This window comes from Vibrio profundi (assembly GCF_005281835.1).
In the GTDB taxonomy this organism is placed as follows: Bacteria; Pseudomonadota; Gammaproteobacteria; order Enterobacterales; family Vibrionaceae; genus Vibrio; species Vibrio profundi.
On record NZ_RZIS01000014.1, the window covers coordinates 1 to 57,671 of the forward strand.

A 57,671-nucleotide genomic window follows, 5' to 3' on the forward strand; every position below is an offset into this window, starting at 1 on the left:
TAGAGATTGCGATCACATTGGCAAGCCCTTTTTTCACTTTTTCTGACTTTTTTGATTGTTCGACTAAAAAGCATTCAAAACGACTCAAAAGTAGGCTTTTATCGTTAAATATTCTTAAATTTCTCCGCGAACAGGGAGACTTTTTGCCAGTTTGTGTATTCCACTTCTTTACTGGTATCGGTTTCCCCACCAGTCATCGTCATAATAAAGCGTATCATCACTCGATCGAACCATTTATAACGTGGGTAATAGAGGGCACCTGCAAATACACCGATCAATTCAGGCTGCCAAGGCGACTTAGTCAAAAAAGTTTTGATGTAGGCACTGCCTTCAGGGGTGTCTTTACCTTGCTCTTCTTTACGAGCGGTCAGATTCACACAGAAAAACGCCACTTTACTCTTTTGTAGCTGCTGAAGATTACTTTGAATAAATGCGTACAGCTTTTTATTCAAATGACCATAACGAATAGAGGCACCGATTAGGACTCGATCATAGACACTGAAATCAATATCTACTGTAGTATGTAAGTCCAACACATCGCATTCAAACTCTGAAAGCTCTTCTTCTATATAGTGAAGGATTTTCTTGGTTTGCCCTTCTCGACTTGAATACAAAAATAAAGCTCTTGCCACAACCTATCCTTAACTACGCCAAAACGTAGGCGTCAGTAGAATTAATAAAGTGAATATTTCTAAACGACCAAACAGCATTGATACCACCAGCACCCATTTTGCGGTGTCATTAATATCACCAAAATGAAGGGCTACTTCCCCTAGGCCAGGACCAAGGTTATTCAATGTTGCCGCTACAGCGGAGAATGCACTTAACTCATCCATTCCAGTCGCGATTAATGCCAACATACAAACGACAAATACTAAAGCGTACGCTGAAAAAAAGCCCCACACCGCATCTACCACTCGCTGAGGAAGCGCACTTCCACCGACTTTAATGGTGTAGACCGCTCGAGGGTGAACGAGACGCTTCATTTCACGCGCGCCTTGTAGAGTCAAAAGTAAGATACGAATCACTTTCATGCCACCGCCCGTTGACCCTGCACATCCTCCTATAAAAGAAGAGAACAGCAATAATACAGGTAAGAATAGTGGCCACTCTGCAAACCCTGTGGTCGTAAAGCCCGCTGTTGTTGATATAGATACCGTCTGGAACAGCGCTTGGTCGAAGGCATCATAATACGAATCGTAGGAATGATGATTGAGCAATAACAAGAAACAGATAAGGAAAAGTACCGCCTGAATAAAGATAAAGGCGCGGAACTCAGGGTCTTTAAAATAGTATTTAGGATGAACGCCACCTGAAGCAAAAGCAGCAAAGTGTAGGGAATAGTTACATGCCGAAATGAGCAGGAACACCACCGTAATCATATTGATAGTATGGCTATCGAAATACCCCATGCTGGCATCGTGCGTAGAGAAGCCGCCGATCGCTATCGTCGAGAAACTGTGGCTAATCGCATCAAAAGCGCTCATCCCCGCCAACCAGAAAGCCACCGCACATGCGATCGTTAAACTTAAATAGATGTACCACAGCGCTTTGGCTGTTTCAGCAATCCTCGGAGTCATCTTACTGTCTTTTACTGGGCCCGGGATTTCTGCTCTGTATAACTGCATACCACCGATACCTAATACTGGCAGGATAGCTACGGCTAATACGATGATACCCATACCACCAAACCATTGTAGAAACTGGCGATAAAACAGAATCGCTTTTGGCAGTTCATCCAACCCAACGATGACCGTTGCTCCGGTTGTGGTTAATGCAGAGAACGACTCAAAGAAAGCGTCTGTGACAGAGATATTAGGGTTATCAGAAATTAGAAATGGTAAAGAACCGGCGCTACCGATAACCGTCCAGAACAATACAACAATAAGAAAGCCATCACGTGCTTTCAGTTCATGTTTATGGTGGCGATTCGGAAACCAACATACCGCACCACAAAAAAGCAGTACAAAGAAAGTAGTAACGAAAGGTACACCCGCACCATCTCGATAGATAAGCGCGACTAAAGCTGGTGCGAGCATGGACACACTAAACAGTGCCAGCAATAACCCGACGATACGAATAATTGAGCGAAATTGCATTGCGAATATGACGAAGCGTTGGCTTCAAACTTCCTAGTTATTTTCTATTTTTGATACCAGCGCCTTAGCACCGCTTTTATTGATGATGGTTTCCATAAAACCATCTACTTGAAGAACTTCGATCTCAAGAATCATGACCACATTCACACCATAGTCAGCCTGCACTTCCTTTGCTTCAAACTGAGCCATTATTGATTGCGCGATTGGCACGAAACCATAGTCTAACTCTAGGCGTAAATTTGTGGTTATTTTTTTCTCGATAGTTTGAAGCAGCTTGAGAGCTTGTTGTACTCCACCACCATAGGCTTTGACTAAACCACCGGTGCCAAGCTTTATCCCACCAGAATAACGGGTCACCACCGCGGTAATTTCCCCCACACCAGAACCAGACAACTGCGCCAAAATAGGCTTACCTGCTGTACCAGACGGCTCGCCATCATCACTGAAACCCCATTTCATCGAGTCTTCAGGGCGACCAGCAACAAATCCCCAGCAATTGTGTCTCGCCGAAGCATGTTCAGTTTTTACTTGTTCAACAAACTGTTTCGCGAGCTCTACACTTGGAGTATGGGCAAGATGAGTAATAAACACACTCTTCTTTATTTCTTCTTCAAACTGCGCGGATAGCAGCGGAATCAAGTAAGGCTGGTCATTCATATTGATGGCTTTATTAATGAGGAAAGCAAAGTGTATCACGCACGTTGAATAACCGTTAGAGATCTGTTCCAACGCACAATGTTAAACAATTGTTTAAAAAATGTATTGAATTTAGCCAGAGCCGGGTACACACTAAAATAACTGGTCTAACCAGAAGCTCAATAACGATAGAAACATACAAGAATTCTCTCACGCAATCGTGGATTGTACGTCATGGAGATAGACAATGATTTACCAAGCTAACACCGTACAGGTAAAGGAATTACAAGATGGAATAGCTGAGCTCAGCTTCTGCGCTCCTGAATCCGTCAATAAGCTAGACCTTGCTACTTTAGAATCGCTAGACCAAGCATTAGATGCACTCAAAGCACAATCAGGTTTACGTGGTTTGATCTTAACTTCAAACAAAGACGCGTTCATCGTAGGCGCGGATATCACTGAGTTCCTTGGCTTATTTGCCAAACCAGAAGAAGAACTCGATCAATGGTTAAGATTCGCTAACTCTATTTTTAGCAAGCTAGAAGACTTACCTGTACCCACTCTTTCAATGATGCGCGGCCATGCACTTGGCGGGGGTTGTGAGTGCGTACTTGCAACCGACTTCCGTATTGGTGACAAGACCACCAGCATCGGCTTACCAGAAACCAAACTAGGTATCATGCCTGGCTTTGGTGGTTGTGTGCGCTTACCTCGTGTTATCGGAGCCGATAGCGCGATGGAAATCATCACTCAAGGTAAAGCATGCCGAGCGGATGAAGCACTGAAAGTTGGCTTGTTAGATGCGATTGTAGAAACCGAACAACTGCTTGAATCTGCGATTAATACTGTTTCACTTGCCGCCAATGAAAAACTGGACTGGCAACTACGCCGTCAACAAAAAACTTCAGCACTTTCGCTAAGCAAACTTGAAGCAATGATGAGCTTCACAATGGCAAAAGGCTTAGTCGCTCAAAAAGCAGGCCCGCATTACCCAGCTCCAATCACTTCCGTTATTGCTATTGAAGAAGCGGCTCGCTGCGATCGCGACGCTGCATTAGACATCGAGCGTAAGCACTTCGTTAAACTCGCAAAATCTGAAGAAGCAAAAGCGCTTGTTGGTTTATTCCTGAATGACCAATACATCAAAGGCCTAGCGAAACAAGCTGGTAAATCTGCCAATAAAGATACTGAGCGAGCAGCCGTGCTAGGTGCCGGTATTATGGGTGGTGGTATCGCTTACCAATCGGCACTGAAAGGCGTGCCAGTGATGATGAAGGACATCGCACAAGCTTCTCTTGACCTTGGTATGAATGAAGCGTCCAAGCTATTGAACAAACGCCTATCACGCGGCCGACTCGATGGCTTCAAGATGGCAGGTATTCTTGCGTCGATTACGCCAAGCCTACACTACGCAGGTATCGAACAATCTGACGTAATCGTAGAAGCGGTCGTAGAAAACCCGAAAGTCAAAGCTGCTGTATTAAGTGAAGTAGAAAGCCAAGTGGGTGAAGACACGGTTATTACCTCTAATACGTCTACGATCCCAATTAACTTACTGGCTAAGTCGCTAAAACGCCCAGAGAACTTCTGTGGTATGCACTTCTTTAACCCTGTGCACCGTATGCCTCTCGTAGAAATCATCCGCGGTGAACACACTTCTGATGAAACCATCAACCGAGTTGTGGCTTACGCTGCAAAAATAGGTAAATCACCGATCGTCGTTAACGACTGCCCAGGCTTCTTCGTAAACCGTGTACTTTTCCCTTACTTTGGTGGTTTCAGCATGTTGCTGCGTGACGGTGCAGACTTTACCAAAGTCGACAAAGTCATGGAGCGTAAGTTTGGTTGGCCAATGGGCCCAGCTTACCTACTTGATGTAGTTGGCTTGGATACTGCTCATCACGCACAAGCGGTAATGGCACAAGGTTTCCCTGAGCGTATGGGTAAAGAAGGACGCGATGCAATTGATGCACTTTACGAAGCCGACAAATATGGCCAGAAAAATGGCAGCGGCTTCTACACATACAGCGTAGACAAACGCGGTCGCCCTAAAAAAACGTTCTCGGAAGATATCCTTCCAGTATTAGCGGACGTATGCCAGGCACCTCAAGAGTTTGATGATCAAACCATCATTCAACGTGTCATGATTCCAATGATCAACGAAGTCGTGCTGTGTCTTGAAGAAGGCATTATCGCCTCTCCACAAGAAGCAGATATGGCTCTGGTTTACGGTTTAGGCTTCCCTCCATTCAGAGGCGGCGTATTCCGCTACTTAGACAGTGTGGGTATTGGTAACTTCGTTGAAATGGCGAAAGGCTACCAAGACTTAGGTGCAATGTACCAAGTTCCTCAACTATTGCTTGATATGGCGGCGAAAGGCGAAAGCTTTTACGACGCTCAACAAGACAGTTCTCTGTAACCCACATTTGGAAAAGGAATAGCAAAATGAATAATGTAGTTATTGTTGATTGCCTTCGCACCCCAATGGGACGTTCCAAAGGTGGAGCTTTCCGTCACACTCGTGCTGAAGATTTATCGGCACATCTGATGAAAGGCATTCTAGAACGTAACCCACAAGTTAACCCGTCTGAGATCGAAGACATTTACTGGGGTTGTGTGCAACAAACACTAGAGCAAGGCTTCAACGTTGCCCGTAACGCAGCGCTACTTGCGGGGCTCCCAATTGAGATTGGTGCCGTAACCGTCAACCGTTTATGTGGTTCATCTATGCAAGCGCTGCATGATGCAGCTCGTTCTATCATGGTTGGTGACTCAGAGATCTGCCTAATCGGCGGTGTAGAACACATGGGCCACGTACCAATGACACACGGTGTGGATTTCCACCCTGGTATGTCGAAGAACGTCGCAAAAGCCGCAGGGATGATGGGCTTAACGGCTGAAATGCTAGGTAAGCTTCATGGTATCAGCCGTGAAGACCAAGATGCATTCGCCGCACGCTCACATGCTCGTGCTCATGCCGCGACGCTAGAAGGTCGATTCAAGAACGAAATTCTTCCAACAGAAGGTCACGCGGCTGATGGTTCATTGTTCACACTTGATCACGACGAAGTCATTCGCCCGGAAACAACGGTTGAAGGCCTATCTCAGCTTCGTCCTGTATTCGACCCGGCTAACGGTACCGTAACCGCAGGTACATCTTCTGCGTTATCGGATGGTGCATCGGCAATGCTGATCATGAGTGAAGAGAAAGCGAATGAGCTTGGTTTGAAGATTCGCGCTCGCGTGAAATCGATGGCTATTGCTGGCTGCGATCCTTCTATCATGGGCTATGGCCCAGTACCTGCGACACAAAAAGCACTCAAACGTGCTGGCCTAACCATTGAAGATATGGGTGTTGTAGAGCTAAACGAAGCGTTTGCTGCTCAATCACTACCATGTGCTAAAGATCTAGGTCTACTCGATGTGGTTGATGAGAAAGTAAACCTTAATGGTGGTGCAATTGCTCTTGGTCACCCACTAGGTTGTTCTGGTTCTCGTATTTCAACAACACTGATTAACTTGATGGAAGCCAAAGACGCAAAATACGGTTTAGCCACCATGTGTATTGGTTTAGGCCAAGGTATTGCGACTGTTTTTGAACGTCCATAGTAATACCCACGCTTAGTAAATAGTAAACTTACTAAGCGTAACTAATGAACCTCCCTTCAAAAGCGCAATTCATGTTTTAGTGATTGCGCTTTTCTTTATTTAGGTTGAACATATTCTAGAAACTATGCATTTTATGCATAGATCTAATGTTGAAGTTTCATTATTTTTTCTAAGGTTACTCGTCTACAGTTATTGGCAGTTTCTTATTATTCCTCCAACGGAGCAGATCATGTTTAAAGCACTTGTACTTAACCAAGAAGACAAAAAAACCATCGCAGCTGTTTCTCAAATTGATGAATCACAACTGCCAGAAGGTAACGTAAAAATTAACGTTAACTACTCTTCTCTTAACTACAAAGATGGCTTAGCCATTACAGGAAAGGGCCGTATCGTACGTAACTTCCCTATGGTTCCGGGTATTGACCTATCTGGAGTGGTTTCTCAGTCTGATGACCCTCGCTATAAAGAAGGCGATGAAGTGGTACTAACGGGCTGGGGCGTTGGAGAAGGCCATTGGGGTGGCATGGCCGAAAAAGCGAGCCTTAACGGTGATTGGCTAGTACCAATGCCTAAAGGTCTAGACGCTAAGAAAGTAATGGCGATCGGCACTGCTGGTTTCACCGCAATGCTTTGTGTTCAAGCTATTGTCGATGCAGGTATCAAACCTGAAGACGGTGAAATCCTAGTCACTGGCGCAAGTGGTGGTGTGGGCAGCGTGTCTATCACTCTACTAAAACAACTGGGTTACAAAGTAGCAGCAGTAACCGGGCGCGCTTCAGAAAATGGCGAGCTTCTAAAATCGTTAGGTGCGACACGTATTGTTGAACGTGCCGAATTAGAAGAGCCAGCGAAACCACTAGAGAAACAATTATGGGCGGGTGCCATTGATACAGTAGGCAGTAAAGTACTTGCGAAAGTATTGGCACAAATTGATTACAACGGCGCGGTTGCAATCTGTGGTTTAGCAGGTGGATTTGATCTACCGACTACCGTTATGCCATTCATTCTACGCAACGTACGTTTGCAAGGTATCGACTCAGTCATGTGCCCACGTGAAAAACGCATTAAAGCATGGGAACAACTGGCGGAATTACTACCAGAATCTTTCTACGACCAAGCAACCAAAGAAGTGTCTTTAGATAACGCAATCCAGGCAGCTGAAGACATTACCAACGGTCAAATCACTGGTCGCGTTGTCATTAAACTTTAGCCATCAAAATTTAACTGGCACACTTAAAGACTGCTAGTTAAAGAGCACCAATCAACACAAAGGGCCGATGTGATATCAGCCCTTTTTATTTATCCTTTGATCAGTGAATGGAAATCAACCAAGCCCTACATCGGCGATGCGTTTTTGAATCAACTTTCCGCACTCTTCTTTTACGACTCGTCTTAGCCACTTTTGTGATTCAGAGGTATCACATCGTGCATGCCAAATCAGTGAGTAATCAAACGGCATAAAATCAAACGGCAACGGTTTGATTACCAAGTCATATCGCTCAGCAACCAAATACGCCAAATCTGCAGGAACGGTAATGACCAATGGCATTTTATCAACGATCGCTAATGCCGCTTCTAAATGATAAGCACGCAATACCATTCGACGCGGGTTTTGATTCGCTAGGGCGTTATCGAGTAACGCTTTTACCCCATCACTAATGGCAATCATCGCATGCGGAAGGTTAATGTAATCATCCAAGCTTAAAGGCTCTTTGGCCAAAGGGTGATTCTTCGACACCAAACATGAAACACCAACAGGGCCGAGAACTTCTTGGTGCAAAGGCGCCACCGAACCCGTTGGGCGGCAAATCGCCATATCTACCTTCTCAGTGCCAAGCTGCTTGAACAAATGCTCGTGTTGCAGCGGTGCAAATTCCAACGAAATATTAGGAGCAAGCTCATAAATCTTAGGCAACGCGTAAGGCAAGATAGTCTGCATTGCGTAATCAGTGGTCGCGATCAGAAAGCGTTCACTGCAATAAAATGGATTGAATTCACTCGGAGTGAGTAATTGACGAAATGACTCTAAAGGTTGCTCAATTTGCTGGCTTATTTCTAGCGCTTTGCTCGTTGGTAACAAACGCTGCCCTTGACGGGTAAACAGCGGGTCATCCAACAATTCACGCAGTCGCCCTAAGACTCGGCTGGTCGCTGACTGACTCAAATTCAAACGAATGGCGGCTTGGCTAACGCTACCTTCTTCAATCAGGACTTTTAGCGCAACCAATAGATTAAGGTCGCGGCGATAAATTTCTTCTAATTCCACACTCAGTACCTAAGTAGTGATTCTTTCTCTTTTATACCATGCTTCAGGCAAAAAAAATCCCGCCTTTCAGCGGGGAAGCCCAAGAAAACTGGGGATAGTGTCGGAATGTCGTATCGGAATTAAGTAAATGGTTCGGGTTAATGTTCTTGCTCTTCAGAAATGCCATGCCAGCGGCGCATTTCTACCCAAATACCAAAAATTGTAGCGCTCATACCTGCAAGTGGCATTAATGAAGCCTCTGCGGGTGTTCTAAGTACTAATGCGCAGAAAGAAATAAAGCACAGTACTGAATAAATCGTAAGTCTATCTAAACCTGTCAACATCGCCACTCCTTAGCTCAGTTGTTATCAACTTGTTAATTAATTTATAGGAAATGATTCGGTTTGCCAAGAGGTTATTGCATATTTTTTCTGCAGAAGTATTATTCTTTGCGTTAAGTACACATTAGAGAAGTAAACATGACATTCAATCCCGAGCTAGCAACGAACACTTTAGAGGCAGAAGGACTGCGCTGCCCAGAGCCGGTAATGATGGTCAGGAAGACAATTAGAAGCATGCAAGATGGTGATGTGTTGCTGGTAAAAGCAGACGATCCATCCACTACCCGAGATATTCCAAGTTTTTGCCGCTTTATGGATCACCAACTTATTGGTGCGCAAACCGAACAGTTACCTTATCAGTACCTGATAAAAAAAGGCATGGATTAACTTTCGTGTAACATACGAATTATTGCGATATCTCGCAATGGGTTACACAAAGAGAAATGTAAAAGGCAGCCAAGTGGCTGCCTTTTGTTATTCATTGAATTCTATTGTACGAACTTCTGATTGCAGCTTTTCTATTTGCTTTCTCATTGTTCGCATTTCGTGTCGCATCGGAATAATGTGAGCCGATCGTATCCATGCTTCAACCGCGAGGCCCGTCATAATGATTGCCCCCGCCACCATAGGTAGCCACATATCTGTCAACACCATCCCCAGTAGAGTCAGTGCGAGACCAAAGGTAAACAAGTAACTTTGGCTTTGTGGGGTCATCCCCATATAGCGCGTTAACATAGTCATGCCCTCTTGCTTGTATCAATAAAGATAAAACCGATCACAAGATTAAGGTAGCATGACCAGTGTGACAATTATGTGTCAACGCCCACACTCGCACCGCTTATCGAACTAGAGTTTGATCTAAAATAAGCTTCTTTAGTTGTTGATATTTAACTCTAAATCACATATTCAATAACTATAGGATTGCAGCTCCGGTTGCTAATGCCACAAACAGCACAGCCGTCACTTTTCTAATCAAATCTAATGGCATTTTATCTGCCGATAACTTACCAATAATCACCACAGGTACATTGGCCAACAACATACCGATAGTGGTTCCTAAGATGACCCAAGTTAACGCATCTGCATACTGCGCACCGAGAATCGACGTCGCTATCTGAGTTTTATCCCCGATCTCTGCAATGAAGAACGCGATAAAACTGGCGATAAACGGCCCACGGTTAGAGATTTTTTCATCGTCATCCAGTTTATCTGGGATCAGGATCCAGCCTGCCATAGCCAAGAAACTGACCACCAGCACCCACTTCAAAACATCAGGAGACAGATAATCCGCCACAACAACGCCAAGCCACGCAGCTAAGGCATGATTGGCTATCGTTGCTAAAAAGATAGCAGCAATAATTGGGATTGGTTTACGGTACCGACTGGCAAGCAACAACGACAGCAGTTGGGTCTTATCGCCGATTTCTGCTAGGGCTACGGTTGTAATTGAAATTGCTAAAACGCTCACGACATGCTCATTTGGGGTGAGGATTATTATATTTAACCTAAGACAAACCTCGCGCCCCACCCCGGTTCACGATGTTTGTCTAAGGTCTTGCTAAACCCATCAGGCGATGAGTCTCGGACGCCATGGTGATTTTGCACCAATTATGTTGACGAACGAACCTATTCAGCATGAAAGCAAAATAAGCAGGCTACTCCCCAAAGACCGCGAAATTCTATTCGCTCATTCCCGTAAAAACAAGTATGAAACTTGTCAAAAAATCCACTTAAGCCGAAAAACAGCGATTAAAGGTAAAAAAATCCACTAAACGACATTTTAGACCACTAATTAAACAAGAATACCTCTACTCGCTTTACGAATATCTGGGTATACTCAATGGTTATTTTTATTAATTCATTCAGAAGAATCGCGCGAACCTGACTATGCAAAAATACGATATCAAAACCTTCCAGGGAATGATCCTCGCGCTGCAGGATTATTGGGCTCAAAACGGTTGTACCATTGTTCAACCTTTGGATATGGAAGTAGGTGCTGGCACCTCTCACCCAATGACATGTCTACGTGCACTTGGCCCAGAGCCAATGTCAACGGCATACGTTCAACCTTCACGTCGTCCTACCGATGGTCGTTACGGTGAAAACCCGAACCGTCTGCAGCACTACTATCAATTCCAAGTAGCTCTAAAGCCATCTCCAGATAACATTCAGGAGTTGTACTTAGGCTCGCTTGAAGTGCTTGGTGTCGATCCGCTGGTTCACGATATTCGCTTCGTAGAAGACAACTGGGAAAACCCAACGCTAGGCGCATGGGGTCTTGGTTGGGAAGTATGGCTTAACGGCATGGAAGTAACCCAGTTTACTTACTTCCAACAGGTTGGCGGCCTTGAGTGTAAGCCTGTAACAGGCGAGATCACTTACGGTATCGAGCGTCTAGCAATGTACATCCAGGAAGTAGACTCGGTTTACGACCTAGTATGGAACGTAGCACCAGACGGCTCTAACGTAACTTACGGTGACATCTTCCACCAAAACGAAGTTGAGCAATCAACGTACAACTTCGAACACGCAGACGTAGATTTCCTATTCGGTTTCTTCGACCAGTGTGAAAAAGAGTGTAAAGAGCTACTTGAGCTTGAGAAGCCACTTCCGCTTCCAGCTTACGAGCGCATTCTAAAAGCAGGCCACGCATTCAACATCCTTGATGCGCGCAAAGCTATCTCTGTAACAGAGCGTCAACGTTACATCCTTCGTATCCGCAACCTGACTAAATCAGTAGCAGAAGCATACTACGCATCGCGTGAAGCGCTTGGCTTCCCAATGTGCAAGAAGGACGAGGAGAAGTAATCATGGCTAAAGAATTTCTAATTGAACTGGGTACTGAAGAGCTACCACCAACGCAACTTCGCACCCTAGCAGAAGCATTCGCGGCAAACTTCGAAGCTGAGCTAAAAGGCGCAAACCTAACGCACGAAGGTGTAAAATGGTACGCGGCTCCTCGTCGTCTTGCTCTTAAAGTAGCAGCACTGGCTGAAGGCCAAGAAGACAAAGTTGTTGAAAAACGTGGCCCAGCAGTTTCTGTAGCATTCGATGCTGACGGCAACGCAACAAAAGCAGCTCAAGGCTGGGCTCGTGGTAACGGCATCACGGTTGAACAAGCTGACCGTCTAGTAACAGACAAAGGCGAATGGCTTCTTTTCAAACAAGAAGTAAAAGGCCAAGCAACGTCTGAAATCGTTGTTGAGCTAGCGGCTAAAGCACTAGGTAACCTGCCTATCGCCAAGCCAATGCGCTGGGGTAACAAGACGACCCAGTTCATCCGCCCGGTTAAAACACTGACTATGCTAATGGGCGCTGACCTTATCGAAGGTGAGATCCTAGGCGTAGCATCTGGCCGCACTATCCGTGGTCACCGCTTCATGGGTGAGCAAGAGTTCACTATCGATTCTGCAGAGCAATACCCAGCGATCCTAGAAGAGCGCGGTAAAGTAATGGCAGATTACGAAGCGCGTAAAGCAATCATCCTAGCTGATTCGCAAAAAGCAGCAGCAGCGGTTGGCGGTAAAGCTGACCTAGAAGATGACCTTGTTGAAGAAGTAACGTCTCTGGTTGAATGGCCAGTAGTACTAACAGCGAAGTTTGAAGAAGAGTTCCTAAAAGTTCCTTCTGAAGCTTTGGTTTACACCATGAAAGGTGACCAAAAATACTTCCCTGTTTACGATGAAAACAAGAAGCTACTTCCTAACTTTATCTTCGTATCGAACATCGAGTCTAAAGAGCCTCGCCACGTTATCGAAGGTAACGAGAAAGTGGTACGCCCACGTCTTGCTGATGCTGAGTTCTTCTTCAACACAGACCGTAAACGTCCTCTTATCGACCGTCTTCCTGAACTAGACCAAGCTATCTTCCAGAAGCAACTTGGTACGATCAAAGACAAAACAGACCGCATCACGGAGCTTGCTGGCTACATCGCTGAGCAAATCGATGCTGACGTTGAGAAGTCTAAGCGTGCAGGCCTACTGGCTAAATGTGACCTAATGACCTCTATGGTGTTCGAATTCACGGATACTCAGGGTGTAATGGGCATGCACTACGCGACTCACGATGGTGAAGACGAGCAAGTTGCACTAGCACTTTACGAGCAGTACATGCCTCGTTTCGCAGGTGATGACCTACCAAGCACTGGCATCTCTTCTTCAGTAGCAATGGCAGACAAGCTAGACACTATCGTCGGTATCTTCGGTATTGGTCAAGCTCCAAAAGGTTCTGACCCATTCGCTCTACGTCGTGCATCACTAGGTGTGCTACGTATTATCGTTGAAAACGGCTACAACCTAGACCTAACGGATCTGATCGCAAAAGCGAAAGAACTACTAGGCGACAAGCTAACCAACGACAACGTAGAAGCTGATGTTATCGACTTCATGCTAGGTCGTTTCCGTGCATGGTACCAAGATGCCGGCTTCAGCGTGGATATCATCCAGGCAGTACTGGCTAACCGTCCAACTAAGCCAACTGACTTTGACCAACGTGTTAAAGCGGTTTCTCACTTCCGTGAACTAGAAGCGGCAGAAGCACTAGCAGCAGCGAACAAACGTGTAGGTAACATCCTTGCGAAATTCGATGGTGAGCTAGCAGCAGATATCGATCTAGCCCTTCTTCAAGAAGATGCAGAGAAAGCACTGGCTGAAAACGTTGCTGTAATGACAGAAGCATTAGAGCCAGCATTCGCGACAGGTAACTACCAAGAAGCCCTAAGCAAGCTAGCAGCTCTACGTGAGCCTGTTGATGCGTTCTTCGATAACGTAATGGTTATGGCTGATGACGAAGCGCTTAAGAAGAACCGTCTAACGCTACTGAATAACCTACGTAACCTGTTCCTACAGATTGCCGATATTTCTTTACTTCAAAAATAGAAGTAATCTGAAATAAATATAGAGGAGAAGCATTTGCTTCTCCTTTTTTTATTGCAGAATATAATCCAACGTTTCTTAAACCTGAAAATTCCTCTTTTTATCGCTCTCTTGTCCCAGCTTTTCCATCTCAATCAAATTATTACTGCTTTATCCCCTTCACCACTGACATCCCTAGAAGATGTATTACGCTCGCCACAGCATCCCTTTATGTAACAACTAGTGCTTTTCGCTTAACTTGAGAAGATAGAAACGATTGACTATCACTAAAAGAAAAATAAGTTTTTTCCGTGTTAAAGCAATTCGAGCTTTGCGTCGCAAAAGCATTGAGGTATGTTCAAGGATTACTCTGGTGGCAGGCGAAGGTCAGCCTTAACGACACATAACAAGCAATCGCAATGAATTAGGTAAAATAAGTAATGCAATTCTCTAAGTTTGGTGAAAAATTTAATCGATACTCTGGAATTACTCGTCTAATGGACGATTTGAATGATGGCCTGCGTACACCAGGAGCCATCATGCTCGGAGGCGGCAACCCTGCTGCTATTCCTGCCATGCTCGATTACTTCAACCAAGCCAGTGGAGAAATGCTCGCCAGCGGGGAACTCGTGGCCGCCATGGCCAATTACGATGGGCCTCAAGGAAAAGATGCCTTTGTTAAATCGCTAGCGAAATTACTCAAAGATACTTATGGCTGGGATATCAGCGAAAAGAACATCAGTTTGACCAATGGCAGCCAAAGTGGCTTTTTCTACTTATTCAATTTACTGGCTGGTCAACAAGCCGACGGTTCGCACAAGAAAATCCTATTACCGCTAGCACCTGAGTATATTGGCTATGGCGATGCGGGTATTGATGACGATATCTTCGTGTCTTACCACCCAGAAATCGAGCTACTCGATAACCGTTTATTTAAATACCATGTCGACTTTGAAGAATTGAAAGTGGATGAGTCGGTGGCTGCAATCTGTGCGTCTCGCCCAACCAACCCAACGGGTAACGTGTTAACCGATGAAGAAGTTCGCAAGCTAGATAAGCTGGCTCGTGAAAACAACATCCCACTGATTATTGATAATGCTTACGGTGTGCCTTTTCCAAATATCATCTTCGAAGATGTCACTCCATTTTGGAACGAAAACACCATTCTTTGTATGAGCTTATCTAAGCTAGGCTTGCCAGGAGTCCGCTGCGGAATCGTCATTGCTAGTGAGGAAATCACACAGGCACTCACAAACATGAACGGCATCATTAGCTTAGCGCCAGGTAGTATTGGGCCAGCACTGGCTAATCACATGATTGAAAAAGGTGATTTACTGCGTTTGAGCACTGAAGTCATCAAGCCACATTATAAGCAAAAGTCCCAACGTGCCGTTGAGTTACTGCAGCAAGCGATTGATGACCCGCGCTTTCGAATCCATAAACCAGAAGGCGCTATCTTCCTCTGGTTATGGTTTGATGAACTGCCAATCACCACCATGGAATTGTATGATCGCTTAAAAGCACGTGGCGTCCTGATTGTACCTGGTGAATACTTTTTTATTGGCCAGCAAGAAGATAATTGGGCGCACACACATCAGTGTTTACGCATGAACTATGTTCAACCTGATGACGCTATGCACAAAGGTATCGAGATTATTGCTGAAGAAATTAACAAGGCTTACGCGGAAGGTTAAGCGCTAGGCTAAAGATTAAACCCAATCAAAAAGAGCGCCAATTGGCGCTCTTACTCTATCTAACACCTAAAAATAAGAGTTAGTTATTGTCGATTAGGTTTTTACCATTAATCGCAATTTTACGAGGTTGCATTGCTTCCGGAATTTCTCTTTCCAAATCCACGTGTAGCAAACCATTTTCCATGGTTGCACCAATGACTTTCACGTAGTCCGCTAGTTGGAATTTACGTTCAAAGTCACGCTCTGCAATGCCTTGGTAGACATAGTTTTTATTTTCTTCAGGTTTGCGCTCACCGCGTACAATGAGCATGTTTTCTTTCTGGGTAATATCCAGTTGCTCATCAGCAAAGCCAGCCACCGCCATGGTAATACGGTAGTTATTTTCATCTTGCTGTTCAATATTGTACGGAGGGTAGCCGCCAGAAGTATTTTTAGACGTATTCGCTTCCATCAGGTTAAACAGACGGTCGAAGCCAATAGCGTTGCGGTATAGGGGAGTGAAATCTACAGTTCTCATATTACTATCCTTTTTAAAGCAATAGCCTAATGCTCAGCCTATAGGCGTGAAACGATTAGGTTTAGACAAACCACTCTTTGTGTATTTACACAGGTAGACGAGGTGTCCAATCAAATTAAGTTGTGTGCTTTCTTAGCGTTTCCTCACTGTGCTTGATAGCGGGAGCGAAACTGAATCAATCGATCCAAGAAAACGGTTCAGAGGCCCTATCGGCATCCTCTTCATAACTAGATATATGGACACAAATTAGTTTTTCAAGCTTCAACTTGCAAAAAATTAGCTAAGCTTATTTCTATTCCTTACAACATCCTGAAAAAGATCTTATTATACAAATCACTATCAATAACTTGATGCGGTTTATGACACTGAATTTGGTCTTAAAATGTTTAGCACTAGCGTGTGGCCTTGGACTTGTAGCCCCATTGAAGGCTTTGGAACTGAACTTTGCCTCCTTCGTTTACCACGTTTATGACTCCGATGACGATTCGACACAGTACTTTGACAACTATTACGTTTCACTTGAGGTACCTATCACCGATAGAACGAACGCCGTTGTCGGCACCTTTTTAAATAGTCAAAACAACCGCTGCGCCATTCTCGGTGTTGAATACCATTGGGCAGATTTAAGCACCAACTGGCGCTTTAAGGGATTGTATGCCTACGCTGGTGAGTTCTTTTTGGATAGTTTTGAAGATTGCGGAGATGATGGTGTTTATCAAGAAGTGAAAGAGGTCTCAGGTATCGGCTTTGCGCCATACATCAGCCACTACTTTGAGTATGCATTAACTGACCATTTCAATGTCGACTTTGGATTATTACTGCCGGGGATTGTAGTGATTAATGCGAATGTGACTTTCTAAGCCATATAGCCTACGACTTGTTTGTGGGTTTTATTGCTCGCATAAAAAACACCGCACTAAGCGGTGTTTTTATCATTCGCGATAACTAATTCTATACGTCTAGGTTAGCTACCTTCAGTGCGTTTTCTTCGATGAAGTTACGACGAGGCTCAACTTGGTCACCCATTAGCGTCGTGAACAGCTGGTCAGCACCAACCGCATCTTCGATCGTTACCTGCATCATACGGCGTGTCTCTGGGTCCATTGTCGTTTCCCACAGTTGATCTGGGTTCATCTCACCTAGACCTTTGTATCGTTGTAGGCTTAGACCACGACGAGACTCTTTCACCAACCAGTTCAACGCATCCACGAAGTTAGTCACAGCTTGAGTACGCTCACCACGCTTAATGTAAGCGCCTTCTTCGATCAAACCGTTTAGCGCTTCTGATAGATCCGCTAACTTAGCGAACTCTTTCGAGTTAATAAGATCAATGCTCAGTGCATGTTCATGCGTCACACCGTGAGTACGAACCACTACTTTTGGTAGGCTTAGACCTAGCTCGGCGTGTTTTTCCACTTCTAAGCTGTATTGGCTTGCACCAACTTCTTTAGCATTCAACTGCTCAACTAGCTGTTTGCCCCACGCTTCTACTGCCGCTTCATCATGACATTGCTCTGCCGTTAAGCGCGGCATGTAAATCATTTCATGCATCAGTGCGTGTGGGTAGCGGCGGCTCATACGCTCCACCAGCTTGATTCCAGAGTTGTATTGCTGAACCAGCTTCTCTAGTGCTTCACCCGCCAATGCTGGAGCATCTGGGTTTACGTGTAGAGCTGCGTTATCAAGAGCTAGTGCCACTTGGTACTGGTTCATTGCATCTTCATCTTTAATGTACTGCTCTTGCTTACCTTTCTTCACTTTGTAAAGTGGTGGCTGAGCGATGTAGATGTAACCACGCTCAATAAGCTCTGGCATTTGACGGTAGAAGAAGGTCAACAGTAGCGTACGAATGTGCGAACCATCGACATCGGCATCGGTCATGATGATGATGTTGTGGTAGCGCAATTTATCTGGGTTGTACTCATCGCGGCCAATACCACAACCAAGAGCTGTGATTAGGGTTGCCACTTCTTGCGAAGAAAGCATCTTGTCGAAACGCGCTTTCTCTACGTTAAGGATTTTACCTTTCAGAGGAAGAATCGCTTGGTTCTTACGGTTACGACCCTGCTTAGCACTACCGCCCGCAGAGTCACCCTCCACTATGTAAAGTTCAGAAACTGCAGGATCTTTTTCCTGACAGTCCGCAAGTTTACCTGGAAGACCAGCAAGATCTAATGCGCCCTTACGACGAGTCATCTCACGAGCTTTACGTGCAGCATCACGAGCGCGAGCGGCATCGATAATTTTAGTACAAACCGTCTTCGCTTCTGTTGGGTTCTCAATAAGGAACTCAGACAGTTTCTCGCCCATAGCTGATTCAACCGCTGATTTCACTTCAGAAGACACCAGTTTGTCTTTAGTTTGGCTAGAGAACTTAGGATCTGGCACTTTCACGGAGATAACCGCAGTCAGACCTTCACGAGCATCGTCACCTGAAGTAGATGTTTTCGCTTTCTTAGAGAAACCTTCTTTATCCATGAAGCTGTTTAACGTACGTGTTAATGCAGCACGGAAACCCGCTAGGTGAGTACCACCATCGCGTTGAGGAATGTTATTCGTGAAACAGTAAATGTTTTCTTGGTAGCCATCATTCCACTGCATTGCGACTTCAACCGTAATGCCATCTTCACGTTCGTGGTCGAAGTGGAAGATTTTCTGGATGATTGGCGTTTTGTTGGTATTTAGGTGATCAACGAACGCCTGAATACCACCTTCAAACATAAAGTGATCCGATTTATCTTCTTCACGCTCATCAATTAGCTTGATCGATACGCCTGAGTTTAGGAACGACAGTTCACGTAAACGCTTAGCTAGAATATCGTAGTGGAACAAAACGTTAGAGAAGGTTTCTTCACTTGGCCAGAAACGAATTTCCGTACCCGTTTTGTCCGTATCACCCACAACAGATAGTGGCGCTTGAGGCTCACCATGGTGATAAGTTTGAGTATGAATTTGACCACCGCGGTGGATAGTAAGAGTAACTTGCTTAGACAGTGCGTTAACTACCGAAACACCAACACCGTGCAGACCACCAGAAACTTTGTACGAGTTATCATCGAACTTACCACCAGCGTGCAGAACCGTCATGATAACTTCTGCTGCAGACACCTGCTCTTCAGGGTGCATTTCCGTTGGGATACCACGGCCGTCATCACGAACAGATACTGAGTTATCTTCGTGGATCGTAACAATGATGTCATTACAGTGACCAGCTAATGCTTCATCAATAGAGTTATCTACCACCTCGAAGACCATGTGGTGCAGACCGGTACCATCATCCGTGTCGCCAATGTACATTCCAGGACGCTTACGTACCGCATCCAGACCCTTCAGTACCTTAATACTCGATGAATCGTAATTATCTGACATAGTTACTCTCTGACTAATTATCCTTGCTCTATTTTGCCATGTTCCACATGAAACATCTTGCTGTTTTCTTCTTGCATGTCTGCAATCTGTTCAGCAGTAATAGAGCTTACAAAAACTTGAGCCCCCGTCTTTTTAAAACAGTCCGCTAACCGGACCCGACGTTGGCTATCTAATTCGGAAGCAAAGTCATCTATTAAGTAGATGCATTGCTTACCTGTCATTTCAGTTAGGTGTTGTCCCTGCGCTACTCGCAAAGCACATACCATTAACTTCAATTGACCTCGTGAAAGCACATCTTCAACGGGTGTGCCATTCACTTTAATTTTGAGATCAGCCTTATTTGGCCCACTAAAGGTGTAACCAAGCTGCTGATCTCGTTCAAAATTCTTTTCTAGTATCTCGGCATAAGGCGTGTCTTTATCCCAGCCTCGATAATAGTTCATCTGAATATCGTATTCAGGCAAGAAACCAGCACAGATGTCATGAGCGATCGTTTTCAATTGCTCGACATAGTCACTGCGCCACTGGCTGATATTTTCTGCTAATCTCGCCAGTTCTTGATCCCAATAGCTGAGTTCGCGATAACTGGTGGCCGTTTTTAACAAGGCATTACGCTGCTTGTTAAGACGCTTCACTCGCCCCCATGCTTCATAAAAAGCAGGTTCGCTATGGAACACTCCCCAATCAATGTAAGCACGGCGGTTTTTAGGGCCGTCGGTTAGTAAATCAAACCCTTCAGTATGAATCAATTGCAAAGGTAATACTTGCGCCAATTGAGCCAATTTTTGCCCAGATTGACCGCTTATTTTAACCTCTGTGGTGCCATCACGCTGCTTATTAATGCCGATTGGTAGCTCAAATTGATCCGATGTCATAAAACGACCGTGTACGAACAACTCGCTACAGTCATTTTGAATGATACGTCCCGTTAACGAGCTCTTAAACGAGCGGCCATGTCCGAGCAAATAAATCGCTTCAAGGACACTGGTTTTGCCGCTGCCATTAGGCCCTATAAGAAAGTTAAAGCCTGATGACAGTTCAACGTCACAGGCTTCAATATTTCTAAATTGCTTTACGATTAAACGCGATAAAGGCATGAATTTTTCATATCGTGATCAGCAAACTTATAAGCGAATTGGCATCACGACATACATCGCACTGTCGTCTTGAGCATTTTCAATCAAGGCACTCGCATTAGCATCCGACATCGAAATACGTACATTTTCACAACGCAACGTATTCAATACATCCAATACATAGCTCACGTTAAAACCAATTTCGAGAGCATCGCCTTCAAACGATACATCAAGCATTTCTTCCGCTTCTTCCTGTTCAGGGTTGTTCGCGGTAATACGCATTTCGCTATCAGCTAAATTCACGCGAACGCCGCGGAATTTCTCATTGGATAAAATCGCAGCGCGAGAAAAGGCAGAGCGTAACTCATCACAGCTTGCTTCTAACGTTTTGGTCGTATTTTGCGGCATTACGCGGCGATAATCAGGGAAACGGCCATCAACTAACTTAGAAGTGAATACATAGTTGTTTACTTCAGCACGCACGTTTGAGTTACCAATTTGCAGCGTCACTGGCTGCTCAGGCGCATCCAATAACTTCACTAGCTCTTGAACCCCCTTACGAGGCACGATGATCTGCTTTTGAGCAAAGTCCGCACCGAGCTGTGCTTGAGATACCGCCATACGGTGACCATCGGTCGCCACACTGCGCAACGTAGAGCCTTCAATCTCAAACAACATACCGTTGAGGTAATAACGAACATCTTGGTTCGCCATTGAGAATTGAGTTTTTTCGATAAGACCGCGCAGTTCAGCTTGTGTCACAGACACTTCAACTTCACTGTTCCAGTCTTCAATATTTGGGAAATCCGCCGCAGGCAAAGTGGCCAGTGAGAAACGGCTGCGGCCAGAGCGCACTTGGATACGATCGCCATCTAAAACCACAGTAATAATTGAGCTATCCGGTAGACCACGACAGATATCTAAGAACTTACGTGAAGGGACGGTAATACTACCCGCTTCAAAGTCCCCTTCTAGAGTCACACGGCTGATCAATTCCACTTCAAGGTCTGTTGCCGTCAAAGAAAGCACATTATCTTCCACTTTGAGTAACAAGTTACCAAGAATAGGAAGCGTCGGTCTGCCACCCAGAGCGCCCGATACTTGTTGGAGTGGTTTAATTAAATGGCTGCGTTCAATGGTAAATTTCATATCTAGCTCTTAACGGTATATGTGGCTCTAAGTATAAAAGAGCTCGTCTCAAGACAAGCTCTTAGCCAAAATTCATTTAACAGGAGTAAGAATACTGCGAATTAAGAAGAAAGGGTACGGATCAAGTTCGAGTAATCTTCTTTAATGTCGTGGCTTTCTTCACGCAACTGAGCAATCTTACGACATGCATGCAGAACAGTCGTATGGTCACGTCCACCAAATGCGTCACCGATCTCAGGTAAACTGTGGTTGGTCAGCTCTTTCGCCAATGCCATGGCAAGTTGACGCGGGCGCGCAACCGAACGTGAGCGACGTTTAGATAACAAATCTGCCACTTTAATTTTGTAGTACTCAGCAACCGTTTTTTGAATGTTATCGATAGTCACCAGTTTTTCTTGCAGTGCTAATAGATCACGCAGTGCTTCACGCACAAAATCGATGGTAATTGGTCGCCCAGTAAAGTTGGCGTTCGCGATAACACGGTTTAATGCCCCTTCAAGTTCACGAACATTCGAACGTAAGCGCTTCGCAATAAAGAACGCCACTTCGTCAGCCAGGTGAATTTGATGGTCTTCCGCTTTCTTCATCAAGATCGCAACGCGAGTTTCAAGCTCTGGCGGCTCGATCGCAACCGTGAGTCCCCAACCGAAACGTGATTTGAGACGATCCTCCACCCCGTTGATCTCTTTAGGATAACGGTCTGAAGTTAGGATGATCTGCTGGTTGCCTTCCAATAACGCGTTAAACGTATGGAAGAACTCTTCTTGAGATCGTTCTTTATTAGCAAAAAACTGAATGTCATCGATAAGCAAAGCGTCAACACTGCGGTAGTAACGCTTAAATTCTTCAATCGCGTTGTTTTGCAGTGCTTTTACCATATCTTGCACAAAACGCTCAGAGTGCATGTACACCACTTTTGCATTCGGCTTACCGTCTACAATCGCATTTCCCACCGCGTGCAATAGGTGCGTTTTACCTAGGCCAGTTCCGCCATATAGGAATAGCGGGTTATACGCAGCGCCTGGATTACCCGCAACCTGACGAGCAGCCGCTAAGCCCAGTTGGTTCGATTTACCCTCAACAAAGTTATTAAACTTATGCTTCGGGTTGACGTTTGAACGGTGATTAATGTCGACAACTTCTACGTCGTCGTTATCCCAAGTCTTATGTACTGGCTTACGCGCTTGCAGTTGTGCCGGTGCTGATGACTCCGCAGCCACATCCGCAGCGGTGCGAACTGGCTCAGGTTTTGGCGTGCTGACACGTTTACTGCCCACTTCAAAACGTAAGCTTGGGATATCGTTGCCGCAATACTCTTGCAGCAAACGGTTAATGCTATTGAGGTACTTATCGCGCACCCAATCCAAAACGAATCGATTAGGGGCAAATAGAGTTAGAGTATTGTCATTGAGCTCCGCTTGTAACGGACGAACCCACATACTGAATTCTGTAGCTGGTAGCTCTTCTTGAAGCTGTTGCAAACATTGCAACCAAAGCGAAGATGACACGGTGCCCTCACTCTATTTAAGTTATCTGAAATGACTGGCAATTTTACCTGTTGATAAATCAGATCGCCAGCAATTGATCAAGGATCCAGTGAATAAGATCTAAGTTATTCACAATATTTTGCTCAAATTTATTAAGATCCGCACAAACTGCCCCAAATTTACTCACATAATGATCCACTTATCCTCGGATCCTGACGATTTATCCCCAAAAGCAGCATGCCTTCTGGTTATGGTTAATAACATCTGGTTATTTATTCTATTGAGCATTTTCCCAGTAACATCCTGCTCTATAAATATTAGGAGTTACCAAATGAAAAACTGGATTAAAGCTGCAATTGCAGTAATCGCACTTTCTGCTGCCACCGTTCAAGCTGCTACTGAAGTAAAAGTAGGCATGTCTGGCCGTTATTTCCCATTCACGTTCGTAAAACAAGACCAACTACAAGGTTTTGAAGTGGATCTATGGGATGAGATTGGTAAGCGTAACGATTACAAAGTGGAATACGTGACTGCAAACTTCTCTGGTTTATTTGGTCTACTTGAAACAGGCCGTATCGATACTATCTCTAACCAGATCACGATGACGGATGCACGTAAAGCAAAATACTTATTTGCAGACCCGTATGTTGTTGATGGCGCTCAAATTACCGTACGTAAAGGTAATGACAGCATCCAAGGTGTTGAAGACCTAAATGGTAAAACAGTTGCGGTTAACTTAGGTTCTAACTTTGAGCAGCTACTTCGCAGCTACGACAAAGACAACAAGATCAACATCAAAACTTACGATACTGGTATTGAGCATGACGTAGCACTAGGCCGTGCCGATGCATTCGTAATGGACCGTCTTTCTGCACTTGAGCTAATCAAGAAAACTGGTTTACCGCTTCAACTAGCAGGTCAGCCATTCGAAACGATTGAAAACGCTTGGCCATTCGTTGATAACGACAACGGTAAAAAACTGCAAGCGGAAGTAAATGAAGCTTTAGCCGCTATGCGTGCTGATGGTACGCTAGCGACAATTTCTAAAAAGTGGTTTGGTGCGGACATTACGCAGAAGTAATTACTCACTTAATTCGTTCAAAACCCACTGCGAAGTTTTTATGCGGTGGGTTTTTGCGTTTTGCTCTCTTTTCAACGCTCAAACCAAACTCACGCTAAAACAATATCAAGAGATACATTATGGGATTTGATTTCAACTACATGCTCGAGTTGTTGCCGATACTGCTGAAGTATTTAGGGACAACGATGGAAATGGCGACGTGGGGGCTAGTGTTCTCGCTAATTCTCGCCGTAGTGCTCGCTAACATTCGAGTATTTAAAGTGCCTGTATTGGATCAGTTAAGCCAACTCTACATCAGCTTTTTCCGCGGCACTCCGCTACTGGTGCAATTATTCCTGCTTTATTATGGCTTACCACAAGTGTTCCCTCTATTAGTAGGGCTCGATGCATTTAGCGCTGCAGTGATCGGTTTAACCTTACACTTTGCTGCGTACATGGCGGAAAGTATCCGTGCCGCGATCATCGGTATCGATCGTAGCCAAATGGAAGCCAGCTTATCGGTGGGGATGACCACCAACCAAGCGATGCGTCGAATTATTCTGCCGCAGGCTACCCGTGTGGCATTACCATCGCTCATGAACTATTTCATCGATATGATTAAGTCTACTTCGCTAGCATTCACACTAGGCGTGGCAGAAATCATGGCTAAAGCGCAAATGGAAGCGTCTTCGAGCTTTCGATTCTTCGAAGCTTTCTTAGCCGTAGCGCTGATTTACTGGGGTGTGGTTGTCATTCTTACTCGAGTGCAAATCTGGGCTGAAACCAAACTCAATAAGGCATATGTACGATGATCAAATTAGAAAATATCCACAAGCAGTTTGGTGACACCGAAGTCCTGAAAGGTATTGACCTTGAAATCAAGCAAGGTGAGATCATTGTTATCATAGGTTCCAGTGGTACAGGTAAGTCTACCCTACTACGCTGTGTGAACTTTTTAGAGCAAGCCGACCAAGGTAAGATCTCAATTGACGACATTACCGTCGACACGGCAAAGCACTCAAAATCCGAAGTGCTGGCACTGCGCCGTAAGACTGGTTTTGTTTTCCAGAACTACGCTTTGTTTGCCCACCTCACTGCACGACAAAACATCGCAGAAGGGTTAATCACTGTTCGAGGTTGGAAAAAGCAGCAAGCACTTGAGAAAGCACAACAAATACTGGATGACATTGGTCTTGGAGACAAAGGAGATAGCTACCCAGCCGCCCTTTCTGGCGGTCAGCAACAACGGGTAGGTATTGGCCGTGCCATGGCATTTCAGCCTGAGCTCTTACTGTTTGATGAACCGACCTCAGCGCTGGATCCTGAATGGGTTGGCGAAGTTCTGGCGCTCATGAAAAAGCTCGCAACTCAGCACCAAACGATGCTGGTGGTCACACACGAAATGCAGTTTGCTCGTGAAGTGGCTGACCGAGTGATCTTCATGGCCGACGGCTACATTGTCGAACAGGGATCTCCACAGGATATTTTTGGTAATCCACAGGATCCAAAATTGAAAAAGTTCCTAAATAAGGTTGGGATCGAGTAAGGATCCTTGAGATTTTACTCATAGTACGTATAATCCCCCGACCGGAATTTTAGTTAAGCCAATCATTGACACTTTTTGTGACAGTGATTACAATTCCGCCTCTTTGTTGAGAGGCGTCGGTTTTCCTTTCTTATATAAGAAGAGAAAAAATACCCACGCCGGGTTTAACAAAAACCTAAAACTACTGATCAGTAAGGTAATTACAATGAAACGCACTTTTCAACCTACAGTTCTAAAGCGTAAGCGTACTCACGGTTTCCGTGCTCGCATGGCTACTAAGAACGGTCGCGCAACAATCAATGCACGTCGTGCAAAAGGCCGTAAGCGTCTTTCTAAGTAATCTTTGATTATTTTGAATAAGCTAGCCTTCGGTCGGGAGTTACGCTTGTTAACTCCCGAACATTATCAAAATGTCTTCAAGCAAGCTCATAGAGCTGGCTCCCCTCATTTCACCATCATTGCTCGTAACAACACTCTTTCTCATCCTCGCCTTGGATTAGCCGTTCCGAAAAAGCAGATAAAAACCGCCGTGGGTCGTAATCGATTCAAACGCCTGTCGCGTGAAAGCTTTCGTAACAATCAACATCAGCTTCCTAACAAAGATTTTGTTGTAATCGCAAAGAAGAGTGCGCAAGATTTAAGCAATGAAGAAATGTTTAAGCTCTTAGAGAAATTATGGCTTCGCCTGTCTCGCCCTTCACGTGGTTAGCTATTGGGCTGATCTATCTTTACAGATGGATTATTAGTCCTCTCATCGGACCGCGCTGTCGATTTACTCCAACCTGCTCTTTATATGCGTTAGAAGCGTTGAAAGCTCACGGTTTTGTAAAAGGGTGTTGGTTATCAGGCAAACGTCTATTAAAATGCCACCCTTTGAACGAAGGGGGGTTTGACCCCGTTCCACCAGTCCAAGAACAAGACAGAGATAAATAACGATGGATTCTCAACGTAATATCCTGTTAATCGCACTGGCATTGGTTTCTTTCCTTTTATTCCAACAATGGAATGTAGCAAAGAACCCAGCACCTCAAGCGGTTGAGCAGGCACAATCTAGCAGCACCCTACCTGCACCATCTTTTGCAGGCGATTTAGATCCAGCTCCGGGTCAAACCGCTTCTGCGAAAACTATCCAAGTAGTCACTGACGTTTTAACTCTGTCAATTGATACGGTAGGTGGTGATGTAGTTTCAGCCGATCTGAATGACTACGCAGCAGAATTCGATTCAGAAGAGCGTTTTACTCTTCTGAAAAACACTCAAGGTCACCAATTCATCGCCCAAAGTGGTTTAGTTGGTCCGCAAGGTATCGACCTAAGCAGCACAGACCGTCCACACTACTCGGTTTCTGCAGACAGCTTTACACTAGCTGACGGTCAAGACGAACTTCGTATTCCGATGACTTACCAAGCTAACGGCCTTGATTACACGAAGACGTTCATCTTCAAACGCGGCGATTACGCAATTGATGTTGAATATGATGTAGTGAACAAATCTGGTAACAACGCAACATTTGGTATGTACGCTCACCTGCGTCAAAACCTAATGGACGACGGTGGCAGCCTAACCATGCCAACATACCGTGGTGGTGCTTACTCGACAGAAGATACTCGCTACAAGAAGTACAGCTTCGACGACATGCAAGATCGTAACCTGTCAATCAACCTGCCAAACGGTCAAGGTTGGGCAGCGATGATCCAGCACTACTTTGCATCAGCTTGGATCCCACGCGATGAAGCAGGCAGCAACCTTTACACTCGTGTAATTGGTAACCTAGGCGATATTGGTATTCGTATGCCAAATAAAACCATCGCTGACGGTGCGGAAGCAAACTTTAAAGCCACTCTGTGGGTTGGTCCTAAGCTTCAAGAGCAAATGGCTGCAACAGCGCCGAACCTAGACCTAGTAGTCGATTACGGTTGGTTATGGTTCATCGCGAAGCCACTTCACTGGCTACTGTCTATGATTCAAGGCGTAGTGGTGAACTGGGGTCTAGCAATCATCGTACTAACGTTCATCGTTCGTGGTGCAATGTACCCACTAACTAAAGCGCAATACACATCAATGGCAAAAATGCGCATGCTTCAGCCTAAGCTGACTGCAATGCGTGAACGTATTGGCGATGACCGTCAGCGTATGAGCCAAGAGATGATGGAACTGTACAAGAAAGAGAAAGTAAACCCGCTGGGCGGCTGTTTACCTATCCTTCTACAGATGCCAATCTTCATTTCTCTGTACTGGGCACTAATGGAGTCTGTTGAACTGCGTCACTCACCGTTCTTCGGTTGGATTACTGACCTTTCAGCACAAGACCCTTACTACATCTTGCCACTTCTAATGGGTGCTTCAATGTTCCTAATTCAGAAGATGAGCCCGACAACTGTAACGGATCCAATGCAGCAGAAGATCATGACCTTTATGCCGGTTATGTTTACGTTCTTCTTCCTGTTCTTCCCATCAGGCCTGGTTCTTTACTGGCTAGTATCGAACGTAGTAACGCTTATCCAACAAACACTAATTTACAAACAGTTGGAAAAGAAAGGCTTACATTCTAAGTAATGTGTAAGTTAAGAAAGACATAAAGAAAGGCGGCCAAAAGGTCGCCTTTTTGTTTTGAGCTGATTACAATTCAGCTAATTCATTATTCGTTGACGCACGACTTCTGCGTCAATGCTCAATAGGCACAGTTATGACTACAGATACTATTGTTGCTCAAGCAACGGCACCAGGACGTGGCGGTGTCGGCATTATTCGCGTTTCCGGCCCGAAGGCAGCCCAAGTCGCTCTTGAAGTGACAGGTAAAGCGCTTAAACCTCGCTACGCCGAGTACCTAGCTTTTAAAACTCAAGATGGCAGTGAGCTGGATCAGGGCATCGCCCTCTACTTCCCAAATCCACACTCGTTTACTGGTGAGGATGTATTAGAACTGCAAGGCCATGGCGGCCCTGTGGTAATGGACATGCTGATCAAACGTATTCTGACCATTTCAGGCGTGCGTGCCGCTCGTCCTGGTGAATTTTCAGAACGCGCATTCCTCAACGATAAGATGGACTTAACCCAAGCCGAAGCGATTGCTGACTTAATCGATGCGAGCTCTGAAGAAGCCGCAAAGTCAGCCTTACAATCGCTTCAGGGTGAGTTCTCAAAGCGCATCAATACCTTAGTGGAATCCCTGATACATTTGCGCATTTATGTGGAAGCAGCGATCGACTTCCCAGAAGAAGAAATCGACTTCTTAGCGGATGGTAAAGTCAGTGCAGACTTACAAGCTATCATCGACAACCTAAATGAAGTGCGTAAAGAGGCGAATCAAGGCGCCATCATGCGTGAAGGCATGAAAGTCGTGATTGCAGGTCGCCCTAATGCGGGTAAATCAAGCCTACTCAACGCGCTATCTGGTAAAGAGTCCGCCATTGTAACGGATATTGCTGGTACCACTCGTGATGTTCTGCGCGAACACATCCACATTGATGGAATGCCGCTACACATCATTGATACCGCAGGATTACGTGACGCATCTGATGAAGTCGAAAAAATCGGTATCGAGCGTGCGTGGGAAGAAATCTCGCAGGCAGACCGAGTCCTCTTTATGGTCGATGGCACCACGACAGATGCCACTAACCCACAAGATATTTGGCCTGATTTCGTTGATCGTTTGCCAGACAATATTGGGATGACGGTCATTCGTAACAAAGCCGATCAAACCAATGAAGATCTTGGTATTTGTCATGTTAACGATCCAACACTGATTCGCCTATCTGCAAAAACGGGCCAAGGCGTTGATTCATTGAGAAACCATCTAAAAGAGTGCATGGGCTTTGCGGGTGGTCATGAAGGTGGCTTTATGGCTCGCCGCCGTCACCTTGATGCACTGGAACGCGCTTCTGAACACTTAGACATTGGCCAGCAACAGCTTGAAGGCTACATGGCCGGTGAAATATTGGCTGAAGAGCTGCGTATCACTCAGCAACACCTGAATGAAATCACAGGTGAATTCAGCTCTGATGATTTATTAGGCCGTATTTTCTCATCTTTCTGTATTGGTAAATAGATTCACACTTTCGCCTAGTGCTACCATTAGGCGCTCTCAAAGGAATGTACCTATGATTCAAATCATTACTGGCAGCACTCTAGGTGGCTCAGAATACGTCGGGGATCACCTCAGTGATCTACTGGAAGCGCATAACCACCAAACGAACATTCACAACCAGCCGGATTTATCAGAGATCCCGACCAGTGGTACTTGGTTGATCGTCACATCGACTCACGGCGCTGGCGAATTCCCAGATAACATCCAACCTTTTATCGAGTCATTAAAAGCCCAACCCCCTACTCTTAACCAGCTGAAATACGCGGTGGTTGCAATTGGAGATTCTAGTTACGACACTTTCTGCTCGGCAGGAAAAGAGGCGTTCAAGTTACTCACAGAACTTGGAGCAACACCAATAAGTGCTTGTTTTACCATCGATATACTGGAAAACCCAGTCCCAGAAGACGCTGCAGAGCAGTGGTTACAGCAAAATATCTCTAGTTTCTAGTGAAAACTCAGTTAACTTGGCGGCTTTTTAGCCGCCTTTTTTACGTCTTCACTTTGAGTGTGAATAACTAAATTCACTATCTCGAACACTGTTTGTTCAAAAAACACTCAGAGTGGTTGTTGATAAGTAGACATAAACCCAGTGATAAACCTATAGTTATCCAAATAATAACTTTAGGTCCATTTATCCTCTGTGCATAACTAGCCATTTTGATCCCAGCCAATCCTCATCATGATCCAAACTAGATCACACGATATGATCCAAAAAAGATCCATGATCTTGTTGATCATTTTCGAGTTATCCACAGAAGTGCTCGATCCTAATAATAGATCCAATAAAAGATCTCCTTAAAGATCATCTCTATATTAATTAAAAATAGACTTGTTTAAAAAATTCAAAAACGTTTTCTCAAGCTAGGAAAACAGGTAGAATATCGCTCCTTTTATTTTGTCCATAACTCGTTTGAATACCTGAGGTCGGTCATGCTTTATCACGAAAAATTTGACGTCATTGTTGTTGGTGGCGGCCATGCAGGAACGGAAGCCGCACTCGCATCAGCCCGAACTGGGCAAAAAACTCTGTTGCTGACGCACAACATTGACACATTAGGTCAAATGTCTTGCAACCCGGCGATTGGCGGGATCGGTAAGGGCCACTTGGTCAAAGAAGTCGATGCAATGGGTGGTTTAATGGCGCAAGCGATTGATCATGCAGGTATTCAATTCAGAACATTAAACGCGTCTAAAGGTCCAGCCGTAAGAGCGACTCGCGCTCAAGCTGACCGTGCTTTGTACAAGGCGTACGTTCGTAGTGCATTAGAAAATACTCCAAATTTAACCTTGTTCCAGCAGTCGGTAGATGACTTGATCGTAGAACAAGATCAAGTACTGGGTGTTGTCACTCAGATGGGCTTAAAATTCTATGCACAAGCGGTAGTGTTAACGGTCGGGACTTTCCTTGGTGGCAAGATCCATATCGGAATGGAAAGTTCATCGGGTGGCCGAGCGGGCGATCCACCGTCGATCGCGCTAGCAAACCGACTGCGCGATCTTCCCTTCAGAGTCGATCGCTTAAAAACAGGCACTCCGCCACGTATCGATGCGCGTAGTGTCGATTTCTCTGAGTTAGAAGTACAACACGGTGATAACCCAACGCCAGTGTTTTCATTCATGGGAAACCGCAGCCAGCAGCCGAAACAAATTCCTTGCTACATCACGCACACTAATGAGCAAACTCATGACGTGATCCGTGCCAACTTAGATCGTAGCCCTATGTATGCAGGTGTGATTGAAGGTATTGGCCCACGTTACTGTCCGTCTATTGAAGACAAGGTCATGCGTTTCGCGGATAAGAATAGCCATCAAATCTTCATTGAACCTGAAGGCTTAACCACTCATGAGTTATACCCGAACGGTATTTCCACTAGCTTGCCATTTGATGTGCAAGTTCAAATTGTGCGTTCAATGAAAGGTTTCGAGAATGCGCATATTGCTCGCCCTGGTTATGCGATTGAGTATGATTTCTTTGATCCTCGTGATTTGAAGCAAACTTATGAAACCAAATTTATCAAAGGTTTATTCTTTGCAGGTCAGATCAACGGAACCACGGGTTACGAAGAAGCTGCCGCGCAAGGCTTGATGGCTGGCTTGAACGCAAGCTTATTTACTCAGGGTAAAGATGGTTGGAACCCACGTCGCGACCAAGCCTACATGGGAGTGTTGATTGACGATTTGTCGACGATGGGCACCAAAGAACCTTACCGTATGTTCACTTCACGCGCTGAATATCGTTTGCTGCTTCGCGAAGATAACGCTGATTTACGCTTGACTGAAAAGGCGCGTGAACTTGGTTTAGTGGATGACGCTCGCTGGGCTCGTTTCAACGAAAAAGTTGAAAACATGGATAAAGAACGCCAACGCTTGAAAGACACTTGGATTAACCCTAAGTCTGAAGGTGTTGAAGCGCTGAATTCTATTTTGAAAACACCGATGTCGCGTGAAGCGAGCGGTGAAGATCTTTTGCGTCGCCCTGAAATGACTTATTCACAGCTTACCGAGTTGGATCGTTTTGCGCCTGCGCTCGATGATCAACAGGCGGCCGAGCAAGTTGAGATCCAAGTGAAGTACGAAGGTTATATCCAGCGTCAGCAGGATGAGATTGAAAAATCTCTGCGTCATGAGAATACCAAGTTACCGATTGATTTGGATTACAGCCAAGTAAAAGGTTTATCCAACGAAGTGGTCGTAAAGCTGTCGACTGCCAAACCAGAATCAATTGGTATTGCATCGCGTATTTCTGGTATTACGCCAGCGGCGATTTCTATCTTGTTGGTGTACCTAAAGAAACAAGGCTTACTGAAAAAAGGTGATGAAGCATAATGAGCGCATTACGAGAAAAATTAGATCAATTATTAAGCCAAACAGATTTACAAGTAACGGATAAGCAGCGCGAGCAGCTTGTCGGTTATGTAGAAATGCTAAACAAATGGAATAAAGCCTACAATTTAACGTCAGTTCGCGATCCTATGGATATGTTAGTTAAACATATCTTAGATAGTGTTATTGTTAGCACTCACTTACAAGGGCAGCGCTTTATTGATGTGGGCACAGGTCCTGGGCTGCCAGGAATTCCACTGTCGATCATGAACCCAGATTGCGAATTCTTTTTGTTGGACAGCTTAGGTAAGCGTATTCGTTTTATTAAGCAAGTCGTGCATGAGTTAGGCCTACAGAATGTGACACCTATTCAAAGTCGCGTTGAAGAGTTCCAACCTGAAGAAAAATTTGATGGTGTTCTAAGTCGTGCATTTGCTTCAATGACAGACATGGTGGAATGGTGTCATCATTTACCTAAAGCGCAATCCGGTGTATTTTTGGCTCTGAAAGGACAACATCCAAGAGATGAAATTGATCAGCTGCCGGAATGGTGTTCAGTGACTGATATTAAAACTTTGGTCGTTCCTGAGCTCGAAGGTGAGCGACATCTAGTAACTTTATCGCGTAAGGGATAAACAGCGAGGCCATCGTGGGTAGAATCGTAGCAATTGCCAACCAGAAAGGTGGCGTAGGAAAAACAACAACTTGTATTAACCTCGCAGCTTCAATGGCCGCGACAAAGCGTAAAGTCTTAGTTGTTGATTTAGACCCACAAGGTAATGCCACCATGGCAAGTGGTGTTGATAAATACCAAGTGGAAGCGACCGCTTACGATTTATTGGTCGAAGATACTCACTTTGATGAAGTGGTGTGTCGCCGCACTTCTGGAAACTATGATTTAATCGCAGCCAATGGTGATGTCACTGCGGCTGAAATCAAGTTAATGGAAGTGTTTGCCCGTGAAGTGCGTTTGAAAAATGCCTTGGCAGGAGTCCGCGATAACTATGATTTCATCTTTATCGATTGTCCTCCTTCTCTAAACCTTCTTACAATCAACGCTATGGCTGCGGCTGACTCAGTGTTAGTGCCAATGCAGTGTGAATATTTTGCGTTAGAAGGTTTGACCGCACTGATGGATACCATTAGCAAGCTGGCGGCAGTGGTGAATGAAAACCTTAAAATAGAAGGTTTGCTGCGTACTATGTACGATCCACGTAATCGCTTGTCGAATGAAGTGTCTGATCAACTGAAAAAACATTTTGGTAGCAAAGTTTACCGAACTGTCATACCAAGAAATGTACGTTTAGCTGAAGCGCCAAGTCATGGCAAGCCAGCAATGTACTACGACAAATATTCTGCCGGTGCCAAAGCCTACTTAGCGCTAGCTGGAGAAATGTTGCGTCGCGAAGAAGTCCCTGTATAACAAACAACTCCAACCGAAGGATTCGCTCTCATGTCTAAGCGTGGTTTAGGAAAGGGGCTAGATGCCTTATTGGCAACTAGTTCATTAGCTCGTGAAAAACAGCAAGTCGCTACTCATAGCCAAGCATTATCTGCCGAAGGCGAATTGGTTGAATTATCAGTCTCTAACTTAAAGCCTGGTGTTTATCAGCCACGTAAAGATATGGCACCTGAAGCGTTAGAAGAGTTGGCAGCGTCTATTCAATCACAAGGTATTATTCAACCAATCGTGGTTCGCCCTATTGGTCAAGATCACTTTGAAATCATTGCTGGCGAACGTCGTTGGCGTGCAGCTCGTCAAGCTGGTTTAAAACAAGTGCCTTGTTTGATCAAGAAAGTGCAAGATCGCGCTGCAATTGCGATGGCTTTGATTGAAAACATTCAACGTGAAGATTTAAACGTCATCGAAGAAGCGCAAGCTCTTGAGCGTTTGCAAAATGAATTTGAGCTGACGCATCAGAAAGTCGCGGAAGTGATTGGTAAATCCCGTACTACAGTGAGTAACTTGCTGCGCTTAAACCAGTTGGACGATTCAGTTAAAGCGTTAGTGGTGACGAAACAGTTAGAAATGGGCCACGCACGAGCACTATTAAGCCTTGAAGGTGAGCAACAAGCAGAGGTTGCCCAAACGGTTGCGAATAAGCAATTGACCGTACGACAAACAGAACAATTAGTTAAAAAATGTTTAACACCGCAAGTTGAACAAGAAAGTGCTCCTCAAGACGCAGAAGTAATAGATATGTCACAAAGATTAAGTGAAATAATACAAGGCAAGGTATCTATTGTTCGTTCTGCTAGTGGAAAATCAAAAATCACAATTAGTCTTGATGAGCCTCACAAATTAGAGCAACTTATTGCCAAGCTAGAGAGCTAAATGAGATAATTGATTTAAGTCAATTATGTAATTAATTAATTTTTGTTCGAAAGTTGTCGGTTTGTAAACAAAACTGTAACTTTTTGCTGCGTTTAGATTGCAATCAGTTCGACTCACCGTATAATTTTCGCCAATTTCCCAGCACGGATTCATATCGGTGCATTGTGGGTACTACTAGAGGTACGAATACATGATGGCGGCGTTAGCAAGACCAGGACGAGTGCTTGCAAAGCAAATGTTATTGATCGAGTTTAGCGCGGTTATTTTATTGGCAGTAGGATTGGGTATTACTGTTAATCATGATTGGGGTTTTGCTTCACTGGTGGGTGGCGGTATTTTTGTCATTTCCAATGCAGTATTTTGTTTTTGTGCATTTATCTTCTGCGGAGCACGAGCGACCAAATTGGTTGCGGCATCGTTCTACGCAGGTGAAGCATTAAAAATCCTTATCACGGTTTTACTATTTTCTATTGTCTACATGTATATGCAGGTGGAACTTGTTCCCCTCAAACTGACCTATTTACTGGTTCTAGGTATTAATATCTTTGCGCCAGTGCTTTTCATTAACAATAAAAAATAGGATGAGTTATGGCTGCGCCAACAGCATCCGGATACATTGAGCACCATCTACAACACCTCTCTTTAGCTAAGTTTGGTTTAGTAGAGGAGACAAGTTTCTGGAACGTACATATAGACAGTCTGTTTTTTTCTGTGTTGACAGGGATGTTATTCCTTTGGATTTTCCGTTCAGTCGCTAAGAAAGCAACAGTAGGTGTACCAGGAAAGCTTCAGTGTTTTGTAGAAATGGTAGTGGAATTCGTTGGCGACAACGTTAAAGAAACTTTCCATGGGCGCAATCCTCTGATCGCTCCTCTAGCACTGACTATATTCTGCTGGATTATTTTAATGAACTTGATGGACTTAGTGCCTATCGATTTCTTACCATATCCTGCAGAGCATTGGTTAGGTATCCCTTACCTTAAGGTGGTTCCTACTGCTGATGCAAATATAACAATGGCTATGGCTTTGGGCGTTTTTGCATTGATGATCTACTACAGCATCAAAGTAAAAGGGCTTGGCGGGTTTGCTAAGGAATTGGCACTTCACCCATTTAATCACCCAATCATGATTCCATTCAACTTGGTTCTAGAAGTAATCTCGCTATTAGCGAAACCATTATCTCTAGGCATGCGTTTGTTTGGTAATATGTTTGCTGGTGAGGTGGTGTTTATTCTTATTGCAGCAATGCTACCGTGGTACTTGCAATGGGTAGGTGCACTACCTTGGGCTATCTTCCACATCTTGGTTATTTTGATTCAAGCGTTCGTTTTCATGATGTTAACAATCGTTTACTTATCAATGGCTCACGAAGATAGTGATCACTAAAAAATTTTTAAGCTTTTATTCTAACTATTAATGTTAATCGGAGAACGTAAATGGAAACTGTACTAAGTTTTTCAGCAATCGCTGTTGCTATTATTGTTGGTCTTTGTGCCGTAGGTACTGCAATTGGTTTTGCTATTCTTGGTGGTAAATTCCTAGAAGGCGCTGCGCGTCAACCTGAAATGGCTCCTATGCTACAAGTTAAGATGTTCATCATCGCTGGTCTACTGGATGCTGTTCCAATGATCGGTATCGTAATCGCACTACTATTCACGTTTGCTAACCCATTTGTTGGTCAACTAGCAGGCTAATTAACGATTACCGTTAATTAAATTTTTGTAGTTGATTCTTAACGAGGGGTAGCTGTTGTGAATATGAACGCAACTCTGCTAGGTCAAGCAATTGCTTTTTCAATGTTTGTTTGGTTCTGCATGAAATATGTATGGCCACCAATCTTGCAAGCAATTGAAGAGCGTCAGAAGAAAATTGCTGACGGTCTTGTAGCCGCTGAACGCGCTGCTAAAGACTTGGATCTAGCACAAGCTAGCGCTTCTGATCAATTGAAAGAAGCGAAGCGCACTGCAACTGAGGTTATCGACCAGGCGAATAAACGTAAAGCTCAAATTCTAGACGAAGCACGTGAGGAAGCTCAGGCAGAACGCCAGAAAATCCTTGCTCAAGCGGAAGCTGAACTTGAAGCAGAACGTAAACGTGCCCGCGATGATCTGCGCAAACAAGTTGCAAATCTGGCTATAGCTGGTGCTGAGAAAATCCTTGAGCGCACAATCGATAAAGATGTGCACAAAGATGTTCTTGACAACATTACTGCAAAACTTTAGAGCAAGGGGCTGGACATGTCGGATTTGACTACAATCGCACGCCCCTATGCTAAAGCAGCGTTTGACTTTGCGGTAGAAAAGGGTGAGCTAGACCAATGGGGTCAAATGCTTGCTTTTGCTGCCGAAGTCGCGAAAAACGATGATATTGCTGATTTACTAAACAGTTCAACAACTGCAAGTAAGCTGTCAGAAGTATTCATTGCAATTTGTGGCGAACAGTTTGATGAATTCGGCCAAAACCTTATTAAGGTGATGGCAGAGAATGGCCGTTTAAAGGCCCTTCCAGATGTTTGTGAAGAGTTCATCGTGCTTAAAAAAGAGCACGAGAAGAAAGCCGATGTTGATGTTATTTCAGCAGTTGAGCTTACTGAAGAACAGCAAGCAGACTTGATCAGCAAACTGGAGCTGCGTCTTAAGCGCAAAGTTCAGCTGAATTGCAGTATAGATGAGACCCTACTTAGTGGGGTTATTATTCGAGCCGGAGACCTAGTCATCGATAACTCAGCTCGCGGTCGTTTGGATCGCCTGAGCGATGCATTGCAGTCTTAATGGGGATTGGAGCATGCAACTTAATTCCACGGAAATTAGCGATCTAATTAAACAACGTATCGAATCTTTCGACGTTGTTAGTGAAGCTCGCAACGAAGGTACTATCGTATCGGTAAGCGATGGTATTCTTAGCATTCACGGCCTAGCGGACGTGATGCAAGGTGAAATGATTGAATTACCGGGTGGCCGTTACGCGCTAGCACTAAACTTGAACCGTGATTCGGTTGGTGCAGTTGTAATGGGCCCATATGCTGACCTTCAGGAAGGCATGAAAGTTACAGCTACTGGTCGTATTCTTGAAGTACCAGTTGGTCCTGAACTACTTGGTCGTGTTGTAAACACACTAGGTGAGCCTATTGATGGCAAAGGTCCTATTGAAGCTAAACTAACTTCACCTGTAGAAGTAATCGCACCTGGTGTAATCGATCGTAAATCGGTTGATCAGCCAGTACAAACTGGTTACAAGTCAGTTGACTCAATGATCCCTATCGGTCGTGGTCAACGTGAACTAGTAATCGGTGACCGTCAGACTGGTAAAACAGCAATGGCGATCGACTCGATTATTAACCAAAAAGATTCAGGTATTTTCTCTATCTACGTAGCTATCGGTCAAAAAGCATCGACAATTGCTAACGTAGTTCGCAAATTAGAAGAGCACGGCGCGCTAGCTAACACTATCGTTGTTGTTGCATCTGCTTCTGAATCTGCAGCGCTACAATACCTAGCGCCGTACGCAGGTTGTGCGATGGGTGAATACTTCCGTGATCGCGGCGAAGACGCACTGATTGTTTATGATGATCTATCTAAACAAGCGGTTGCTTACCGTCAAATCTCACTACTACTTAAGCGTCCACCAGGTCGTGAAGCATTCCCTGGTGATGTTTTCTACCTTCACTCTCGTCTTCTAGAGCGTGCTGCTCGTGTAAGCGAAGTATACGTAGAAAAATTCACTAACGGTGAAGTGAAAGGTAAGACTGGTTCTTTAACTGCTCTTCCAATCATTGAAACGCAAGCTGGTGACGTATCTGCATTCGTACCGACGAACGTAATCTCGATTACTGATGGTCAGATCTTCCTACAAACTGAGCTATTCAACTCTGGCGTACGTCCAGCGGTTGACCCTGGTATCTCAGTATCTCGTGTAGGTGGTTCAGCGCAGACTAAAATCATCAAGAAGCTATCTGGCGGTATCCGTACAGCACTAGCTCAATACCGTGAACTTGCAGCGTTTGCTCAGTTCTCTTCGGATCTTGATGAAGCGACTAAGAAGCAGTTAGACCACGGTCAAAAAGTTACAGAACTAATGAAGCAGAAGCAGTACGCTCCTATGTCTGTATTTGACCAAGCACTAGTAATCTTCGCTGCAGAGCGTGGTTACCTTCAAGACGTAGAGCTTTCTAAGCTTCTAGACTTTGAAGCTGCATTACTGTCGTATGCTCGCGGTCAATATGCCGATCTAGCAACACAGATCGACAAAACGGGTGCTTACAACAACGAAATCGAAGCTGAGCTGAAGAAGCTTGTTGACGATTTCAAAGCAACCCAGACCTGGTAATTGGTGGGTGGCCTTAGGGTCACCTCATACCATTAACGGAGAGTAACGATGGCCGGCGCAAAAGAGATACGTAATAAAATCGGTAGTGTTAAAAGCACACAGAAGATTACGAAAGCAATGGAAATGGTAGCAGCTTCAAAAATGCGTCGTTCTCAAGACGCAATGGAAGCTACTCGTCCATATGCAGAAACAATGCGTAAAGTGATCGGTCATTTGGCGAACGGTAGCCTTGAGTATAAGCATCCTTATCTTGAGGAACGTGAAGCCAAACGTGTTGGTTACATCATCGTTTCTACAGACCGCGGTCTATGTGGTGGTTTGAACATTAACTTGTTCAAGAAAGCTATGCTAGACATGAAAGATTGGTCTGAGAAAGGTGCTGATGTAGAGCTTGCTATTGTAGGTTCTAAAGCAACAGCATTTTTCAATAACAGCGGCGCTAAAGTAGCGGCTCAAGTTTCTGGCCTAGGCGATAGCCCAGCCCTTGAAGACTTGATCGGTTCTGTAAGCGTGATGCTGAAGAAATATGATGAAGGTGAATTAGATCGCCTGTTCGTAGTGTTCAACAAGTTTGAAAACACTATGGTTCAAGAACCAACGATCGATCAATTACTTCCTTTGCCTAAATCGGATAGCGAAGACATGCAGCGCGATCATGCTTGGGACTACATTTATGAGCCTGAGCCAAAACCATTACTAGATACACTTTTAGTTCGTTATGTCGAATCTCAAGTGTACCAAGGTGTGGTAGAGAACCTTGCTTGTGAGCAAGCGGCTCGAATGATTGCAATGAAAGCTGCAACAGATAACGCTAGCGACCTGATTGATGATTTAGAACTTGTGTACAACAAGGCGCGTCAAGCGGCTATTACACAAGAACTTTCTGAAATCGTTTCAGGCGCAGCTGCGGTTTAAGCTTAGGTAAAACTAAATAGTTAGAGGATTAACGATGGCTACAGGTAAGATCGTACAGATCATCGGTGCGGTAGTCGACGTAGAGTTCCCACAGGGCGAAGTACCTCGTGTATACGATGCTCTGAATGTTAATGAAGTGAAAGAGCGTCTAGTTCTTGAAGTTCAGCAACAACTTGGCGGTGGCGTAGTTCGCGCAATCGTAATGGGTAGCTCTGATGGTTTACGTCGTGGTTTGACAGTAGAAAATACTGGCGCTCCAATCTCAGTACCAGTAGGTACTAAGACCCTAGGTCGTATCATGAACGTTCTAGGTGACGCGATTGATGAGTGTGGTGATATCGGTGCAGAAGAGCACTACGCGATTCACCGCGAAGCTCCAAGCTACGAAGAACAGTCAAATGAGACAGCTCTTCTAGAGACTGGTGTAAAAGTAATCGACTTGGTTTGTCCATTCGCTAAGGGTGGTAAAATCGGTCTATTCGGTGGTGCAGGTGTAGGTAAGACCGTTAACATGATGGAACTTATCAACAACATCGCACTACAACACTCAGGCCTATCTGTATTCGCAGGTGTAGGTGAGCGTACTCGTGAAGGTAACGATTTCTACTTTGAAATGCAGGAAGCTGGCGTTGTAAACGTTGAAAACCCTGAAGAATCAAAAGTAGCGATGGTTTACGGTCAGATGAACGAGCCACCAGGTAACCGTCTACGTGTTGCACTGACTGGTCTAACGATGGCAGAGCGTTTCCGTGACGAAGGTCGTGACGTTCTACTATTCGTAGATAACATCTACCGTTACACACTAGCAGGTACTGAAGTATCAGCACTTCTAGGTCGTATGCCTTCAGCGGTAGGTTACCAACCTACACTAGCTGAGGAAATGGGTGTTCTTCAAGAACGTATCACGTCAACTAAGCAAGGTTCTATCACGTCTGTACAGGCGGTATACGTACCTGCGGATGACTTGACTGACCCGTCTCCAGCAACAACGTTCGCGCACTTAGATGCAACGGTTGTACTTAACCGTAACATCGCAGCAATGGGTCTATACCCAGCGATCGACCCGCTAGATTCTACTTCTCGTCAACTAGACCCATTGGTAGTTGGACAAGAACACTACGACATTGCTCGTGGCGTTCAGTCTACTCTTCAGCGCTATAAAGAGCTGAAAGATATCATTGCTATCCTAGGTATGGACGAGCTATCTGAAGAAGATAAGCAAGTAGTATCTCGTGCTCGTAAGATTGAGAAGTTCCTTACTCAGCCTTACCACGTAGCGGAAGTATTTACAGGTGACCCAGGTGTTTACGTACCTCTTAAAGAGACTCTACGTGGCTTCCAAGGTCTACTATCTGGTGAATACGATGACATTCCAGAGCAAGCGTTCATGTACTGCGGTACTATCGACGAAGCTATTGAGAATGCTAAGAAGCTATAAGGCTAACTAGGAGGCGATATGGCAGCAATAACCTTTCACCTTGACGTTGTAAGCGCTGAGAAACAACTGTTTTCTGGCCTTGTTGAAACGTTTCAGGTGACCGGTAGCGAAGGTGAGCTTGGTATTTTCCATGGCCACACACCGCTGCTGACCGCTATCAAGCCTGGTATGGTGCGTATTGTGAAACAGCACGGCCACGAAGAAATTATTTATGTTTCTGGTGGTATGGTAGAAGTTCAGCCTGGTACAGCGACTGTACTGGCTGATACAGCTATTCGTGGTGAAGAACTAGACGCAGCAAAGGCAGAAGAAGCTAAGCGCAAGGCTGTGGAGAATATCCAAAATCAGCATGGCGACATGGACTTCGCACAAGCGGCCGGTGAACTGGCTAAAGCCATTGCTCAGTTACGAGTTATCGAGCTGACAAAACAACGTCGTTAATTTGTTTTAAGATTCATGATGTTGAGATAAAGGCGACCTAAGGGTCGCCTTTTTGCGTTTTTGATACTCACAACTTATAAGCCAATTTAAATAAACTAGTAAAAAAGGTTAGAATGTCAGCTTAATTAAGATAACGTCAAATAGGTTTTTTAATGAAGTTTAGCGCTGTGATCCTCGCTGCGGGTAAGGGAACTCGCATGTACTCCAACATGCCGAAAGTACTTCATACATTGGCAGGTAAGCCAATGGTGAAACATGTTATTGATACATGTAACGGCCTTGGTGCTCAAAATATTCATTTGGTATACGGCCATGGTGGTGATCAAATGAAAGCGACACTTGCTGAAGAGCAAGTGAACTGGGCGCTACAAGCGGAGCAACTCGGAACTGGCCATGCGGTGGATCAGGCATCGATGCACTATCAAGATGATGAAAAAGTCTTAGTGTTGTATGGTGACGTGCCACTCATCTCTGCAGAAACTATTGAAAACCTATTAGAAGCACAGCCAACCGGCGGTATTGCATTATTAACTGTTGTGCTTGATAACCCTATGGGTTATGGACGTATTATCCGCAAAAATGGCCCAGTAGTCGCGATTGTTGAGCAAAAAGATGCGACTGAAGAGCAAAAGCAAATCAAAGAAATCAATACTGGTGTGATGGTAGCGACAGGCGGTGACTTGAAGCGCTGGTTATCTGGTTTGAATAACGATAATGCTCAAGGTGAGTATTACCTAACTGACGTGATAGCAGCAGCTCACAGCGAAGGTCGTGCGGTTGAAGCGGTTCACCCTGTTAGCCCAATCGAAGTTGAAGGCGTGAATGATCGCTCTCAACTTGCTCGTTTAGAACGTGCTTATCAAGCAGAACAAGCCGACAAGTTACTGAAACAAGGCGTGATGCTACGCGACCCGAGCCGCTTTGACCTACGTGGTGAATTACAGTGTGGTATGGATGTAGAAATCGATACCAACGTGATCATTGAAGGCAGTGTAAGTATTGGTGATAACGTCGTGATCGGTACAGGCTGTGTACTAAAAGACTGTGAGGTTGATGACAACACAATCATTCGCCCATACAGCGTAATCGAAGGTGCGACAGTCGGTGAAGATTGTACAGTTGGTCCGTTTACTCGCTTACGCCCTGGTGCTGATATGCGTAACGACTCGCACGTAGGTAACTTTGTTGAAGTGAAGAACACTCTTTTAGGCGAAGGTTCTAAGGCTAATCACCTTACTTATTTAGGCGATGCTGAAATTGGCCAACGGGTAAATGTTGGTGCCGGTGTGATCACTTGTAATTATGATGGGGCTAACAAATTCAAGACTGTCATCGGTGATGATGTGTTTGTTGGTTCTGACAGCCAATTGATAGCACCAGTAACCATTGCTGATGGTGCAACCGTTGGGGCGGGCTCGACAGTAACTCGTGATGTAGAGCAAAATGAACTTGTGATTAGCCGTGCAAAAGAGCGAAAAATCACGAATTGGCAGCGCCCAACAAAAAAATAACTACCCCTAATTGATAAATATCTAAAAACCACGGACCTAGTTCGTGGTTTTTTTGTTATAGTTACCGTCTTATGTTTTGTTTAATTTAAGCGTGATCACAAGGAGGTAACGTGTCTAAAATTATTGATCGTAAATGGCAACTGCTACCTATTGTCACCTTATCGATATCGATGTTTATCGGGATTTACTTTTTCTACATTACGTTAGAGAGGCTAGCTCACCAGTCGGTATTGGAAACCAGTCGCTCTATTCTGTCTGATGTTATTTATGAGATAGAAGAAGACTCTCCAGATTTCTCTTCATCAAAACTCATCGATGACTACATCGGTGAGCTTACCCAAGCCAGTGCTAGTACTCGTATTACCGTTATTGATGTTAATGGTATTGTGGTTGGCGATACTTCTCTTTCGGATCGCGCTTTAAGCACGGTCGAAAACCATGGTGATAGGCCTGAATTTGAACTTGCCTATAGCAACGGGTTTGGCAGCGATGTACGTTTTAGTAGCGTGCTCTCAGTTTATCTCTTTTATTATGCCGAGAAAGTCTTTGTAGATGGCCGAGATTACATCATCACCTTATCGGTTCCGATGCATTCTTTAAAAAGTATGACGACTCATTTGATGACGATTCTAGGGGTAATGACATTCTTAAGTATCAGTGTATTGATCGGAACGTCAGTGATGAGTCATCGCGTGATATTAACCAGTGTTAATCAAGAGAAGTCTAAACAAGATCAGAGAATCCACCAGCGCACCATTGAAATTGAGTTATTGCACCGCTTGGCGAACATGCTTGCAGCCTGTAATAACTTAATGGAAGCGCAGAAAGTCGTCTCCGATATTATTCCGCGTATTCTAGGTGATGTGAATGGTAGCGTTTCTTTGATGCGTTCATCGCGTAATTTACTGAACTTGCAGCTGGAGTGGGGGCGCTCTTGGCCTGGAAGCCGCAGCTTTAGCCCTGAGGAATGTTGGGCCTTAAGAAAAGGCGGCGCTCATTTATCTAATGATGAATACCATAACTTGTCTTGTGAACACATGTCTGGTGTCGAGCAAAATCAGACCTTGTGTATACCTCTGACCGCGCATGGAAATACCATTGGCATGCTGCACCTTTATTTTGGTAGTGGTGATGTCAAAGTTAATGATGTGACTTACCAATTAGCATTTAGTGTTGCCGAGCACTTAGGTTTAGCGCTGGCTAACTTAAGCCTCCAAGAAAAACTTCGCTCACAAGCGCTAAGCGATCCACTGACCGGGTTATTCAATCGTCGCTTTTTTGAACAAAGTATGGATGAGCTGATTTTGAAGAGCGATAGAGACAATCAAGAGTTGTCGTTATTGATGCTCGATCTTGATCATTTCAAGCGTTTTAATGACAATTTCGGTCATGATGCTGGTGATTATGTATTGAAAGAAATCAGCTTGTTACTTAAGCATTCCGTGATTGAAGAGGAAGTGGTTTGTCGCCTAGGCGGTGAAGAATTGGCGATCCTCTTGCCGAATTACACGAATGCGCGGGCGAATGAGTTTGCTGAGAAGATTTGCCGCTCTGTGCGAGATATGCACTTAGAACTAAAAGGCTTATCGTTAGGGCAACTTACCGTTTCGATTGGTATTGCCACTTATCCGAGTAACGCTTTGGATGCAGAATCTGTGGTGAAGCACGCGGACAAAGCGTTGTACAAAGCGAAAGAGCAGGGCAGAGATCGTGTGGTGAGTTATCAACATATGAACGATGCGAGTCATCTAGAGCAGGATATTTCGCACCTTCCTAACGTTAAGAAGGAGACAGCTTCTTAGGCTATCTCCTTCATGGGCTACTTATTCTTCGCTTACCACTCGTGAATTATCCGGAGCTGTAAAATGCTCCGATAATTTCTGATTGGCGATGATGTAGCCAATCCACAAACCTGCTAAACAAATCACAATAGCAACACCTGTCACCGGAAGAGCTAAGCTAGCCATACTTGCGACTAAGCCACTTGCAATACTACTGATACAAATCTGGAAGCTGTTTTGTAGTCCAGCCGCGGTTGCTGGGCTTTGTTTCGCATTAGATAAAGCTCGGTTTACCACGATTGGGTAAAGGGCACCGTTTGCAACTGCGATCAAACAAAATGGTGCTAGCAGCGGCCAAATCGATGTCAGTGTCCACTGAGAGGCGATGAAAATCAGTAATGTCGCCACCGTAAACAAGCCAATCAGTTGTTTGAGAACTAAAGAATCGCCAAATTTCTTCACGCCCACTTTGCCAAGGTAGCCACCCACCATAAACGCAATAGTTTGTGGGATGAAGCTTAAACCGATGTCTTTGGCTTCATAACCGAGTTGTGCCATGATCTCAGGCATACCGGTTAGGTAAGCGAAAAATGCAGCCGATGCACTGGCAAACATGATGACGTTGCCTAAGTAAGGCTTCGATTTAAGTAAAACCTTAATGTCGTTACTGATGCTGGTTTGCTTCTGCTCTGGTTGTTCTTTTGGTTGTGCCAGAGTGGTCGCAATAAGTAATGTACCTAATAGAGTTAGCGCGACAAAAATACTGTGCCAGCCTAAGTTGTCTGCAAGTAGCACACCTAATTGTGGTGCGAGTGCTGGAGATAGCGCGACAAGTGGCATGATGGTGGCGAATATTTGCTGGCTCGCTTGCGCTGGGTAACGTTTGATTACCATTGCTTGCCAAATTACCGCAGGAGCACATACACCGATCGCTTGGATAAAGCGTAGTCCCAATAGCTGCCACACTTCTGTGCTAAACGCTAAGCCAAAAGAAGCAAGTGTGAAAATGGCTAAGCCTGCTGCTAGCGTATTTCTGTGTCCGAATTTGTCACTCGCTAAGCCCCATAGAAGCTGGCCTACGGCCATACCAACAAGAAACACAGTTAAGGACAGAGCAATTTGCTCAGGGCCTGTAGCAAAGTCTGTTTCCATCATTTTGAATGCTGGCAGGTACATGTCTGTTGCAATGAAGCCAAGCATAGACAAAGCTGCTAAGTAAATAAGCTGAAATTTTGAAATATTCATAAAAGTGCCAGATAGTCGATGATGTCTAGTATTAGATTTATCATCAAAAAAATTGTTTGCTCAAAGAGTGCTCAACACCCCATTATTTTTACCTCGCCATTCTATTTTTCGATCTATTCAAAATAAAACGTTAAAATTAGTGGTTATCAATCAAAAAATTTGAAGGCTTATGTTTTCTAAATCTTCGTTAGAGATGCTCGATACCGTTGCGCGTTTAGGCAGTTTTACTGCGGCTGCAGAGCAGCTTCACAAAGTACCCTCCGCGATCAGCTATGGTGTTCGACAAGTTGAACAAGAGTTGGATGTGCTGCTGTTTCGCCGACTTCCTCGAAAGGTTGAGTTAACGCCGGCTGGGGAGTTATTTATTGAGGAAGCAAGGGCGTTGCTTCGCCAAATGGAAGAAGTCAAAGCGCAAACGAAAAGGGCATCGCATGGTTGGCAGAAAACCTTGAAACTCACGCTGGATAATGTGGTCAAGCTAGAGAAGATGAAACCTATGATCGAAGCCTTCTATGAGAAGTTTGAATTCGCGGAGCTTCAAATCAATATGGAAGTGTTTAATGGCTCTTGGGAAGCGATAGCTCAGGGCCGAGCGGACATTGTTATTGGGGCGACGTCTGCGATCCCTGTTGGTGGCGATTTCGAAGTTCGGGATATGGGGCGACTAGATTGGGCATTTGTCATGTCTCCAAGTCACCCATGTGTACGAGAACAAAATCTAACAGAAGCGTTTGTGAGCCAATATCCAGCGATATGCTTGGATGATACATCAAGTGTGCTTCCAAAGCGTCATACTGGCCACTACGCCAGCCAAAGGCGTTTGCTATTACCCAATTGGTACAGCGCGATTGAATGCCTTAAAAATGGCGTAGGCGTTGGCTATATGCCTCGACATATTGCAATGCCTTTGATTGAAGAAGGTATGCTGGTGGAAAAAATACTGCCAGACGATAAACCATTGAGCCAATGCTGCTTAGTGTGGCGAAAAGACGATAACCATAAGTTAATTGAGTGGATGGTCGATTATTTAGGGTCGAGCCAGCAACTGCATCAGGACTGGCTGGAATATTAGCGAACAAAAAGGCGAGCTTTTGCTCGCCTTTTTAATGGGTTCGACTAAGACAAAAAGAACTGATAGGACGGGTTATCCGTTTCGTCCTTACATTGGTAGCCTAACTCACGTAAGTGACGAGAGAACTCAGCCAGATCATGCTCGTCTAATTCAAAGCCACACAATACGCGACCGTAGTCTGCACCGTGGTTACGGTAATTGAATAAACTGATGTTCCAGTGAGTACCGAGTGTGCTCAAGAATTTAACCAAAGCGCCAGGGTACTCCGGAAACTCAAAGCTGTATAAGCGTTCTTTTAATGGCTTTGAAGGCTTACCGCCGATCATGTAGCGAACGTGCAGTTTTGCCATTTCGTCATCAGAGAGATCAACGACTGGGTAACCACCATCACGGAGATCGTGAATGATGTTGTCTAGCTCTTCTTGACCACCTTGTAGGCGGACACCCACGAAGATATTCGCCAAACTGTCATCGTTATAACGGTAGTTAAACTCGGTAACCGCGCGGCCACCAATCAGATTACAGAACTCAAAGAATGCGCCTTGGCGCTCAGGAATCGTAACCGCGAGCAGGCCTTCACGTTTTTCACCCAGTTCACAGCGTTCAGATACGTAGCGTAAACCGTGGAAGTTAGTGTTGGCACCAGACAGGACGGTACCTAACTGTTTATCTTTCAATTGATTTTGCTCGGCGAACTTCTTCAATCCTGCAAGAGCTAAGGCACCAGAAGGTTCGGCAATCGCTCGGGTGTCTTCAAAAATATCTTTGACTGCCGCACAGATTTCGTCACTTGAAACCGCAATGTGGCCATCAATGTATTTTTGGCAAAGGCGGAAGGTTTCTTCGCCAATGCGTTTAACCGCCACACCGTCAGCAAACATGCTGACTTGATCAAGGATTACGGGTTCTCCGGCATCCAGTGCTGCTTTCAAACAAGAAGAATCTTCAGGTTCTACGGCAATGACTTTGATCTCTGGCATGAGCTGTTTGACGAGTACTGCAACCCCAGCAGCTAAACCTCCGCCACCAACAGGTACGAAGATATAGTCTAAGTGGCCATTTTGCTGCAGCATTTCCATGCCGATAGTGCCTTGTCCTGCAATCACCAGTGGATGATCGAAAGGCGGTACAAACGTATAGCCATGCTCGTTTGATAGGCGTTCTGCTTCCGCTTTGGCTTCATCGAAGTTACTGCCATGCAGTACCACATTACCACCAAAGCCTCGAACGGCTTCGACTTTGATATCTGGCGTGGTTTTCGGCATGACGATCGTGGTCTGAATTCCAAGCTTAGAGCCAGACAGGGCCATCCCTTGAGCATGGTTACCTGCCGAAGCCGCAATGACTCCTGCAGATTTTTGTGCGCCAGTGAGGCTAGCCACCATGTTGTAGGCGCCACGTAACTTAAAGGAATGCACAGGTTGTCGGTCTTCACGTTTGATGAAAACTTGGTTGCCGACTCGCTCATTTAGGCGAGGCATTGCTTGGAGTGGGGTGACCGTAGCCACCTCATAAACAGGAGCGCGTAATATCTGGCGCAGGTAGTCTGCACCAGATTGTTCCCGTTCTTTTGTTGGAAAAGAATCGGTCATAGATTAGTCCTCAAGTTTGGACTTATCACGTACTGCACCTTTGTCAGCACTGGTCGCCATACTTGCGTAAGCTTTTAGTGCGAATGATACTTCACGTTGACGGTCAGCAGGCTTCCAACCTAATTCATCTTGCTTAGCGCGACGAGTTGCTAGCTCTTCTTCAGACACATCTAATGTGATTGAACGGCTAGGGATATCAATAGTGATGATGTCGCCATCTTGAACCAGGCCGATAGTACCGCCACTTGCGGCTTCAGGTGACGCGTGACCGATTGAAAGGCCTGATGTACCACCAGAGAAGCGACCATCAGTCAGTAGTGCACACGATTTGCCTAAGCCCATCGATTTTAGGTAAGTCGTTGGGTAAAGCATTTCTTGCATGCCTGGGCCACCTTTAGGGCCTTCGTAGCGAATAACAACCACTTCGCCCGCTTTCACTTTGCCACCAAGAATGCCTTCTACAGCTGTATCTTGGCTTTCAAACACGATGGCAGGACCTTGGAATTTTAAGTTTTCTTCGTCTACACCAGCGGTCTTAACGATACAGCCATCAACGGCAATGTTGCCGGAAAGAACGGCTAAGCCACCTTCTTGGCTGAAGGCATTTTCTTTGGTGCGGATACAGCCTTCTTTGCGATCGTCATCCAAACGATCCCAGCGGCAGTCTTGAGAGAAAGCTTGCGTGGTACGGATACCAGCAGGGCCAGCACGGAAGAACTTCAATACTTCTTCGTCTTCGGTTTGCATGATGTCGTATTGTGCTAGCTGCTCTTTCATTGATAGGCCAAGCACTGTGCTAGTGTCACCGTTAAGTAGACCTGCGCGATCAAGTTCACCAAGAATCGCCATTACACCACCAGCGCGGTGTACATCTTCCATGTGGTATTTCTGAGTTGAAGGCGCCACTTTACATAAGTGTGGTACGCGGCGAGACATTTCATCGATGTCGTTCATATCGAAATCGATCTCACCTTCTTGAGCCGCTGCTAATAAATGAAGAACGGTATTACTTGAGCCACCCATTGCGATATCGAGCGCCATTGCGTTTTCAAAAGCAGGGCGGTTCGCGATATTACGTGGTAGTGCTGATTCGTCATCTTGCTCGTAGTAACGTTTCGTCAGTTCAACGACACGTTTACCTGCATTGATAAATAGCTGTTCACGATCGGCGTGCGTTGCCAGCATCGAACCGTTACCTGGTTGAGATAACCCCAGAGCTTCTGTTAAGCAGTTCATCGAGTTAGCCGTGAACATGCCTGAACATGATCCACATGTTGGACATGCTGAACGCTCGATCTGCTCACTTTGCTCGTCAGATACAGTTGGATCGGCACCTTGGATCATCGCGTCAACCAGATCCAGTTTGATAAGTTGATCTGAAAGCTTAGTTTTACCCGCTTCCATTGGGCCGCCCGATACAAAGATCACAGGGATGTTCAGGCGCATAGCTGCCATCATCATTCCCGGGGTGATTTTGTCACAGTTAGAAATACATACCATGGCATCGGCACAGTGTGCATTGACCATGTACTCAACGGAATCGGCGATCAGTTCACGAGATGGCAGTGAGTACAGCATGCCGCCGTGTCCCATTGCGATACCATCATCCACCGCGATGGTGTTGAATTCTTTCGCGATACCGCCTGCTTTCTCGATTTCACCGGCAACCAATTGACCCATATCTTTAAGGTGAACGTGGCCAGGTACAAATTGAGTGAATGAGTTTACAACCGCGATGATTGGTTTACCGAAGTCATCATCTTTTACACCAGTTGCACGCCATAATGCGCGGGCACCAGCCATGTTGCGTCCGTGGGTAGTCGTTGCTGAACGATAGATAGGCATTGCTTAAATCCTTATAAATTTATTTAGCTGATGGCGCATTTTCTGGGTATACATAATCCAACCAACCCCACTTGTCTTCAGTGGTGCCGTTGAACAAACCAAAATAAGCAGCTTGAATTTTTTCTGTAATCGGGCCACGTTTACCGCAACCCACTTCAATTTTGTCGACGGTACGCACTGGAACGATTTCCGCTGCAGTACCTGTCATGAATACTTCGTCAGCAAGATAGAGCGCTTCACGTGCGATGTTTTCTTCGCGGATCTCGTAGCCCATTTCTTTTGCAAGCGTCATGATTGAATCGCGAGTGATGCCCGGCAAGATTGCGCTGGTCGCTGGTGGTGTAGAAAGAATACCGTTACGAATCACAAAGATGTTTTCGCCAGCCCCTTCAGATAAGTAACCATCTACACTCAGTGCGATACCTTCATCGTAACCATGGCGGCGAGCTTCACCCCCAACAAGTAATGATGATAGGTAGTTACCACCAGCTTTTGCTGCGGTAGGGATAGTATTAGGTGCAGCGCGGTTCCAGCTAGAGATCATCGCATCGACGCCATTTTCTAGCGCTTCTTCACCTAGGTAAGAACCCCACGGGAACGCCGCAATGATCAGGTCCATTTCTGTGGATTCAGGAGGGCAAACGCCTAGCCCTACATTTCCTACAAAACCAAGAGGGCGGATGTAAGCGGAATCTAGCTTGTTTTCACGAAGTGTTTCGCGAGTTGCTTCCATGATTTCCTCTTCGGTATAGGGAATCGGGAAGCGGTAAATCTTCGCTGAATCTTTCAGGCGTTTAGCGTGTTCTGGGTGACGGAAAATCACTGGGCCATTTGGCGTGTTGTAGCAACGAACCCCTTCAAATACTGATGTTCCGTAGTGCATAGCGTGAGTAAGGACGTGAACATTGGCTTCAGCCCATGGCACTAACTTACCGTTAAACCAAATATAATCTGCTGTTTTAGCTGTCATCTTTGCCTTCCTTATGCACTGATTTTTTGTTGTAAGTTGTTGTTTGGCAGTTCGTTTTTGCTGATGGTAATCACATCAACGGTACGTACGTCCCACAACTTTTCAATTTGATTAACTAAGAATGAAATTGGACGCTCACTGTCGACAATGATTTCAACGCTAGCGATTTTGCTTTCGTGGTTTTGCGTTCCCGCAACTTGCTTAACAATAAAACCACGGTGGCGAATAACACGAAGAACACGTTCTAAAAGTACCGGTTTGTCGTCGGCTTTAATATCCAGTAAATATCTTTCCATTTTATGTGTTCTCCAACATTTCGCTATTCGATGCGCCTGGCGGTACTAGTGGCCATACGTTTTCTTCTTCATCAATGACGATGTGCAGTAAGTAAGCCGTTTTGCTTTCTAGCATCTCTTTAAGTGCAGGGACTACTTCCTCTTTACGAGTAATGGTCTTTCCTGGGATATCAAAAGCTTTTGCTAGCATGACAAAATCAGGGTTGTCATCAAGGATGGTTTCACTGTGGCGGCCGTCGAAGAATAGCGACTGCCATTGACGTACCATGCCAAGACGAGAGTTATTCAGTAGCACCATTTTTACTGGGATCTGGCGACGCTTTAATGTGCCAAGCTCTTGAACGTTCATCATGAATGAACCGTCACCGGAAACTAGAATAGATTGGTCGTCTGGCCTTGCAACTGCTGCACCCATCGCCGCAGGTAAGCCAAAGCCCATAGTCCCTAGGCCCGCGGAAGTGATGAAGTTCTGTGGATCGCGTGGCTGCATGTGCTGTGCTGCCCACATTTGGTGCTGGCCAACATCGGTAGAGATGATTGAGCTCTCTGGCATCATGTCAGATAACTGCTTAAGCAGCAGTGGTGCGAAGATTGGTTCGCCTGGATGGTCGTAGCGCCACTTAAAGCTGCTGCGTAGCCCTTCAGAGTGGTGAACCCACGAAGAGATATCTTGTGTCAGCTCTAGCTGAGGAAGAACCTTGTTGATGTCACCACGAATTGGAGCGTGAGCATGACGTAGCTTGCTGAATTCTGCCGCATCAATATCAATATGGATAACTTTAGCGTGTGGGGCAAAAGTATCGAGCTTACCTGTTACTCGGTCGTCGAAACGTGCGCCGACTACGATCAAAAGGTCACATTCTTGAACCACTAAGTTTGCGGCTTTAGTACCGTGCATACCTAGCATACCAAGGTAGTGAGGATCATGACGTTCAATCGTCCCTAACCCTTTCAAAGTGCTGACGGCAGGCATGGGGTTTAAACGTAAGAACTCACGAACAGAGTCGGTTGCTTTCGCGAGTTGTACACCACCACCGACATAAAGCACAGGGCGAGTCGCTTCAGACAACACTTGCTGAGCGGTAGCCAAAGATTCTTGGCTTGCTACTGGAATGGCTGGTGGAATGAATTCAGGAAGAATTTCGACAGGTGCTTCGGCAAGCTGTACATCTTTGGCGATATCGACAATCACTGGTCCTGGGCGGCCTGCTTTAGCTACTTCAAATGCTTCTGCAAGTGTCGGTGCTAAATCGTTGATATCTGTTACTAGGTAGCTGTGCTTAGTACAAGACAGAGACATTCCAATAACATCCATCTCTTGGAATGCATCCGTACCGATGTGAGAACTTGCGACTTGGCCTGTGATCGCGACAAGTGGGATTGAATCCATGAAAGCGTCGGCTAGGCCTGTGACTAGGTTGGTTGCGCCAGGGCCTGAAGTCGCCATACAAACGGCAACGTCTTGGCTTGCTCGCGCCATACCAATGGCGGCGATGACGGCGCCTTGTTCGTGACGACATAAAATATGTTCTACGCCACCATCATACAGTGCGTCGTAGATTGGCATGATAGCGCCACCTGGGTAACCAAAAACGGTTTTGATACCCTGTTGTTTTAAAGCGGATACGACTAATTCTGCGCCTTTCATCGTAATCCCCCTGTGTTACCAACTACTTGGTAACTATTTCCTTTTTGACTGCACATCTTGTGCTCCCATTCTTCCTGTCTGTCAGTGAAACCGACTTGCTTCAAATTATAAAAAACGAAATCTATAAACTAGAAAAAACCCCCGAACTTTTCAGTGCGGGGGTTTTTAAAATCTTGTGGCTATTTTTTATCCACTCGCCCCCGCGCAGTCTTAATAATGACTACGATCACCAGGTTAATCAGAGCGTAAATGCGAGCGTTAAATTTCATATATAGCTATTTTTATCGTGTATTGTCTTATGTAAATGTTTGCGTCTCTAGTGTTATCACACAAATCTGCTGGATGACAAGCAAAATGTCATTCTTTTTTCACATAAATACCCCATCCCACCACGCTATATAACATTTCAATGGATTAAATGTTCAATAAATACCGATATGAATACTTTTAAATCAATAACAAAGGGATGTTATGGGGCTCGCAATCGTTCATAGCCGTGCCAGTGTGGGAGTGGAAGCGCCTGCAGTGACCGTCGAAGTACACATTAGCAATGGGATGCCAGGCTTTACGTTGGTTGGATTACCAGAAACTACCGTTAAAGAATCTCGTGATCGGGTGCGCAGTGCGATCATTAACTCTCGCTTTGAATTTCCGGCTAAAAGGATCACCGTTAATCTTGCGCCTGCCGACTTGCCGAAAGAAGGCGGGCGATTTGATCTACCAATTGCGCTTGGTATTTTGGCTGCGTCTGAGCAACTTCCAATCAGCAAACTAGGCCAATATGAATTTGTCGGTGAGCTTGCGCTTTCTGGAGAGTTGAGGAGCGTTAAAGGCGTATTGCCTGCAGCTTTAGCGACGAATCGCGTGAAGCGTTGCTTGGTCGTTCCTCATCATAATGGTGATCAAGCGGCTCTAGTGGGTAAGGGCGTTCATAAATCGGCGCAAAGTTTATTGGAGGTGTGTGCCGACTTATGTGGTCAGCAAAGCTTATCGTTGCATCAAACTCCTAGCGAATGTGCTCAGCAAACCAATGAACGAGATTTGCGCGATATTATTGGCCAGCAGCAAGGAAAGCGAGCATTAGAAATTGCTGCGGCAGGTAATCATAATTTACTGTTTCTTGGCCCTCCGGGTACGGGCAAAACCATGCTGGCATCGCGATTGTGTGACTTATTGCCTGAGATGAATGAAGAAGAAGCCATGGAAACCGCGTCGGTTGCTTCGCTTATTCAACAGGATGTGAATGAGCATAATTGGAAACAACGGCCTTTTCGCACCCCTCATCATTCCAGTTCTATGGCAGCATTGGTTGGCGGTGGCGCTATTCCAAGGCCGGGGGAAATCTCCTTGGCGCATAATGGATTATTGTTTTTAGATGAAATGCCTGAGTTTGAACGTAAAGTTTTAGACTCACTCCGCGAGCCTTTGGAATCCGGAGAAATTATTATCTCACGCGCTCAAGGCAAGACGCGTTTTCCTGCTCGTTTTCAATTAGTCGGCGCATTGAACCCAAGCCCAACAGGGTACTATGAAGGAAACCAAGCCAGAGCTAACCCTCAGATTATATTGCGCTATTTGAATCGCTTATCTGGGCCACTTCTTGATCGCTTTGATATGTCTTTGGAAATCCCACTACTACCTAAAGGTATGCTGGCGGAAGGGGGTGACCGAGGAGAAGCGAGTTCGGTAGTCAAGCAGAGAGTGGTCGCCGCCAGAGAAATAATGAAATATAGGAATGGCAAAGCCAATGCATTGTTAGGTAGCCGGGAAATAGAAACGCATTGTCCGCTGCAAAGGCAAGATGCCGATTTTCTTGAAAATGCTTTGCATCGTTTAGGTTTATCGATCCGTGCTTACCATAGGATAATAAAAGTCGCGAGAACCATTGCTGACCTTGAAGGCTGTGAACAAATAGAGAAAAAACATTTATCGGAAGCGCTCGGATATCGTGCGATGGATAGGTTATTAAAACAACTTACGGCTCAAGCTGTATAACAAAGCCCACTAAGGTGGGCTTTGCTTTTGATGTCGACTTACATGCAGTAACGGTTTTAGAACTGGTAGTTCATACCCACTGACATTAGGTATTCATCTTCATCATAAAAGTCGATGTTAGTGTCTGTTGTGCCGTAGCCCGCGAATGAAATCAGTGACCAGTCCTGCCATCCCATGAAATCCTGGTATTCGTAGGCAGCAAAGAAGCTGAGTTCACTTTCGTCACGAGTTTTATCAAACAGCGGGTTTACGGCGTCAAAAGAACGAGTAGTGTAACCTGCAGTTAATGCAAACTGGTGGCGGTTGAGTACTTTAAAATAAGAAAGTTCACCACCGAATGAGGTCGAAGAGTTGGCTTTACCATCCGCGTCTGTTTTTACATACGTTAATGATGGCTGTAAGAAAGAAGTCTCATTCAGTGATATTTGGTATTCACCTTTTACGTAGATAGAAGAGCTATCACGTTGCAGGGCATCAATAGAATCTTGTTCTGTTGCTGGGTCAAACACACCCATACCAGATTGCTCATCGCTAACATCTTTAGTCGCGTATGCCGTATCTAGCGTAAAGTTAGAACCTAGTATATTTTTGAACTTTAGACGATATGCATTGCCTGATTCATCCGTAGTTTGACGTTCGGCATTTAGAAGGTAAGGATCTGACCAGGTTTCACCTGACATGATTGTCGGTAGGAAAGAGGCATCGATAACCATACCTGAGGCAAATTCTTGTTTGTAGCCGATCTCTAAAGCAAGGTTACCGACAGCAATATCTTCACGAGCTGTACCTGCGTAAACCTGTTTATCTAAATGACGACCAAATGTATAGGTAACACTGCCTAGCGGTAGTACTAGAAAATCACCATTAGACTCGGCTTTTTTCGTTGAATTTGCTTCGGTAAGCGTCTTATCACCGTCAGTATCAAAATGAGATGATGAAGACATATAGCCAGTGTTTAGTGAAATCTCGCCGCTGAAACCAGCTTCTTCAGATAGCTCAGCCATAGCGGGAGCTGCTGCAATAGCAAGAGCCAATAGTGATAGTTTAGCATTCATGGAAATACTCCTTTGTTAGAGGCCGATAGTCTAAAAAGGGGCGCGTCGAACTTTTGTCAAACGGTATGAAGTTTTTTTGATTATTTTATCTGGATATAAAAAGGGAGCGATTCGCTCCCTTAAGTATTAGATGGTGTGGCGTTTAAGCTTTAAAGCGTGGGCTTTTTCTTAGAACTGATAGTTTAAACCGACAGAAACTAAGGTTTCAGATTGATCATAGAACGTGATGTTGGATTGGCCTGCGCCATACCCAGCAAGACCGATGAATGACCAATCTTGCCAGTCCATGAAGTTTTTGTATTCATAAGCGGCAAACAAGCTGTAGTTATTGTCGCTACGCTTTTTATCAAAATTGGTTAATGTTGCCGCTGCATCATATGAACGATGGCTGTAACCTGCGGTGAGCGCTAGCTGATGGCGTTGCATGACTTTAAATAAGCTCAGTTCCGCTCCTAATTGATCATAAGAGTTAGCATCGCCATCCGCAGAGGAAGACTGGTAAATGATCGATGGCAAGAGGAAAGACGTTCGGCTTAATGGCTGACGATATTGACCTTTTACGTAGATGGTTTTGCTATCTCTCTTTAATGCTTTGTCTGTCACTAGATCATTTTCA

At 45.1% G+C, this 57,671-nt stretch carries 54 protein-coding genes (1 of these 54 running past the window's edge); 34 read left to right on the forward strand and 20 right to left on the reverse strand.

What is annotated here, in order from left to right:
- Window positions 1-104: 104 nt before the first annotated feature.
- From hemG to ELZ11_RS22015, 3 genes are read right to left on the reverse strand one after another with little or no spacing between them, the layout of a single operon-like run.
- Window positions 105-632 (reverse strand): menaquinone-dependent protoporphyrinogen IX dehydrogenase, encoded by a 528-nt coding sequence (gene hemG / locus ELZ11_RS22005; RefSeq protein WP_137359536.1) that lies wholly within the window; start codon window positions 630-632, stop codon window positions 105-107.
- A gap of 9 nt (window positions 633-641) precedes the next feature.
- Entirely contained in the window at window positions 642-2,099 is a 1,458-nt protein-coding gene (locus ELZ11_RS22010; protein WP_137359537.1) for a TrkH family potassium uptake protein, read from the reverse strand.
- A 33-nt stretch (window positions 2,100-2,132) separates the two neighbouring features.
- Complete coding sequence (locus ELZ11_RS22015) at window positions 2,133-2,756, reverse strand: YigZ family protein (protein ID WP_137359538.1); 624 nt, start codon at window positions 2,754-2,756, stop codon at window positions 2,133-2,135.
- A 226-nt stretch (window positions 2,757-2,982) separates the two neighbouring features.
- On the opposite strand from ELZ11_RS22015, the gene fadB reads away from it, so the two are divergent.
- From fadB to acuI, 3 genes are all read left to right on the forward strand, one after another.
- Complete coding sequence (gene fadB / locus ELZ11_RS22020; RefSeq protein ID WP_137359539.1) at window positions 2,983-5,154, forward strand: fatty acid oxidation complex subunit alpha FadB; 2,172 nt, start codon at window positions 2,983-2,985, stop codon at window positions 5,152-5,154.
- Window positions 5,155-5,180: 26 nt separating this feature from the next.
- Entirely contained in the window at window positions 5,181-6,344 is a 1,164-nt protein-coding gene (fadA, locus tag ELZ11_RS22025) for an acetyl-CoA C-acyltransferase FadA (protein ID WP_137359540.1), read from the forward strand.
- A 229-nt stretch (window positions 6,345-6,573) separates the two neighbouring features.
- Window positions 6,574-7,554, forward strand: a complete 981-nt coding sequence (gene acuI, locus ELZ11_RS22030; RefSeq protein ID WP_137359541.1) for an acrylyl-CoA reductase (NADPH) — start codon at window positions 6,574-6,576, stop codon at window positions 7,552-7,554.
- A gap of 114 nt (window positions 7,555-7,668) precedes the next feature.
- On the opposite strand, the gene ELZ11_RS22035 is transcribed toward acuI, so the two are convergent.
- Window positions 7,669-8,610: a LysR family transcriptional regulator gene (locus ELZ11_RS22035; RefSeq protein WP_137359542.1), complete on the reverse strand. Its 942-nt coding sequence runs from the start codon at window positions 8,608-8,610 to the stop codon at window positions 7,669-7,671.
- A 137-nt stretch (window positions 8,611-8,747) separates the two neighbouring features.
- Complete coding sequence (locus ELZ11_RS22040) at window positions 8,748-8,933, reverse strand: hypothetical protein (RefSeq protein ID WP_137359543.1); 186 nt, start codon at window positions 8,931-8,933, stop codon at window positions 8,748-8,750.
- A 135-nt stretch (window positions 8,934-9,068) separates the two neighbouring features.
- Between ELZ11_RS22040 and tusA the strand changes: the two genes are divergently transcribed.
- Window positions 9,069-9,317 carry a sulfurtransferase TusA gene (gene tusA, locus ELZ11_RS22045; protein WP_137359544.1) on the forward strand — a complete coding sequence of 83 codons (249 nt, stop codon included), beginning with the start codon at window positions 9,069-9,071 and terminating at the stop codon, window positions 9,315-9,317.
- Window positions 9,318-9,404: 87 nt separating this feature from the next.
- Here tusA and ELZ11_RS22050 read toward each other — a convergent pair whose 3' ends face one another.
- Both ELZ11_RS22050 and ELZ11_RS22055 read right to left on the reverse strand, forming a co-directional pair.
- The gene (locus ELZ11_RS22050; protein ID WP_137359604.1) at window positions 9,405-9,665 is read right to left on the reverse strand and encodes a hypothetical protein; all 261 of its coding nucleotides are present in this window, start codon (window positions 9,663-9,665) and stop codon (window positions 9,405-9,407) included.
- A 178-nt stretch (window positions 9,666-9,843) separates the two neighbouring features.
- Window positions 9,844-10,398 (reverse strand): TMEM165/GDT1 family protein, encoded by a 555-nt coding sequence (locus ELZ11_RS22055; RefSeq protein ID WP_137359545.1) that lies wholly within the window; start codon window positions 10,396-10,398, stop codon window positions 9,844-9,846.
- Between the two features lie 419 nt (window positions 10,399-10,817).
- On the opposite strand from ELZ11_RS22055, the gene glyQ reads away from it, so the two are divergent.
- The 3 genes from glyQ (at window position 10,818) to ELZ11_RS22070 (ending at window position 15,477) form a co-directional block, all read left to right on the forward strand.
- Window positions 10,818-11,738: a glycine--tRNA ligase subunit alpha gene (gene glyQ / locus ELZ11_RS22060; RefSeq protein ID WP_008223226.1), complete on the forward strand. Its 921-nt coding sequence runs from the start codon at window positions 10,818-10,820 to the stop codon at window positions 11,736-11,738.
- 2 nt (window positions 11,739-11,740) lie between these two features.
- Window positions 11,741-13,807: a glycine--tRNA ligase subunit beta gene (glyS, locus tag ELZ11_RS22065; RefSeq protein ID WP_137359546.1), complete on the forward strand. Its 2,067-nt coding sequence runs from the start codon at window positions 11,741-11,743 to the stop codon at window positions 13,805-13,807.
- Window positions 13,808-14,223: 416 nt separating this feature from the next.
- A complete protein-coding gene (locus ELZ11_RS22070) occupies window positions 14,224-15,477 on the forward strand; it encodes a valine--pyruvate transaminase (RefSeq protein ID WP_137359547.1) in 1,254 nt (417 codons plus the stop codon).
- A gap of 79 nt (window positions 15,478-15,556) precedes the next feature.
- Here ELZ11_RS22070 and ELZ11_RS22075 read toward each other — a convergent pair whose 3' ends face one another.
- Entirely contained in the window at window positions 15,557-15,994 is a 438-nt protein-coding gene (locus tag ELZ11_RS22075; RefSeq protein WP_137359548.1) for an Hsp20 family protein, read from the reverse strand.
- 359 nt (window positions 15,995-16,353) lie between these two features.
- Between ELZ11_RS22075 and ELZ11_RS22080 the strand changes: the two genes are divergently transcribed.
- Window positions 16,354-16,854, forward strand: coding sequence for a hypothetical protein (locus tag ELZ11_RS22080; protein ID WP_137359549.1), 501 nt, complete (start codon window positions 16,354-16,356; stop codon window positions 16,852-16,854).
- Between the two features lie 91 nt (window positions 16,855-16,945).
- Here ELZ11_RS22080 and gyrB read toward each other — a convergent pair whose 3' ends face one another.
- The 4 genes from gyrB to dnaA all read right to left on the reverse strand — a co-directional run bounded on the left by gyrB (window position 16,946) and on the right by dnaA (window position 23,096).
- On the reverse strand, window positions 16,946-19,363 hold the full coding sequence (gene gyrB / locus ELZ11_RS22085) for a DNA topoisomerase (ATP-hydrolyzing) subunit B (protein ID WP_137359550.1): 2,418 nt from the start codon (window positions 19,361-19,363) through the stop codon (window positions 16,946-16,948).
- 17 nt (window positions 19,364-19,380) lie between these two features.
- Complete coding sequence (gene recF, locus ELZ11_RS22090) at window positions 19,381-20,460, reverse strand: DNA replication/repair protein RecF (protein WP_137359551.1); 1,080 nt, start codon at window positions 20,458-20,460, stop codon at window positions 19,381-19,383.
- A 27-nt stretch (window positions 20,461-20,487) separates the two neighbouring features.
- Window positions 20,488-21,588, reverse strand: coding sequence for a DNA polymerase III subunit beta (gene dnaN / locus ELZ11_RS22095; RefSeq protein ID WP_137359552.1), 1,101 nt, complete (start codon window positions 21,586-21,588; stop codon window positions 20,488-20,490).
- A 101-nt stretch (window positions 21,589-21,689) separates the two neighbouring features.
- Window positions 21,690-23,096, reverse strand: coding sequence for a chromosomal replication initiator protein DnaA (gene dnaA / locus ELZ11_RS22100; protein WP_137359553.1), 1,407 nt, complete (start codon window positions 23,094-23,096; stop codon window positions 21,690-21,692).
- Between the two features lie 310 nt (window positions 23,097-23,406).
- Between dnaA and ELZ11_RS22105 the strand changes: the two genes are divergently transcribed.
- From ELZ11_RS22105 to ELZ11_RS22220, 24 genes are all read left to right on the forward strand, one after another.
- Window positions 23,407-24,156 (forward strand): amino acid ABC transporter substrate-binding protein, encoded by a 750-nt coding sequence (locus tag ELZ11_RS22105; protein ID WP_137359554.1) that lies wholly within the window; start codon window positions 23,407-23,409, stop codon window positions 24,154-24,156.
- Between the two features lie 119 nt (window positions 24,157-24,275).
- A complete protein-coding gene (locus tag ELZ11_RS22110; protein WP_137359555.1) occupies window positions 24,276-24,947 on the forward strand; it encodes an amino acid ABC transporter permease in 672 nt (223 codons plus the stop codon).
- Entirely contained in the window at window positions 24,944-25,681 is a 738-nt protein-coding gene (locus tag ELZ11_RS22115) for an amino acid ABC transporter ATP-binding protein (protein WP_137359556.1), read from the forward strand. Before ELZ11_RS22110 ends, ELZ11_RS22115 begins: the two co-directional genes overlap by 4 nt.
- Window positions 25,682-25,886: 205 nt before the next feature.
- Window positions 25,887-26,021 (forward strand): 50S ribosomal protein L34, encoded by a 135-nt coding sequence (rpmH, locus tag ELZ11_RS22120; RefSeq protein ID WP_004735800.1) that lies wholly within the window; start codon window positions 25,887-25,889, stop codon window positions 26,019-26,021.
- Window positions 26,022-26,066: 45 nt separating this feature from the next.
- Entirely contained in the window at window positions 26,067-26,390 is a 324-nt protein-coding gene (gene rnpA, locus ELZ11_RS22125) for a ribonuclease P protein component (RefSeq protein WP_244291707.1), read from the forward strand.
- On the forward strand, window positions 26,357-26,614 hold the full coding sequence (gene yidD / locus ELZ11_RS22130; RefSeq protein ID WP_137359557.1) for a membrane protein insertion efficiency factor YidD: 258 nt from the start codon (window positions 26,357-26,359) through the stop codon (window positions 26,612-26,614). Before rnpA ends, yidD begins: the two co-directional genes overlap by 34 nt.
- A 2-nt stretch (window positions 26,615-26,616) precedes the next feature.
- The gene (yidC, locus tag ELZ11_RS22135) at window positions 26,617-28,236 is read left to right on the forward strand and encodes a membrane protein insertase YidC (protein ID WP_137359558.1); all 1,620 of its coding nucleotides are present in this window, start codon (window positions 26,617-26,619) and stop codon (window positions 28,234-28,236) included.
- 130 nt (window positions 28,237-28,366) lie between these two features.
- Window positions 28,367-29,728 carry a tRNA uridine-5-carboxymethylaminomethyl(34) synthesis GTPase MnmE gene (mnmE, locus tag ELZ11_RS22140; RefSeq protein ID WP_137359559.1) on the forward strand — a complete coding sequence of 454 codons (1,362 nt, stop codon included), beginning with the start codon at window positions 28,367-28,369 and terminating at the stop codon, window positions 29,726-29,728.
- Between the two features lie 52 nt (window positions 29,729-29,780).
- Entirely contained in the window at window positions 29,781-30,215 is a 435-nt protein-coding gene (mioC, locus tag ELZ11_RS22145; RefSeq protein WP_137359560.1) for an FMN-binding protein MioC, read from the forward strand.
- 482 nt (window positions 30,216-30,697) lie between these two features.
- Window positions 30,698-32,593 (forward strand): tRNA uridine-5-carboxymethylaminomethyl(34) synthesis enzyme MnmG, encoded by a 1,896-nt coding sequence (gene mnmG, locus ELZ11_RS22150; RefSeq protein ID WP_137359561.1) that lies wholly within the window; start codon window positions 30,698-30,700, stop codon window positions 32,591-32,593.
- Complete coding sequence (gene rsmG / locus ELZ11_RS22155) at window positions 32,593-33,225, forward strand: 16S rRNA (guanine(527)-N(7))-methyltransferase RsmG (protein WP_137359562.1); 633 nt, start codon at window positions 32,593-32,595, stop codon at window positions 33,223-33,225. Before mnmG ends, rsmG begins: the two co-directional genes overlap by 1 nt.
- Window positions 33,226-33,239: 14 nt before the next feature.
- Window positions 33,240-34,013 (forward strand): ParA family protein, encoded by a 774-nt coding sequence (locus tag ELZ11_RS22160; RefSeq protein ID WP_137359563.1) that lies wholly within the window; start codon window positions 33,240-33,242, stop codon window positions 34,011-34,013.
- Window positions 34,014-34,043: 30 nt separating this feature from the next.
- On the forward strand, window positions 34,044-34,925 hold the full coding sequence (locus ELZ11_RS22165; RefSeq protein WP_137359564.1) for a ParB/RepB/Spo0J family partition protein: 882 nt from the start codon (window positions 34,044-34,046) through the stop codon (window positions 34,923-34,925).
- A gap of 190 nt (window positions 34,926-35,115) precedes the next feature.
- Entirely contained in the window at window positions 35,116-35,505 is a 390-nt protein-coding gene (locus ELZ11_RS22170) for a F0F1 ATP synthase subunit I (protein ID WP_137359565.1), read from the forward strand.
- 8 nt (window positions 35,506-35,513) lie between these two features.
- Window positions 35,514-36,311: a F0F1 ATP synthase subunit A gene (gene atpB / locus ELZ11_RS22175; RefSeq protein WP_137359566.1), complete on the forward strand. Its 798-nt coding sequence runs from the start codon at window positions 35,514-35,516 to the stop codon at window positions 36,309-36,311.
- Window positions 36,312-36,361: 50 nt separating this feature from the next.
- Window positions 36,362-36,619, forward strand: a complete 258-nt coding sequence (atpE, locus tag ELZ11_RS22180) for a F0F1 ATP synthase subunit C (protein WP_004411110.1) — start codon at window positions 36,362-36,364, stop codon at window positions 36,617-36,619.
- A 57-nt stretch (window positions 36,620-36,676) separates the two neighbouring features.
- Window positions 36,677-37,147, forward strand: coding sequence for a F0F1 ATP synthase subunit B (gene atpF, locus ELZ11_RS22185; RefSeq protein WP_137359567.1), 471 nt, complete (start codon window positions 36,677-36,679; stop codon window positions 37,145-37,147).
- Between the two features lie 15 nt (window positions 37,148-37,162).
- The gene (gene atpH / locus ELZ11_RS22190) at window positions 37,163-37,696 is read left to right on the forward strand and encodes a F0F1 ATP synthase subunit delta (protein WP_137359568.1); all 534 of its coding nucleotides are present in this window, start codon (window positions 37,163-37,165) and stop codon (window positions 37,694-37,696) included.
- A gap of 13 nt (window positions 37,697-37,709) precedes the next feature.
- Window positions 37,710-39,251 (forward strand): F0F1 ATP synthase subunit alpha, encoded by a 1,542-nt coding sequence (gene atpA / locus ELZ11_RS22195; protein ID WP_137359569.1) that lies wholly within the window; start codon window positions 37,710-37,712, stop codon window positions 39,249-39,251.
- A 48-nt stretch (window positions 39,252-39,299) separates the two neighbouring features.
- Complete coding sequence (atpG, locus tag ELZ11_RS22200) at window positions 39,300-40,166, forward strand: F0F1 ATP synthase subunit gamma (RefSeq protein ID WP_137359570.1); 867 nt, start codon at window positions 39,300-39,302, stop codon at window positions 40,164-40,166.
- Window positions 40,167-40,200: 34 nt separating this feature from the next.
- Entirely contained in the window at window positions 40,201-41,604 is a 1,404-nt protein-coding gene (gene atpD / locus ELZ11_RS22205; protein WP_137359571.1) for a F0F1 ATP synthase subunit beta, read from the forward strand.
- Between the two features lie 18 nt (window positions 41,605-41,622).
- Complete coding sequence (locus ELZ11_RS22210) at window positions 41,623-42,045, forward strand: F0F1 ATP synthase subunit epsilon (RefSeq protein WP_010433239.1); 423 nt, start codon at window positions 41,623-41,625, stop codon at window positions 42,043-42,045.
- A 152-nt stretch (window positions 42,046-42,197) separates the two neighbouring features.
- Window positions 42,198-43,556 (forward strand): bifunctional UDP-N-acetylglucosamine diphosphorylase/glucosamine-1-phosphate N-acetyltransferase GlmU, encoded by a 1,359-nt coding sequence (gene glmU / locus ELZ11_RS22215; protein WP_137359572.1) that lies wholly within the window; start codon window positions 42,198-42,200, stop codon window positions 43,554-43,556.
- Between the two features lie 170 nt (window positions 43,557-43,726).
- Window positions 43,727-45,358, forward strand: a complete 1,632-nt coding sequence (locus ELZ11_RS22220) for a sensor domain-containing diguanylate cyclase (protein WP_137359606.1) — start codon at window positions 43,727-43,729, stop codon at window positions 45,356-45,358.
- A gap of 21 nt (window positions 45,359-45,379) precedes the next feature.
- Here the strand turns inward: ELZ11_RS22220 and punC are convergent, their stop codons facing one another.
- Window positions 45,380-46,582, reverse strand: a complete 1,203-nt coding sequence (gene punC, locus ELZ11_RS22225; RefSeq protein ID WP_137359573.1) for a purine nucleoside transporter PunC — start codon at window positions 46,580-46,582, stop codon at window positions 45,380-45,382.
- 169 nt (window positions 46,583-46,751) lie between these two features.
- On the opposite strand from punC, the gene punR reads away from it, so the two are divergent.
- Complete coding sequence (gene punR / locus ELZ11_RS22230; RefSeq protein WP_137359574.1) at window positions 46,752-47,654, forward strand: DNA-binding transcriptional activator PunR; 903 nt, start codon at window positions 46,752-46,754, stop codon at window positions 47,652-47,654.
- 44 nt (window positions 47,655-47,698) lie between these two features.
- On the opposite strand, the gene ilvA is transcribed toward punR, so the two are convergent.
- From ilvA to ilvG, 5 genes are read right to left on the reverse strand one after another with little or no spacing between them, the layout of a single operon-like run.
- Window positions 47,699-49,246 carry a threonine ammonia-lyase, biosynthetic gene (gene ilvA / locus ELZ11_RS22235; RefSeq protein ID WP_137359575.1) on the reverse strand — a complete coding sequence of 516 codons (1,548 nt, stop codon included), beginning with the start codon at window positions 49,244-49,246 and terminating at the stop codon, window positions 47,699-47,701.
- Window positions 49,247-49,249: 3 nt separating this feature from the next.
- A complete protein-coding gene (gene ilvD, locus ELZ11_RS22240; RefSeq protein ID WP_137359576.1) occupies window positions 49,250-51,091 on the reverse strand; it encodes a dihydroxy-acid dehydratase in 1,842 nt (613 codons plus the stop codon).
- Between the two features lie 19 nt (window positions 51,092-51,110).
- A complete protein-coding gene (locus tag ELZ11_RS22245) occupies window positions 51,111-52,061 on the reverse strand; it encodes a branched-chain amino acid transaminase (RefSeq protein ID WP_137359577.1) in 951 nt (316 codons plus the stop codon).
- Between the two features lie 11 nt (window positions 52,062-52,072).
- Entirely contained in the window at window positions 52,073-52,357 is a 285-nt protein-coding gene (gene ilvM, locus ELZ11_RS22250) for an acetolactate synthase 2 small subunit (RefSeq protein ID WP_137359578.1), read from the reverse strand.
- 1 nt (window position 52,358) lies between these two features.
- The gene (gene ilvG / locus ELZ11_RS22255; RefSeq protein WP_137359579.1) at window positions 52,359-54,005 is read right to left on the reverse strand and encodes an acetolactate synthase 2 catalytic subunit; all 1,647 of its coding nucleotides are present in this window, start codon (window positions 54,003-54,005) and stop codon (window positions 52,359-52,361) included.
- Between the two features lie 471 nt (window positions 54,006-54,476).
- Between ilvG and ELZ11_RS22260 the strand changes: the two genes are divergently transcribed.
- On the forward strand, window positions 54,477-56,000 hold the full coding sequence (locus ELZ11_RS22260; RefSeq protein WP_137359580.1) for a YifB family Mg chelatase-like AAA ATPase: 1,524 nt from the start codon (window positions 54,477-54,479) through the stop codon (window positions 55,998-56,000).
- A 56-nt stretch (window positions 56,001-56,056) separates the two neighbouring features.
- On the opposite strand, the gene ELZ11_RS22265 is transcribed toward ELZ11_RS22260, so the two are convergent.
- Both ELZ11_RS22265 and ELZ11_RS22270 read right to left on the reverse strand, forming a co-directional pair.
- Complete coding sequence (locus tag ELZ11_RS22265; RefSeq protein WP_137359581.1) at window positions 56,057-57,055, reverse strand: DUF2860 domain-containing protein; 999 nt, start codon at window positions 57,053-57,055, stop codon at window positions 56,057-56,059.
- A gap of 168 nt (window positions 57,056-57,223) precedes the next feature.
- On the reverse strand, window positions 57,224-57,671 hold the 3' portion of the coding sequence (locus ELZ11_RS22270) for a DUF2860 domain-containing protein (protein ID WP_137359582.1). Its footprint extends 515 nt past the window's final position; only the last 448 of its 963 coding nucleotides appear in the window; its start codon lies beyond the right edge, outside the window; the stop codon is at window positions 57,224-57,226.

Bases quoted from the DNA above. Each gene is read 5' to 3' on its own strand.
- recF (WP_137359551.1), bottom strand. From the start codon at position 20,460: ATGCCTTTATCGCGTTTAATCGTAAAGCAATTTAGAAATATTGAAGCC.
- glyS (WP_137359546.1), top strand. From the start codon at position 11,741: ATGGCTAAAGAATTTCTAATTGAACTGGGTACTGAAGAGCTACCACCA.
- ELZ11_RS22080 (WP_137359549.1), top strand. From the start codon at position 16,354: ATGACACTGAATTTGGTCTTAAAATGTTTAGCACTAGCGTGTGGCCTT.
- rpmH (WP_004735800.1), top strand. From the start codon at position 25,887: ATGAAACGCACTTTTCAACCTACAGTTCTAAAGCGTAAGCGTACTCAC.
- yidC (WP_137359558.1), top strand. From the start codon at position 26,617: ATGGATTCTCAACGTAATATCCTGTTAATCGCACTGGCATTGGTTTCT.
- ELZ11_RS22165 (WP_137359564.1), top strand. From the start codon at position 34,044: ATGTCTAAGCGTGGTTTAGGAAAGGGGCTAGATGCCTTATTGGCAACT.
- atpA (WP_137359569.1), top strand. From the start codon at position 37,710: ATGCAACTTAATTCCACGGAAATTAGCGATCTAATTAAACAACGTATC.
- mnmE (WP_137359559.1), top strand. From the start codon at position 28,367: ATGACTACAGATACTATTGTTGCTCAAGCAACGGCACCAGGACGTGGC.
- ELZ11_RS22070 (WP_137359547.1), top strand. From the start codon at position 14,224: ATGCAATTCTCTAAGTTTGGTGAAAAATTTAATCGATACTCTGGAATT.
- atpE (WP_004411110.1), top strand. From the start codon at position 36,362: ATGGAAACTGTACTAAGTTTTTCAGCAATCGCTGTTGCTATTATTGTT.
- punR (WP_137359574.1), top strand. From the start codon at position 46,752: ATGTTTTCTAAATCTTCGTTAGAGATGCTCGATACCGTTGCGCGTTTA.
- atpH (WP_137359568.1), top strand. From the start codon at position 37,163: ATGTCGGATTTGACTACAATCGCACGCCCCTATGCTAAAGCAGCGTTT.
- ilvA (WP_137359575.1), bottom strand. From the start codon at position 49,246: ATGACCGATTCTTTTCCAACAAAAGAACGGGAACAATCTGGTGCAGAC.
- ELZ11_RS22265 (WP_137359581.1), bottom strand. From the start codon at position 57,055: ATGAATGCTAAACTATCACTATTGGCTCTTGCTATTGCAGCAGCTCCC.
- fadA (WP_137359540.1), top strand. From the start codon at position 5,181: ATGAATAATGTAGTTATTGTTGATTGCCTTCGCACCCCAATGGGACGT.
- ELZ11_RS22050 (WP_137359604.1), bottom strand. From the start codon at position 9,665: ATGTTAACGCGCTATATGGGGATGACCCCACAAAGCCAAAGTTACTTG.
- atpG (WP_137359570.1), top strand. From the start codon at position 39,300: ATGGCCGGCGCAAAAGAGATACGTAATAAAATCGGTAGTGTTAAAAGC.
- ELZ11_RS22220 (WP_137359606.1), top strand. From the start codon at position 43,727: ATGTTTATCGGGATTTACTTTTTCTACATTACGTTAGAGAGGCTAGCT.
- fadB (WP_137359539.1), top strand. From the start codon at position 2,983: ATGATTTACCAAGCTAACACCGTACAGGTAAAGGAATTACAAGATGGA.
- gyrB (WP_137359550.1), bottom strand. From the start codon at position 19,363: ATGTCAGATAATTACGATTCATCGAGTATTAAGGTACTGAAGGGTCTG.
- ilvG (WP_137359579.1), bottom strand. From the start codon at position 54,005: ATGAAAGGCGCAGAATTAGTCGTATCCGCTTTAAAACAACAGGGTATC.
- dnaN (WP_137359552.1), bottom strand. From the start codon at position 21,588: ATGAAATTTACCATTGAACGCAGCCATTTAATTAAACCACTCCAACAA.
- ELZ11_RS22075 (WP_137359548.1), bottom strand. From the start codon at position 15,994: ATGAGAACTGTAGATTTCACTCCCCTATACCGCAACGCTATTGGCTTC.
- ELZ11_RS22015 (WP_137359538.1), bottom strand. From the start codon at position 2,756: ATGAATGACCAGCCTTACTTGATTCCGCTGCTATCCGCGCAGTTTGAA.
- ELZ11_RS22115 (WP_137359556.1), top strand. From the start codon at position 24,944: ATGATCAAATTAGAAAATATCCACAAGCAGTTTGGTGACACCGAAGTC.
- punC (WP_137359573.1), bottom strand. From the start codon at position 46,582: ATGAATATTTCAAAATTTCAGCTTATTTACTTAGCAGCTTTGTCTATG.
- ilvM (WP_137359578.1), bottom strand. From the start codon at position 52,357: ATGGAAAGATATTTACTGGATATTAAAGCCGACGACAAACCGGTACTT.
- ilvD (WP_137359576.1), bottom strand. From the start codon at position 51,091: ATGCCTATCTATCGTTCAGCAACGACTACCCACGGACGCAACATGGCT.
- atpB (WP_137359566.1), top strand. From the start codon at position 35,514: ATGGCTGCGCCAACAGCATCCGGATACATTGAGCACCATCTACAACAC.
- ELZ11_RS22110 (WP_137359555.1), top strand. From the start codon at position 24,276: ATGGGATTTGATTTCAACTACATGCTCGAGTTGTTGCCGATACTGCTG.
- mioC (WP_137359560.1), top strand. From the start codon at position 29,781: ATGATTCAAATCATTACTGGCAGCACTCTAGGTGGCTCAGAATACGTC.
- ELZ11_RS22210 (WP_010433239.1), top strand. From the start codon at position 41,623: ATGGCAGCAATAACCTTTCACCTTGACGTTGTAAGCGCTGAGAAACAA.
- ELZ11_RS22105 (WP_137359554.1), top strand. From the start codon at position 23,407: ATGAAAAACTGGATTAAAGCTGCAATTGCAGTAATCGCACTTTCTGCT.
- ELZ11_RS22260 (WP_137359580.1), top strand. From the start codon at position 54,477: ATGGGGCTCGCAATCGTTCATAGCCGTGCCAGTGTGGGAGTGGAAGCG.
- ELZ11_RS22245 (WP_137359577.1), bottom strand. From the start codon at position 52,061: ATGACAGCTAAAACAGCAGATTATATTTGGTTTAACGGTAAGTTAGTG.
- glyQ (WP_008223226.1), top strand. From the start codon at position 10,818: ATGCAAAAATACGATATCAAAACCTTCCAGGGAATGATCCTCGCGCTG.
- ELZ11_RS22170 (WP_137359565.1), top strand. From the start codon at position 35,116: ATGATGGCGGCGTTAGCAAGACCAGGACGAGTGCTTGCAAAGCAAATG.
- ELZ11_RS22010 (WP_137359537.1), bottom strand. From the start codon at position 2,099: ATGCAATTTCGCTCAATTATTCGTATCGTCGGGTTATTGCTGGCACTG.
- acuI (WP_137359541.1), top strand. From the start codon at position 6,574: ATGTTTAAAGCACTTGTACTTAACCAAGAAGACAAAAAAACCATCGCA.
- atpD (WP_137359571.1), top strand. From the start codon at position 40,201: ATGGCTACAGGTAAGATCGTACAGATCATCGGTGCGGTAGTCGACGTA.
- ELZ11_RS22040 (WP_137359543.1), bottom strand. From the start codon at position 8,933: ATGTTGACAGGTTTAGATAGACTTACGATTTATTCAGTACTGTGCTTT.
- yidD (WP_137359557.1), top strand. From the start codon at position 26,357: ATGGCTTCGCCTGTCTCGCCCTTCACGTGGTTAGCTATTGGGCTGATC.
- rsmG (WP_137359562.1), top strand. From the start codon at position 32,593: ATGAGCGCATTACGAGAAAAATTAGATCAATTATTAAGCCAAACAGAT.
- glmU (WP_137359572.1), top strand. From the start codon at position 42,198: ATGAAGTTTAGCGCTGTGATCCTCGCTGCGGGTAAGGGAACTCGCATG.
- mnmG (WP_137359561.1), top strand. From the start codon at position 30,698: ATGCTTTATCACGAAAAATTTGACGTCATTGTTGTTGGTGGCGGCCAT.
- tusA (WP_137359544.1), top strand. From the start codon at position 9,069: ATGACATTCAATCCCGAGCTAGCAACGAACACTTTAGAGGCAGAAGGA.